At 41.1% G+C, this 57,671-nt stretch carries 50 protein-coding genes, 3 tRNA genes, 2 other RNA genes and 1 pseudogene (1 of these 56 running past the window's edge); 15 read left to right on the forward strand and 41 right to left on the reverse strand.

Going from position 1 to position 57,671, the window contains the following annotated elements; all coding sequences use genetic code 11:
• Positions 1 to 135: 135 nt before the first annotated feature.
• Positions 136 to 1,611 carry a sensor histidine kinase gene (locus EDM53_RS04040; RefSeq protein ID WP_207215471.1) on the reverse strand — a complete coding sequence of 492 codons (1,476 nt, stop codon included), beginning with the start codon at positions 1,609 to 1,611 and terminating at the stop codon, positions 136 to 138.
• A gap of 252 nt (positions 1,612 to 1,863) precedes the next feature.
• Here EDM53_RS04040 and EDM53_RS04045 point away from each other — a divergent pair.
• Together EDM53_RS04045 and tgt are read left to right on the forward strand one after the other, a co-directional pair.
• Positions 1,864 to 3,153: pseudogene (locus EDM53_RS04045) on the forward strand (malic enzyme-like NAD(P)-binding protein); the annotation flags it as partial.
• A gap of 77 nt (positions 3,154 to 3,230) precedes the next feature.
• A complete protein-coding gene (gene tgt / locus EDM53_RS04050; RefSeq protein ID WP_130122391.1) occupies positions 3,231 to 4,319 on the forward strand; it encodes a tRNA guanosine(34) transglycosylase Tgt in 1,089 nt (362 codons plus the stop codon).
• On the opposite strand, the gene EDM53_RS04055 is transcribed toward tgt, so the two are convergent.
• From EDM53_RS04055 to EDM53_RS06215, 5 genes are all read right to left on the reverse strand, one after another.
• Positions 4,303 to 5,052 (reverse strand): TIGR02186 family protein, encoded by a 750-nt coding sequence (locus EDM53_RS04055; protein WP_130122392.1) that lies wholly within the window; start codon positions 5,050 to 5,052, stop codon positions 4,303 to 4,305. The two genes, tgt and EDM53_RS04055, sit on opposite strands and share 17 nt — an antisense overlap.
• Complete coding sequence (locus tag EDM53_RS04060; RefSeq protein WP_130122393.1) at positions 5,049 to 5,984, reverse strand: sulfite exporter TauE/SafE family protein; 936 nt, start codon at positions 5,982 to 5,984, stop codon at positions 5,049 to 5,051. The genes EDM53_RS04055 and EDM53_RS04060 overlap by 4 nt, the downstream gene beginning before the upstream one ends.
• Positions 5,985 to 6,041: 57 nt before the next feature.
• Entirely contained in the window at positions 6,042 to 6,605 is a 564-nt protein-coding gene (efp, locus tag EDM53_RS04065; RefSeq protein ID WP_130122394.1) for an elongation factor P, read from the reverse strand.
• A 54-nt stretch (positions 6,606 to 6,659) separates the two neighbouring features.
• Complete coding sequence (locus EDM53_RS04070; protein ID WP_130122395.1) at positions 6,660 to 8,246, reverse strand: hypothetical protein; 1,587 nt, start codon at positions 8,244 to 8,246, stop codon at positions 6,660 to 6,662.
• 100 nt (positions 8,247 to 8,346) lie between these two features.
• Positions 8,347 to 8,490 (reverse strand): hypothetical protein, encoded by a 144-nt coding sequence (locus EDM53_RS06215; protein WP_165379636.1) that lies wholly within the window; start codon positions 8,488 to 8,490, stop codon positions 8,347 to 8,349.
• Positions 8,491 to 8,784: 294 nt separating this feature from the next.
• Here EDM53_RS06215 and EDM53_RS04075 point away from each other — a divergent pair, with 294 nt between their 5' ends.
• The gene (locus EDM53_RS04075) at positions 8,785 to 9,552 is read left to right on the forward strand and encodes a phosphatase PAP2 family protein (protein ID WP_130122396.1); all 768 of its coding nucleotides are present in this window, start codon (positions 8,785 to 8,787) and stop codon (positions 9,550 to 9,552) included.
• An 81-nt stretch (positions 9,553 to 9,633) separates the two neighbouring features.
• Here the strand turns inward: EDM53_RS04075 and EDM53_RS04080 are convergent, their stop codons facing one another.
• From EDM53_RS04080 to EDM53_RS06220, 3 genes are all read right to left on the reverse strand, one after another.
• Positions 9,634 to 9,900 carry a hypothetical protein gene (locus EDM53_RS04080; RefSeq protein ID WP_130122397.1) on the reverse strand — a complete coding sequence of 89 codons (267 nt, stop codon included), beginning with the start codon at positions 9,898 to 9,900 and terminating at the stop codon, positions 9,634 to 9,636.
• 135 nt (positions 9,901 to 10,035) lie between these two features.
• The gene (locus EDM53_RS04085; RefSeq protein WP_130122398.1) at positions 10,036 to 10,842 is read right to left on the reverse strand and encodes a hypothetical protein; all 807 of its coding nucleotides are present in this window, start codon (positions 10,840 to 10,842) and stop codon (positions 10,036 to 10,038) included.
• 25 nt (positions 10,843 to 10,867) lie between these two features.
• Positions 10,868 to 11,398, reverse strand: a complete 531-nt coding sequence (locus tag EDM53_RS06220) for a hypothetical protein (RefSeq protein WP_165379637.1) — start codon at positions 11,396 to 11,398, stop codon at positions 10,868 to 10,870.
• Positions 11,399 to 11,520: 122 nt separating this feature from the next.
• Here EDM53_RS06220 and map point away from each other — a divergent pair, with 122 nt between their 5' ends.
• A complete protein-coding gene (map, locus tag EDM53_RS04100) occupies positions 11,521 to 12,309 on the forward strand; it encodes a type I methionyl aminopeptidase (protein WP_130122400.1) in 789 nt (262 codons plus the stop codon).
• Between the two features lie 15 nt (positions 12,310 to 12,324).
• On the forward strand, positions 12,325 to 13,800 hold the full coding sequence (locus EDM53_RS04105) for an ABC1 kinase family protein (protein WP_130122401.1): 1,476 nt from the start codon (positions 12,325 to 12,327) through the stop codon (positions 13,798 to 13,800).
• On the opposite strand, the gene EDM53_RS04110 is transcribed toward EDM53_RS04105, so the two are convergent.
• A complete protein-coding gene (locus EDM53_RS04110; protein WP_130122402.1) occupies positions 13,788 to 13,979 on the reverse strand; it encodes a hypothetical protein in 192 nt (63 codons plus the stop codon). The genes EDM53_RS04105 and EDM53_RS04110 overlap by 13 nt on opposite strands.
• A gap of 34 nt (positions 13,980 to 14,013) precedes the next feature.
• On the reverse strand, positions 14,014 to 14,445 hold the full coding sequence (gene rnhA / locus EDM53_RS04115) for a ribonuclease HI (protein WP_130122403.1): 432 nt from the start codon (positions 14,443 to 14,445) through the stop codon (positions 14,014 to 14,016).
• Positions 14,446 to 14,550: 105 nt separating this feature from the next.
• Here rnhA and EDM53_RS04120 point away from each other — a divergent pair, with 105 nt between their 5' ends.
• A complete protein-coding gene (locus EDM53_RS04120) occupies positions 14,551 to 15,924 on the forward strand; it encodes a S41 family peptidase (RefSeq protein ID WP_130122404.1) in 1,374 nt (457 codons plus the stop codon).
• An 85-nt stretch (positions 15,925 to 16,009) separates the two neighbouring features.
• Here the strand turns inward: EDM53_RS04120 and EDM53_RS04125 are convergent, their stop codons facing one another.
• The 9 genes from EDM53_RS04125 to hflK form a co-directional block, all read right to left on the reverse strand.
• Positions 16,010 to 17,230 (reverse strand): pentapeptide repeat-containing protein, encoded by a 1,221-nt coding sequence (locus tag EDM53_RS04125; protein ID WP_130122405.1) that lies wholly within the window; start codon positions 17,228 to 17,230, stop codon positions 16,010 to 16,012.
• 19 nt (positions 17,231 to 17,249) lie between these two features.
• Positions 17,250 to 18,260, reverse strand: a complete 1,011-nt coding sequence (locus EDM53_RS04130; RefSeq protein WP_130122406.1) for an aspartate-semialdehyde dehydrogenase — start codon at positions 18,258 to 18,260, stop codon at positions 17,250 to 17,252.
• Positions 18,261 to 18,355: 95 nt separating this feature from the next.
• Positions 18,356 to 20,665, reverse strand: coding sequence for a polyribonucleotide nucleotidyltransferase (pnp, locus tag EDM53_RS04135; protein ID WP_130122407.1), 2,310 nt, complete (start codon positions 20,663 to 20,665; stop codon positions 18,356 to 18,358).
• A 91-nt stretch (positions 20,666 to 20,756) separates the two neighbouring features.
• Complete coding sequence (gene rpsO, locus EDM53_RS04140; RefSeq protein ID WP_130122408.1) at positions 20,757 to 21,026, reverse strand: 30S ribosomal protein S15; 270 nt, start codon at positions 21,024 to 21,026, stop codon at positions 20,757 to 20,759.
• Positions 21,027 to 21,037: 11 nt separating this feature from the next.
• Positions 21,038 to 21,994, reverse strand: a complete 957-nt coding sequence (truB, locus tag EDM53_RS04145; protein WP_130122409.1) for a tRNA pseudouridine(55) synthase TruB — start codon at positions 21,992 to 21,994, stop codon at positions 21,038 to 21,040.
• 5 nt (positions 21,995 to 21,999) lie between these two features.
• Positions 22,000 to 24,522 carry an ATP-binding cassette domain-containing protein gene (locus EDM53_RS04150; protein WP_130122410.1) on the reverse strand — a complete coding sequence of 841 codons (2,523 nt, stop codon included), beginning with the start codon at positions 24,520 to 24,522 and terminating at the stop codon, positions 22,000 to 22,002.
• A 31-nt stretch (positions 24,523 to 24,553) separates the two neighbouring features.
• Positions 24,554 to 26,260: an arginine--tRNA ligase gene (argS, locus tag EDM53_RS04155; RefSeq protein WP_130122411.1), complete on the reverse strand. Its 1,707-nt coding sequence runs from the start codon at positions 26,258 to 26,260 to the stop codon at positions 24,554 to 24,556.
• 44 nt (positions 26,261 to 26,304) lie between these two features.
• Positions 26,305 to 27,168, reverse strand: a complete 864-nt coding sequence (hflC, locus tag EDM53_RS04160) for a protease modulator HflC (RefSeq protein ID WP_207215472.1) — start codon at positions 27,166 to 27,168, stop codon at positions 26,305 to 26,307.
• An 18-nt stretch (positions 27,169 to 27,186) separates the two neighbouring features.
• Positions 27,187 to 28,416: an FtsH protease activity modulator HflK gene (gene hflK / locus EDM53_RS04165; protein ID WP_165379639.1), complete on the reverse strand. Its 1,230-nt coding sequence runs from the start codon at positions 28,414 to 28,416 to the stop codon at positions 27,187 to 27,189.
• Between the two features lie 62 nt (positions 28,417 to 28,478).
• Here hflK and EDM53_RS04170 point away from each other — a divergent pair, with 62 nt between their 5' ends.
• The 4 genes from EDM53_RS04170 (at position 28,479) to mltG (ending at position 32,401) form a co-directional block, all read left to right on the forward strand.
• Complete coding sequence (locus EDM53_RS04170; RefSeq protein WP_130122413.1) at positions 28,479 to 29,540, forward strand: Mrp/NBP35 family ATP-binding protein; 1,062 nt, start codon at positions 28,479 to 28,481, stop codon at positions 29,538 to 29,540.
• 293 nt (positions 29,541 to 29,833) lie between these two features.
• A complete protein-coding gene (locus EDM53_RS04175) occupies positions 29,834 to 30,076 on the forward strand; it encodes an acyl carrier protein (protein ID WP_130122414.1) in 243 nt (80 codons plus the stop codon).
• A gap of 44 nt (positions 30,077 to 30,120) precedes the next feature.
• Positions 30,121 to 31,401 carry a beta-ketoacyl-ACP synthase II gene (gene fabF / locus EDM53_RS04180; RefSeq protein WP_130122415.1) on the forward strand — a complete coding sequence of 427 codons (1,281 nt, stop codon included), beginning with the start codon at positions 30,121 to 30,123 and terminating at the stop codon, positions 31,399 to 31,401.
• Between the two features lie 13 nt (positions 31,402 to 31,414).
• Complete coding sequence (mltG, locus tag EDM53_RS04185) at positions 31,415 to 32,401, forward strand: endolytic transglycosylase MltG (protein ID WP_130122416.1); 987 nt, start codon at positions 31,415 to 31,417, stop codon at positions 32,399 to 32,401.
• A gap of 176 nt (positions 32,402 to 32,577) precedes the next feature.
• Here the strand turns inward: mltG and EDM53_RS04190 are convergent, their stop codons facing one another.
• From EDM53_RS04190 to EDM53_RS04200, 3 genes are all read right to left on the reverse strand, one after another.
• Entirely contained in the window at positions 32,578 to 33,900 is a 1,323-nt protein-coding gene (locus EDM53_RS04190) for an amino acid carrier protein (RefSeq protein WP_130122417.1), read from the reverse strand.
• Positions 33,901 to 33,933: 33 nt separating this feature from the next.
• Positions 33,934 to 34,019 (reverse strand) — tRNA-Leu (locus EDM53_RS04195).
• Positions 34,020 to 34,314: 295 nt separating this feature from the next.
• Positions 34,315 to 34,932, reverse strand: a complete 618-nt coding sequence (locus EDM53_RS04200) for a hypothetical protein (protein WP_130122418.1) — start codon at positions 34,930 to 34,932, stop codon at positions 34,315 to 34,317.
• A gap of 143 nt (positions 34,933 to 35,075) precedes the next feature.
• Between EDM53_RS04200 and alr the strand changes: the two genes are divergently transcribed.
• The 3 genes from alr (at position 35,076) to glyS (ending at position 38,893) form a co-directional block, all read left to right on the forward strand.
• Positions 35,076 to 36,167 (forward strand): alanine racemase, encoded by a 1,092-nt coding sequence (alr, locus tag EDM53_RS04205; protein WP_130122419.1) that lies wholly within the window; start codon positions 35,076 to 35,078, stop codon positions 36,165 to 36,167.
• A gap of 349 nt (positions 36,168 to 36,516) precedes the next feature.
• The gene (gene folP / locus EDM53_RS04210) at positions 36,517 to 37,308 is read left to right on the forward strand and encodes a dihydropteroate synthase (RefSeq protein ID WP_130122420.1); all 792 of its coding nucleotides are present in this window, start codon (positions 36,517 to 36,519) and stop codon (positions 37,306 to 37,308) included.
• 16 nt (positions 37,309 to 37,324) lie between these two features.
• A complete protein-coding gene (gene glyS / locus EDM53_RS04215) occupies positions 37,325 to 38,893 on the forward strand; it encodes a glycine--tRNA ligase subunit beta (RefSeq protein WP_130122421.1) in 1,569 nt (522 codons plus the stop codon).
• Here glyS and EDM53_RS04220 read toward each other — a convergent pair.
• From EDM53_RS04220 to EDM53_RS04255, 8 genes are all read right to left on the reverse strand, one after another.
• Entirely contained in the window at positions 38,864 to 39,346 is a 483-nt protein-coding gene (locus EDM53_RS04220) for a YdcF family protein (protein WP_207215473.1), read from the reverse strand. The genes glyS and EDM53_RS04220 overlap by 30 nt on opposite strands.
• Positions 39,347 to 39,468: 122 nt before the next feature.
• Positions 39,469 to 39,545 (reverse strand) — tRNA-Asp (locus tag EDM53_RS04225).
• A 74-nt stretch (positions 39,546 to 39,619) separates the two neighbouring features.
• Positions 39,620 to 39,695, reverse strand: a tRNA-Val gene (locus tag EDM53_RS04230).
• Between the two features lie 107 nt (positions 39,696 to 39,802).
• An RNA gene (rnpB, locus tag EDM53_RS04235) (RNase P RNA component class A) lies at positions 39,803 to 40,174 on the reverse strand.
• Positions 40,175 to 40,228: 54 nt separating this feature from the next.
• On the reverse strand, positions 40,229 to 41,419 hold the full coding sequence (locus EDM53_RS04240; protein WP_130122423.1) for a hypothetical protein: 1,191 nt from the start codon (positions 41,417 to 41,419) through the stop codon (positions 40,229 to 40,231).
• Positions 41,420 to 41,569: 150 nt separating this feature from the next.
• Positions 41,570 to 42,733, reverse strand: coding sequence for a hypothetical protein (locus tag EDM53_RS04245; RefSeq protein WP_130122424.1), 1,164 nt, complete (start codon positions 42,731 to 42,733; stop codon positions 41,570 to 41,572).
• Positions 42,734 to 42,754: 21 nt separating this feature from the next.
• Complete coding sequence (locus EDM53_RS04250) at positions 42,755 to 43,477, reverse strand: outer membrane protein (RefSeq protein WP_130122425.1); 723 nt, start codon at positions 43,475 to 43,477, stop codon at positions 42,755 to 42,757.
• Between the two features lie 144 nt (positions 43,478 to 43,621).
• Positions 43,622 to 45,052 carry a M48 family metalloprotease gene (locus EDM53_RS04255; RefSeq protein ID WP_130122426.1) on the reverse strand — a complete coding sequence of 477 codons (1,431 nt, stop codon included), beginning with the start codon at positions 45,050 to 45,052 and terminating at the stop codon, positions 43,622 to 43,624.
• Between the two features lie 86 nt (positions 45,053 to 45,138).
• On the opposite strand from EDM53_RS04255, the gene priA reads away from it, so the two are divergent.
• Positions 45,139 to 47,106 carry a replication restart helicase PriA gene (priA, locus tag EDM53_RS04260; protein ID WP_130122427.1) on the forward strand — a complete coding sequence of 656 codons (1,968 nt, stop codon included), beginning with the start codon at positions 45,139 to 45,141 and terminating at the stop codon, positions 47,104 to 47,106.
• Here the strand turns inward: priA and cutA are convergent.
• The 8 genes from cutA to EDM53_RS04300 form a co-directional block, all read right to left on the reverse strand.
• On the reverse strand, positions 47,091 to 47,420 hold the full coding sequence (cutA, locus tag EDM53_RS04265) for a divalent-cation tolerance protein CutA (protein ID WP_130122428.1): 330 nt from the start codon (positions 47,418 to 47,420) through the stop codon (positions 47,091 to 47,093). The two genes, priA and cutA, sit on opposite strands and share 16 nt — an antisense overlap.
• A 6-nt stretch (positions 47,421 to 47,426) precedes the next feature.
• Positions 47,427 to 48,290, reverse strand: coding sequence for a lysophospholipid acyltransferase family protein (locus EDM53_RS04270; protein WP_130122429.1), 864 nt, complete (start codon positions 48,288 to 48,290; stop codon positions 47,427 to 47,429).
• A gap of 10 nt (positions 48,291 to 48,300) precedes the next feature.
• Positions 48,301 to 48,669 carry a histidine triad nucleotide-binding protein gene (locus EDM53_RS04275; RefSeq protein WP_130122430.1) on the reverse strand — a complete coding sequence of 123 codons (369 nt, stop codon included), beginning with the start codon at positions 48,667 to 48,669 and terminating at the stop codon, positions 48,301 to 48,303.
• 24 nt (positions 48,670 to 48,693) lie between these two features.
• Positions 48,694 to 49,021: a transfer-messenger RNA gene (gene ssrA / locus EDM53_RS04280) on the reverse strand.
• Between the two features lie 14 nt (positions 49,022 to 49,035).
• Positions 49,036 to 50,220, reverse strand: coding sequence for an O-antigen ligase family protein (locus EDM53_RS04285; RefSeq protein ID WP_130122431.1), 1,185 nt, complete (start codon positions 50,218 to 50,220; stop codon positions 49,036 to 49,038).
• Positions 50,221 to 50,401: 181 nt separating this feature from the next.
• Positions 50,402 to 51,730: a signal recognition particle protein gene (ffh, locus tag EDM53_RS04290; protein ID WP_130122441.1), complete on the reverse strand. Its 1,329-nt coding sequence runs from the start codon at positions 51,728 to 51,730 to the stop codon at positions 50,402 to 50,404.
• A 130-nt stretch (positions 51,731 to 51,860) separates the two neighbouring features.
• Positions 51,861 to 52,097, reverse strand: a complete 237-nt coding sequence (locus tag EDM53_RS04295; protein WP_130122432.1) for a hypothetical protein — start codon at positions 52,095 to 52,097, stop codon at positions 51,861 to 51,863.
• A 19-nt stretch (positions 52,098 to 52,116) separates the two neighbouring features.
• Positions 52,117 to 52,893, reverse strand: coding sequence for a pentapeptide repeat-containing protein (locus tag EDM53_RS04300; RefSeq protein WP_130122433.1), 777 nt, complete (start codon positions 52,891 to 52,893; stop codon positions 52,117 to 52,119).
• Between the two features lie 105 nt (positions 52,894 to 52,998).
• Here EDM53_RS04300 and mtaB point away from each other — a divergent pair, with 105 nt between their 5' ends.
• Positions 52,999 to 54,330, forward strand: a complete 1,332-nt coding sequence (gene mtaB, locus EDM53_RS04305) for a tRNA (N(6)-L-threonylcarbamoyladenosine(37)-C(2))-methylthiotransferase MtaB (protein ID WP_410528560.1) — start codon at positions 52,999 to 53,001, stop codon at positions 54,328 to 54,330.
• A 439-nt stretch (positions 54,331 to 54,769) separates the two neighbouring features.
• Here mtaB and pheT read toward each other — a convergent pair whose 3' ends face one another.
• Both pheT and pssA read right to left on the reverse strand, forming a co-directional pair.
• Positions 54,770 to 57,199, reverse strand: coding sequence for a phenylalanine--tRNA ligase subunit beta (gene pheT / locus EDM53_RS04310; protein WP_130122435.1), 2,430 nt, complete (start codon positions 57,197 to 57,199; stop codon positions 54,770 to 54,772).
• Positions 57,200 to 57,223: 24 nt separating this feature from the next.
• A protein-coding gene (pssA, locus tag EDM53_RS04315) for a CDP-diacylglycerol--serine O-phosphatidyltransferase (protein WP_130122436.1) crosses the window boundary here: on the reverse strand, positions 57,224 to 57,671 show its 3' portion. It continues 338 nt past the right edge of the window; only the last 448 of its 786 coding nucleotides appear in the window; the start codon falls outside the window, past its right edge; it ends in the stop codon at positions 57,224 to 57,226.

The following is a 57,671-nucleotide window of genomic DNA, read 5'->3' on the forward strand; positions in this document are numbered from 1 at the left end:
CAAAATAATCTTCCTTGTTTTTGACTGGAAACTTTGTTTTCTATTGGCATATCTGATATGTAAAATCCATAAGCTTTATGACATATTCATACCATTTTCTTATGGATTTTCAATCCATTTTATCTCCTCAACCCCTCATCCCTTCTCCTCTCCATCACTTCTGACGCACGGACTTACTGGAAACGTGAGCACGACCGTTGTACCAATACCTATCTCGCTCTTTATTTCAAAGACGCCGGACATTAACTCTACAAGCTTTTTGGTGAGAGGCAGACCAAGGCCAGTTCCAGTGTATTTGCGGCTCAGCTTATTATCCACCTGAGCAAATGGTGTCATAGCCATTGCAATGTCCTGAGCTTCCATACCGACTCCTGTGTCTATTATTTCAATGACTATATGGGTATGCTCTTTGTTATACCCAAGCCTAACAGTGATACTGCCATATTCTGGAGTAAATTTAACAGCATTTGACAAAATATTTAGCAAAACTTGCTTCAACCTTTTGCTATCTGCGTTAATTACAATATGGGTATTTTCAGTTTCATCTTTTAGGGTAATTTTTCCTGTCTCTGCTCTTGGTGTAATCATCCGCAATGTCACTTTGACCATTTTTGTCAAATCGACTGGTTCTACAGCCAACTGTAATTTGCCTTCATCTGCTTTTGAAAAATCTAATATGTCTTCTATCAATTCCAACAAGTGCAATCCTGACGTATGAATATCAGTTATAAACTCCTTATATTTCTCATGACCAATTGGACCAAAATTTTCCTTTTCTATGATCTCGGAAAATCCAATAATGGCATTGAGTGGTGTACGTAGTTCATGACTCATATTTGCCAGAAACATAGATTTATCTTTACTTTCGCTCTCTATACTTGCCTTAGCTGCTGCAATATCGGATGCTTTTTCTTCTTGTTGTTCTAGTATTCGTTCAAACCTTCTGATGTATACAAACAGTATGAGTGCAATTGCGCCCCATACAGACAAGACGGTCACAAGCATTAAAATATGTGCACGGTTTATTGCAGTTACTTCGCTTGTAACATCGTAATTGAGCTCCAGCACTCCGGTTGCTTTTGATGAAAGCTCTTCAAACCCTTGAACATTTGCATCCACGCTAATTGGTATCAACACTTTTAAAATTGTGGAGGAATGTTGATCTTTACCATCTGTAAACCTTGCTGTTGTTATATAGCTAGTGTGTCCAGTCTCTTGAACGCTACTTGGAGAAACTCCACTATCCTTTGAGCCAGCTAAAATCCCTTTGACACTGTGCTCAAAAAACACTTTATTGTGTTGCAAGTACACTGCGATCTTTACAAGCTTCCCAAAATCAAAAAACTTTGTTGTTTCGTCTTTGAATGATGCGTATTCATTGTAGGTCGCAACAACTGCAGAGGGCTTATCAGATAGATACCCAACGACTGGGAAATAGCGTCTCCAAATTGTATTTTTGTATACATAGGCCAGTTCTTTTCCATGCTCTTGGTATGGAACGTGGATAACGTTTTGGAGCATGTAGCTTTTAAAATAAAACACGGCGGAGACGAGTAATACTCCGACCAGTATGTAAAGAACTGTAGTACCGTTTCTAAAATGGGAGAACATTATAGACTTTGCTAACCTCTGATACATTTTAGTAGACCAATAAATACGATTATTTCCACTATGGCGTTGATTGCAATCTTTCTTTTTTGTTTCTGTTGATATTTATGGTTGTCAGTTCCACTCTTTACCTACTACTACCTTATCACTCCAGATCTCAGACTTACAATGTTGTGTAGTATCAAAATTATCTAGACTTATCGGCGAAATAGTACTAAGTGAAGTATATATCCACAAACTAATCAAAGTAGACCTATGACAGTAGACAACCAATCATACAACGCATCTCTGTATAAAAATGCTTTAGACTTTCACAGCAAAGGGCGTAAGGGAAAACTGGTGATGGAATCATCTAAACCCGTTAAAAGCCAGGCGGATCTGGTTTTGGCATATTCTCCAGGGGTTGCGGCACCATGCAAAGAGATAGCAGCAGACAAAGCCAAGGTATTTGAGTACACGTCAAAGGGTAACTTTGTTGCCGTCATATCAAATGGCACTGCAGTACTTGGACTTGGCAATATAGGAGCTCTTGCTTCAAAACCTGTGATGGAAGGCAAGGCGGTATTATTTAAAAGTTTCGCTGACATCGATGCGGTTGACATAGAGGTTGACACTATGGATCCAGAGACATTTATCAATGCAGTCAGATACTTGGGACCAAGCTGGGGAGGGATCAATCTGGAGGACATCAAAGCTCCTGAGTGTTTTATCATTGAGAATGCACTTACTCAATTGATGGATATCCCTGTATTTCATGATGATCAGCATGGTACGGCCATAGTAGTCTGTGCAGGCATGATCAATGCGACACATCTTACTCAAAGAAAGCTAACTGATGTTAAAATCGTGATCAATGGAGCGGGTGCTGCAGGTATTGCATGCGCGGATCTACTGCAATCGATGGGCATACCTGGTGATAACATTATATTCTGTGATACACAAGGTGTCATATATAAAGGACGCACCCATGGAATGAACGAGTGGAAGTCGGCCCACGCTACTGACACCAAACATCGTACCTTAAGCGAGGCAATAGTAGGCGCTGACGTATTCATTGGATTATCAACAAAGGGAATATTAACAAAGGAGATGGTATCTTCTATGGCAAAAAATCCGATTATATTTGCCATGGCAAACCCAGAACCTGAAATTACTCCAGACGAAGTAAAAGAAGTTAGGGGCGACGCTATCATTGCCACAGGAAGAGGTGACTATAACAACCAAGTCAACAACGTACTTGGCTTTCCTTACATCTTTAGGGGCACACTAGATGTGAGAGCAAAGGCTATCAACACATCTATGAAACTTGCTGCTGCGAATGCGCTTGCAATGCTTGCGAGAGAGCAAGTCCCGCAAGAAGTGAGAGCTGCTTATAACAACAGGGTTATGGAGTATGGACCTGAATATATCATTCCAGTACCTTTTGATCACAGGTTGATATATACAGTATCTCCTGCGGTCGCCAAGGCAGCGATGGAGACTGGTGTCGCCACTGTTGACATTCAGGATTTCGACGCATATCGTCGGGAGCTTGCTGCAAGACTTGGTCACAGGATATAAAATATAGCAGGATAGAGCTTTGGTGGAGACCATTCTTGATATAGACAACACACTGTAAAGCCATGTCGGTTGCTTTTAGGATTTTGAAGCAAGGCACAAGGGCGAGGACTGGGCTCGTTGAGACCGCCCACGGCATCATCAAAACACCTGCCTTTATGCCTGTTGGTACGGTTGGTTCTGTCAAGGCGATGTTTCCGGAAGATGTCTCAGGTGCTGGAGCCGACATTATATTGTCAAATACCTATCACTTGATGTTGAGGCCAGGAGCAGAAAGAGTCGCCAGGATGGGTGGCCTTCACAAGCTCATGAACTGGCATAAACCCATACTGACAGACTCTGGTGGTTTTCAAGTGATGTCTTTGGCAGGCTTAAGGAAAGTATCGCACCACGGTGTGATTTTCCGCTCGCATATTGACGGTACGAAGTATGAACTAACTCCAGAACGTTCTATGGAAATACAACACTTGCTAGGCAGTACTATTACCATGGCGTTTGACGAGTGCACTTCATATCCTGCTACACATTTGGAAGCACAAAAATCGATGGAACTATCTATGGCATGGGCGGACAGATCGAAGTCTGCGTACATATCGAGATCTGGCTATGGTCTATTTGGTATAGTACAGGGAGGTATGTACGAAGATCTAAGGACTGAATCAGTCAAAATACTAAACAGCATACAGTTTGACGGTTATGCAATAGGTGGTTTAGCTGTAGGGGAGGACAAGGCAACGATGCTAAGGATACTTGATCACACTACATCTCTTATGCGACAGGACAAACCACGTTATTTGATGGGTGTCGGCAAGCCATCTGACATAGTCCAAGCTGTATGTATGGGGGTTGACATGTTTGACTGTGTACTACCTACAAGATCTGGAAGAAACGGCCAAGCTTTTGTAAAAGGGGGTACTATCAACATTAGAAACCAAAAGTATGCTGAAGATGAAACGCGCCTGGATCCGTACTGCAGTTGTTACACCTGCACAAACTACACAAGAGCTTATTTACATCATCTGGTAAAGGCAAAGGAGATACTTGGGGCGATGTTGATGACATTGCACAATGTTAGCTACTACCTTGATCTAATGTCCAAAATAAGAAAAGCAATAGAAGATGACAGCCTGGAAGAGCTCATACGTGATTTCTGAACGCTAGAGCTGCCAATAAACTGATGCTTAAAGCAATCCCTACAGCCCATAATGCGTATGCAAGCGGTCTCTTTTCTGCCATCTCATCTATTTTATTGTACATTCCTATTTTTAGCACATTGAGCGGAATGGTGACTTGTTCTTTCAAAAAATACTGGTCGAAAATATATACTTTTATCTTGTACGTTCCGGTAATAGCACGCTCTGGTATTAAGAAACTGGTACGCAACATATCCAAACCAACTCGTTCTATTTTTGCTATATCGGTTGGATAAAGCTTAATACTTTCCTTATATTTTTGAAAATTCTCTCTAAATCTTGCAATACACTCTTTTTTACACTTGGCAGAGACGACATATGGATATTGAGGATAATGTATTCCAAGTGTGTTTAGTCTCTGTGGTGTTGTAATTTGAGGCAAGTCATTTGTAGATGCTATAAAAAAATACGATGCATCATTTGCAATGTAAAAGCTTCTAGAACTTAGCCACATTCCATTTACACTTTCTTTTTGTCGCACTCTGTATGGTTTATAAGGACCTTCTACAGTGACTATAACTTCATAGCGCTTGTCGACATTACCAAGTAAACTAATCTGTTCTCCGTGGAAATCTGAGTTAAGATACACTTTATCTGTCGACACATGCCAATTTGATTGTTTACTCCAGCCAATGTTTGAATAGGAGAGCAACGCTATCAACGCTATCAGTATCTGTCCATATTTACGTGTCATTTATTTGCTGTATATTCTATGGAATATAGCGATCTGGGCGTTGCAACAATTCCATATGCGACTTGTACACAGAGCAGTACTAGAACTAGGGCCAATAGTATTCTATAATTCTCTGGATGCCATTTAGCGCCTATTCTGACTCCTATTTGAACACCAAACGCAGTGCCCAACATCAAGATGGATGACAGCACTATATCAAGGTTATGAGAGGTCATAGAGTGCAAAATCGTTGCGATTATAGTTGTGAAGACTATTTGAAAGTGTGTAGTACCTGCTGTAAAGGGCTCGGATATTTTAAGAATGTATATCATCGATGGTATGATGATAATACTACCCCCTATACCCATTACTGAGACTACAAATCCTCCACCAAAACCTATAATTAAAGGGGAGAATATACTGATCTCTTCTCTCGCGCTTGGAAAGTGGACTTGGTATGGTAATGCAATGTTGCTTAGTAAAGTTTTTTTATGCTGTTTGGGAGGTGGTTCGTTTTTAAACTTGTAAAACAGCAATACTGCAGCATCTTTAGCAGTGATATATCCTACAGTGCCAAGTATTAATATGAAGCCCACTGAAATTACAGTATCTATTACTCCTACTTCACTGAGTATATCAAAGACCCATACACCTATTGTTGAACCCAGGATTGCACCTACCAACATTAGTGCGCCCAGTTTATAGTCAACCCTTTTTCTTTTTGCGTATGCTATAAAACCTGAAAACGACGCAGCTGTCATTTGATTGATGGATGCAGCCACTGCTACTTGGGATGAGATCCCTATCGCCATGAGTATTGATACTATAAATACTCCACCACTTAAACCAAAAATTCCACCAAGCACACCTATTGCAACTCCAACTGATACCAAGAGCAAGGCATTGATGCTAACTCCAGCGATCGGTAGATACACTTCAAACACTTCAAGCATGCCTATATCTTAAGAACTCATTTAAAATCTTTTATTAGACAAGCCACACTTTCCAGTTTATTTGGCTTTTTCTAAATATTCCAATTCTAAAGTTTTGATTATTATTTGATCTCCTTCGCTGATAAACGGAGGCACCATAATTCTTTTGCCATTCTCAAGAACTGCAGGCTTATATGAAGCGGCTGCGGTTTGACCTTTCACGACGGGTTCACAAGTAGCAACTTTTACAGTTAGAGTCTCTGGCAACGAGGCTGTAACGAGCCTATCCTGGTAATATTCTACTGTTACTTGCAATCCTTCGACTAAAAAATCTGCAAATCCTTCAAAAAAGCTTAATGGTATCGTTATTTGCTCATAGTTATCGACATCCATCACGACCACGGCATCACTTTCGGTGTAGAGGCATTGGCATACTCTTTGTTCAAGCTGAGCTTTTTCCACAAACTCGCTACTACGAAACCTAACGTTATTTTTTGTACCGTAGACTATTTCTTTTAGCTCTACTTGCACGTATGCACCACCTTTACCCGGTTGTGTGTGCATTGTCTTGAGCACAGACCACAACTTGTTATCATGCTCTAGTATATTACCGACTCTAATACTATTTGCGTCAATTTTCATAATGCTTACAAAATTTATAGATTTGATTTAAATAAAATGACAAAACACTCGAGATTACTTCAACTGCGGCTCGACTGGCTTTTGTGCTGGTTGCTCCGCTGGCTTTTCAAAGCCCATTAAAAACTTCCCTATCCTTGAATCCATAAGAATCGTCAAAAAGCTTTTGTCGTTAATCGTGAAGTTATAGTCCTTGAACCCAAAGGCCACGTCAAATTTCAGTGGCTCCCCTGGCTTTAACTCACCATCCTTATGGAGAACAGAGACAGCACTGTAACCGTTTTCTTTAATGTTAGCTACTACCCTCTCGAGATCCATCATCATTTTTTTTCTTCCTTGCATCTCCCTGACCTTGTCAAGCTTCTCAATCAAAGGATAGAACACCTCAATTGCAGCGACTGTCTTCATTACCATAGCATTGGGATCAGATACCACAAAGTTACCTGAAATTTTTCTTGTGTACCGTGAGTGATCCAGCTGTCCATCAATGCTGTGCTCGCCGATCTGAAAATGCAGCGGAACAACAGTGTAGCCCAACAGGGTGTTGTAGCTGCCTTTTACATCAAGTACATAGGTCGTACCGAAGAAGTCAAGCAACGGCTCTAAATCCTTTGTAGTGATAAGGTCTGTTGTACTCTCCATACCTTGATTCTTGATACTACCTGAGGCCACCTTCAGCAATCCTTTTAAGAGAGCTTCCCTCTGGGTTTGATTAGCAATACGTTCTTGATTATAACTACATTCATTCATCAACTCCCAGGAGATATTATGAGCTCCATCATTTACAAAGCTGACTTTATACTTGGCAAAAGCTCCACTGGATGTCATATTATAGGATATGTCCACAAGGTATTTGTCTTGTAGCGCTATCACTTTCATGACGTGTACATCTAACTTTTCTGGAGTTGCCAGCATATCAACCAAAACCTTTGGAATCTCTGCTACTATTGACAAATTCATGTTCGATTGTCCAAAGAAACTGTCCACATACTGTGTGCCATTCTCCTCTAATGCAGATAGTCCAGTAGCACCCAACCTCCTTAAGATCCTAGAGTAATACGAGACTGAATCCATTCCATTTGTGTCACCTTTATAGCTAATTTTATAGCCACCAGTGTCAGTTTTCTTACCGCTAATAGTTATACTTGAACTGTCAGCTTTGTATATTTTACTATTATCGCTTTCAAAGTATATGGAATACGGACCTTCCATTTTAAAGGTAACATCTAGGTCAGGTAGGGGGGTCACTGGCTGAGTTAACACCGCCGCATCAAACTCAATGATTCCAGATGGCTTATCGACGTATGCATTGAGTCCACCCAATTGTATCTTAGCCTTTTCACCGCTCGTCTTTAGTGTCACCTTTTGAGTCAAGGGGTTATAGCTTCCTTGCAAACCTTCAACTTGGACTTTACCAACTCCAGTTTCTTCAAAGAAGGTAGTCTCTCCCATTGAGAACCTAAACAAGTATTTATCAACCTGCAATGAAGATGCGTCAGTTTTGACAATTTGACGGACTATAGCTTGTTCAGGATTTCCAAAAATATCCTCTTTTAAACATTTTTCAAATCTATTTGCCAGTAGAACCCAGACCACTGCGATCGGCACGATCACCAATGATACTGCGATTGATATTTTTTTCATACTTTTGCTAAAGTTTTTGAAAGCTGGCTGAAGTATAGCTCAAAAACACCGGTACCGCAACACCAATGAAATCACATACTATATTTTGTGTGATGGAATCTTAGAGCTTATCTGCAAATATGAGATATGTTAGTGTGTATGCTCTATCACTCCACGCAACTCTTCCTTTGTCGCTCCCACACTCTCCTCCTCTGCCACTCTCCGTCATCTCTCCTTTGTCGTTCCTGCACCTCCCTTTTGCCATGCCGCTCCTCCTGCATCATCCCCCCTCCTCCTGCATCATCCCCGTTCCTCCTTTGTCATACCCTCTCCTCCTGCGTCATACCCGCTCCTCCTGGGTCATACCCGTGAAAACGGGTATCCATCTTCCTTTGCCAACAACTTAACAGGCAACTATTGCCCGAATTCTTTTCATTTCAATTAATTTGCGGACATGCTCTTATACAAATTCTCATTTTAAATGATTCAAAAATGTTGCCAATTTCTCTTAATTCATTATGATTCAAATCAAAATACACTTTAACCACGAATAATTTGTATGCTTACAATCATTTGCCAAACAATCCTAAGCTTTAGCAATGAAATTGCGATTATACCGATTATGATTTTGGGCTACATTGCATTGAGCCACAAAGTTTTCTTTCATGGTATATGCCTTTTGCTGTTGAGCATGTTACTCAATTTATCATTAAAAAACATATTTCAGGTTCCATTACTGGAACATCTTGGTAAGGCAGGTTTTGCATTTCCAAGTGGTCATATGCAGTCCTGCGTTGTTTTTTATGGCTGGTTGATGCTTAATTCAAGAAGCGTAGTCGTCAAACTTCTCACTATACTTCTATTAGTCGGCGTAGGGTTTAGTTTGGTGTACATGGGGTACCATACTTACTTTGACATACTAGGCGCTATCTTTTTTGGTAGCATCTTGGTATTGGTGTACATGGCGCTTGATGACATTACCAAACGGATGGTGTTTTTACTAGTTTTGAGCACCTTAATACTTCTACATATAAACGGCATTGGCATGATGACTGCATATGTATGGAAGGTGTATCTTGCAATCATATTTACCGTAGTTGGGCAGCAGCTATTTGACAAGGAGTCTACAACAAACGGTGTAGTAGGCAAGATAGTTGGTATATTCACTTGTTTTGGTATTGTGTTAACAATTCACATACTACTCAACACGTCTAAAATCACATCATGTCTGCCTGAATTTATGAAACAGCTAGAGTGGGCCATGATCGGGTTTTCCATTCCTTTATCTGCACGAATAGGCTCGTATACCAAATTTCAGATTAAATAAGGCAACTGGATTTGAGGATGAGGCTGCGTAAGCCTATTGAAATAACTGCACAGAGGCGAGTTTCACAAAATCCGTTTTGAATCATTTAAAATGGGCATTGGCATCATCGCTCTTAATGCCACCAGAGACTTCCCATCTGTCACTCCAGTACTCCTCCTCTGCCACTCTCCGGCATCTCTCCTTTGCCACTTTCCCATGCCCGGCGGCCCCTTTTGTCACTCCGTCACCTCTCCTTTGTCGTTCCTGCACCTCCCTTTGGCCATGCCCGCTCCCCTTTTTTTCATACCCGTGAAGACGGATATCCACACCCCGCTTCAATTGACACTCCGTTCTTTCTCGCTCCAGCACTCCTCATCTGTCATCACTTGCAAAAGCGTGCATTGGTACTCAGGCCTTTAATGTCACTATTTCCTAAATTTTGCAGAAAACATTTAAGATTGTCGCTTCACCTCCTTCGCCCATCTATAGCAACGGGCCACTAAATCATTGTTCTTTTGTATTAAACAAAGGCTCCAATATCTTACCAACGATCCACTTAATGTGTTTTCTATCTGCTTCTTCTGCATTAGCATTCGTGGTAATCATAAGACCGTTAAACATGCCGTAAGCAATGTTCGTCGTGTTAGTCCAGACTATATCACCGGTCTCATTGTCCACGATGCCTATAGTCATAGAAAACGTGTCAGATTGATCGGTGAATCGTATACCAGTCAGGACCTGCAGCGCTATGCCAGAGACTCTCGCACCGTTTGTCTGGGAACTCATTTGATAGTCACATATCACCAAATACTTTTTGCCTTCAGCAAATTTTATGGTGCTCTGTCCGATATTGCTTTTGATACTAAACGCAGCTTCCACAGGCATTAAATACTGCGAGTATAGTTCAGGCATCTTAGAAGCGTAATTTTCTTTCAGTCGCAAAAACTGAGCAGACAACTTCTCTTGATGCAGATAGCCCTTTGACAAGACGTCTACTTGATAACCCTTCTCCTTGAAAGCACTTCTGACTTCATCTGTTATGATGTTTTCAATGTACTCTTCGTACTCGTACATGCGCTGTTCATTTCCTCCAAACAGACTTGTTGTTTTGACAACAGACTCTGTTGGAAGCACATTTACTCCAGATGTAACCAGGTCTCTCTTATTAAAGCTGGACTGCCTACGCTCGGTTGTTTGGGGAGCAACACAACCAACTACAAGGGTGAGAGCACTTAGAATAACAACAAGGTGAAGAACACGCATCTTAGACATACCACGACTACTTGCTAAACCGTCAGAATCACAAACCATGTCTTCTCTCTCCAAAGTACCAGTACTACTTAGCTATGACCCTAGCACGTTTAGGAGACAGAATGATGTAGACACCCTGACCGACATTTATCAATTGATCTTTGCCCTGTATTATAGTGATCAGACCGGTAGCCTTTGCCGCTGCAATTGCGTTGCGCATAACAGCACTACCCTCGTAATACCCATCACTAATTTGGGATCTATCAACCTTTACAACGTATTCCATTCCATCTGCTTGGCTCAGTTTACTCTCCACAATGGAACCAACTATAGCGCCAGCTATAGCTCCGGCAGCTATCATTGCTGCTTGTCCTCCTCCTCCACCTGCGTTGCTACCTGCAACGCCTCCAAAGACACCTCCCGCTACCATACCAAGTGTACTGTCAGACAATTTGTCTGATTCCTTAACTATAATAGGCCTAGAAGCTATCACTTGACCTTCAAGGGTCAGGTTGAGAGAGCTATCACTGGTATATACATTGCTTGACAAGTCCCTTGCACAACCTGTAAAAAGCAAGGATACCACCAAACAAACGCTAAGTGCTTTTAATTTCATATGGACTGGTACACTATGTGAAATATATAACTTGTCGAAGTTGTACCACCCATTGTATAACTTGTCTACAACACAATTTACATCAACTAATATTTCAACAATCCAGTCACGCAACATCACATATGGATCGTCGTTCCCACATTCAGAAGTATACCAAACAGGATTTCCTGTGTATGAGAAAAGCAGGGGTCTACAGTGCATCCGTACTTGACTTCATCACAGATTACGTTCATCCAGGAACGACTACTGACACGCTCAATACCCTATGTCATGACAAAATCGTATCGGATGGATATGTTCCGGCCCCACTAAATTACAAAGGATATCCAAAGTCCATTTGTACTTCTATCAATCACGTCATATGTCATGGCATTCCCAGCAATAGGAAACTTGAAGACGGTGATATACTTAACATTGACGTCACGGTCATAGTGGATGGTTGGTATGGTGACACAAGCCGTATGTACTACGTCGGTAAAGCTCCAACAAAAGCTAGGCGGCTATGCGAAGTCACTTATGACGCGATGATGCTTGCCATAGATCAAGTACGACCAGGTGTTGGGTTGGCCGTCATAGGGAAAACGATACAAGAATACGTGGAACAGTATGGATTTTCTGTTGTTAGAGATTTTTGTGGCCACGGCATTGGCAAGGAGTTTCACATGCCTCCAAACGTTGTTCACTATTATGAACCGTCCTTTAACCCTACATTAGAGGAAGGAATGTGCTTTACTATTGAGCCCATGATCAACGCAGGTAAACCGGACGTCATAGTACTGCAGGACAAGTGGACTGCTGTCACAAGGGATCGCTCGTTATCAGCACAATTTGAACATACTATTGGAGTCACCAGCACGGGCAGAGAGATCTTTACAATCTCTCCAAAAGGCTATACACGCCCTCCATACTGATTTTGAGAGATAACTTTGACAGGTATATTTTGTTTTATAAGAGCTTTGTACATTCTTCTTAGAAGCGGTGTAATGTATCACTGCATAGTACTGCAGTTCGTTGAAAACGACACAGAAGACGTCATAAAAACAAAATGCGCGGAGAAGCTTAAACAGGTGCTATGCGACTTAGGCCCTGTCTTTATTAAATTTGGACAAATTGTATCGACGAGAGCAGATGCGGTAGGCAACATTTTTTCTGAATCTTTGGCAAAACTTCAAAATCAAGTTGAACCCTTTAGCTTTCGTGAAGTAGATAAAATTATCAAACACGAGTTTGGTAAGGATGTGGAACATATGTATGCCACTTTTGATACGGAGCCGATTGCTGCAGCTTCAGTAGCACAGGTACACCGCGCCACCATTTTTAACGGTGAGAAAGTTGCTGTCAAGATACTTAGACCCAACATAGGGAAGATGGTGGCTATGGATATAAGGCTATTGAGGTTGCTCATCAAAATGATGTCACTATGTTCCAGTACCTTTAGAAAGCTACAGCTTGAGGAAGGAATCGACACATTACAGCAAGTCATGGCGATAGAGTTAAACTTGATGTTAGAAGCCGCATCTGCCGATCAATTACGAGAGAACCTGGTTGATGACTGCCATATCTATATACCCAAAATATACTGGGCACTCACTAGTAAACAGGTTATGACACAAGAGCTAGTAGAAGGTACCGATATTTTGGATCGAGAAAGGTTAAGGGCTTTAGGTTACAACTGCGAGTATTTAGCAAAGAACCTAGCCGTATCATTTTTCAATCAAGTATATAGAGATGGTTTTTTTCACGCAGATATTCACCCTGGAAATATACTCATCAGTGGTACTGGTCAACTCACTTTCGTAGATTTTGGTATCATGGGTATGCTAAGTCAGAGCGATAGAGTACTAGTTGCCAAAATACTTTATTGCTTTATTACAAGGGATTATAAAACCCTAGCAGACATACATCTAGAAAACGACCTGATCTCTAAACAATCTTCGCCTGAGTTATTTGCACTAGCCTGCAGAAGCATTGGGGAACCTATAATGACTCTTCCTGCTCATAAATTGTCTATTGGAACGCTTTTGAGGCAGTTATTTGAAGTCACAAGGAACTTTGGTGTAGAAGTACAACCTAGGTTCCTGCTTCTGCAAAAGACTCTGATAACCATAGAAGGGACTGCGGCGATACTCTCACCCAATGTCAATATGTGGGAACTAGCCGAACCTTGGATCAAGGAGTGGGCGAGAACACATTTGGGGATATCAGGACGTTTGAAGGGTTATGAGAAGGCGGCAATGCAGATTTTATGTGACACGAAACAAAGCTTACAACTATTACCCTCTTTTCTGGAGAAACTGGATCGGCAGATATCGTCCAACAAACAATACAGCATTATTAACAACCTAGTGGTTAAGCTTTTCTTATGCTTAGGGTTATTGTTATTGGCGTATTATTTGCTTTGAACAGTTTGTACTAATTTCAAAAACACGCTCAAAGACGTTATCGGGACTTTAGGGCATTGGGAGACTCCCTGTTCCCGCTCCTCCCCACGCACCCCTCTTTTGCCATTTCCGCTTCTTCCTGTGCCGCTCCCTCCTGTGTCATGCCCGCCCCCCTTTGTCATGCCCGTAAAAACTGGCATCCACCTACCTTTGCCAACAAAATTCAGCATTACTTTAATGATTTGCCATATCTTTGATCGCCGCCCGTGCTAGCGAGTCTGCAAGCTCATTATAGTAATCCCCGTTGTGGCCCTTGACCCAGTACCATTCTACCATTAAGGACTGATTCAACTGATCCAATCTCTGCCATAAATCGATATTTTTGATAGCACAATTGTTTAGCCCCTTCTTTTTCCAGTTTTCCAACCATACAGTGATGCCTTTTTGTAAATACAAACTATCAGTATAAACTTTTATAGGCATATTTCTCCGTACTGCTTCCAATCCTTTTATTGCGGCTGTCATTTCCATACGATTGTTAGTGGTTGACTTTTCAAAGCCTGAGAGTTCTTTTTTCTTATCACGCCACACCAAGATGCTCGCCCACCCCCCTGGTCCAGGATTGTGACTACAAGCTCCGTCACAATGAATTTCTACATGATTCATTTATTAGTTTTAGTTTGTATTATATTTCCACAACAGTTATACATCTAAATACTGGAGTATTCAAAAGTATTTCACCTTGACAACACAAGCATCTCCCATCTTTTCATGACAACATATTCAAAGCACTCGCTACACTTTATTTTGACGATCGTGACTATTATTACACTGTCGTGTACCTACTGTTCAATGGTGTCAGCAAAAAATGGGGATGAGCAAGGTTACTCTGTGGAATTTCTGAAAGATGTCATGAAGACCATACGAAGCAATTATGTTAAGGAAGTGAGCGAATCAATGTTGGTGGAGTATGCCATCAATGGAATGGTTCGCTCCCTGGATCCACATTGCGATTTCTTTAATAAGGAGCACTTTCAGGAGGTCAAGATATCAACAGAGGGAGAATTTAATGGTATAGGCGTTGTGATGGGTATGGATCGGAATATGGGCAAGGTGCTGTATGTACATGAAGATGGACCAGCCTATCATTCTGGAATAAAGGCAGGAGACTACATTACCACGATCAACGGCACACCTACAAAATCCATCACAAAGGCTACTTTATTAAATCAACTAAAATCAAACTCATTAAAATCAGTACACATAACTGTGTACAGGGAGAGAACGCGACAAACACTTCAGTTTAACATCACGCCAAGGAAGATCGTTATTAAGCCGGTGAAGCATAGGATGCTTGGGGACGATGTTGGCTATATCAAGATTTCATCGTTTAACAAGAAGTCCTTTGATATGACGCAACAAGCACTTAAGACTTTATTAAATCCTGAAGCAAAGCGATCTACAGAAAGCATTCCCCCTACAAAAATGAACTATAGCATGAAGGGCATCATACTGGATCTACGTTCAAACTCTGGAGGGTTGTTGGAGCAGGCAACGGACATAGCAGATCTTTTTTTAAAAAGCGGAGATATAGTCAAAGTTGAAGGCAATAACTCAAGTAAACGAAAAGTGATCAAGGCAACGGATGTTGACATTACAAATGGTTTACCTCTTGTTGTACTCATCAACAAGGAAACAGCTTCCGCGGCAGAAATACTGGCAGGGGCACTGCAAGACAACAAGAGGGGGCTAGTGATTGGAGAGAAGTCGTTTGGCAAGGGATCTGTCCAAAGCATTATACAACTTAACAACGACACTGCCATCAAATTAACCACTGACATGTACTACACACCGTCTGGACGCTCTATACAGGCTACAGGGATTGTACCTGACATACATGTATCTCCTGCAACAATTCAGCCTATAGAGCAAAAGTCGTCACAGATCAGTTCAGAAGCGGACTTAATAGGGCATTTACCATCTCGACAAGCGCTTCCAGAGAAGGACACGACTGGTTCAACTGATCAAGGGGCGTACATTAGTACAGACATTGACAAGTATCAGAACGACTTTCAGTTATTAAGAGCTGTGGATCTGGTAAAAGGAATGGCACTATACCAAAGCAAAATGGAGCCTACAGCTTAACCAATTCCCACACTTTTGTATTATACCAAATTTCAGACTTACAATTCCCGCAAAAGCGGGAATCCCTTTGCAATTACAGTATGTATTACTTATTAGTAGTAAACTTAGTAGCAGTCGTGTTGGTACTAGTAGATCTGGTACTACTAGACTTCAAACCATCCATTACTGCGTTCTCCAGGCTAGTGTCTACAATACTAGAATCTACAAAAATGGCTAAAGAAAGGTTCGCGTCATTTAATCTACTTCCTTTAATTGTCGTTGCTGTCAAAGCAGCTCCAACGAGATTTACACCGCTCAAAACAGAATTGGTGATATCTGTGTTTTTCAAGTTAGCTTCTCGAAAGCTTGCTGCACTAAAGTCGCTTTTGTCAAACTTTGATTTTACGATTGTGACTTGATGCAATATTGCATCCATAAGTATAGAGTTGGTCACATCAACATCTATCATGGTTGCATTGCTAAGATCTCCAGATTCCAAATACACATTTTGCAATGTCGTTTTAATCATCAGAGAACGTTGGAGATTCACACCAAAAGCTATCGAATCCTTCACAACACTGTCATTTAACTTCACTGAAGATAAATTGCTTGTATACAAATTCACATTATTCCAGCGTATTTTCTGCATATATGCTCCAATCGCGCTAGTATATTTGAAACTTGAGTCAGAAATTGTGGTTTCTGAAAGATTTGCATCGCTAAAATCTGCAAAGTCAAAATTGACTCTGCTCAAGGATGCTTTACCAAAATTAGCAGAACGAAAATTACCATGCACTCCAAGAACGTTTGATATATTAGTTGCAGAAAAATCAGCGCTTTCTGCATACACATGACTTAAATCTGCGTTGTCCATGGTATTAGCCGCAAAGGTTGCGGAGGCTATGTTCGCTCTTTCAAATTTTGCACCATCAAGTTTTGCGTTTGTGAAATTTGCACCTTCCAAGTATGCGCCTTTAAAAATGGCATTAGAAAGGTCAGTATTGCTAAAAGTCACTTTTTGTAGCTGCGCGTAAGAGAAGTCAACACCAGCAAGATTTAAACCTGAAAAATTATCACCTAGATCTTGCGCTAGTTTGATTGGCTCTCCACTTTCCCTCCGCTTTTTAATGTACCCTTGAATTTTGGCCTTCGTCAAAGTTGACTTGGCAAAGCTTATACCGCCGGTATTGCTCCGCTCTTTTTCCAACTTTTCGACGATTTCGTTAAGTTGCTCTCCGATGTTGACGTTACCTATACCATCGTCACTTATGGCATTTGTGGAGTATGATACCACAAACAGGCAAAATAAGCATACAACGTGCAGCATTACATCATCTCAAAAGTCCCTATAAATACTTTTTTACAAGTACTTCTGCAATTTGTACAGCATTTAAAGCGGCTCCTTTCTTCAAATTATCGCTTACGATCCACATATTGATACCATGTTTTATCGTGTCGTCTCTTCTAATCCTTGAGACGTATACAGCATCTTCTCCAACACATTCTGCTGGAGTAATATACGAGTTAGACTTTGGCTCATCCACAACAACAATACCTTCTGCTTTTCGCAAGCAGGCTGTTGCATCCAATGGCGTGATCTCCTTCTCAAATTCAATATTGACAGCTTCAGAATGTCCTATAAACACTGGTACGCGGACGCAAGTTGCAGACAGTTCAATCTGTGGATCAAGTATTTTCTTCACTTCGACACGCATCTTCCACTCCTCCTTTGTATAATTGTCTTCCATAAAGACATCAATGTGAGGAATTAAGTTGAACGCAATACGCTTTGTAAACTTTTGAGGCGGTATATTGCTGTTCATGTATTTCGCTTTTGTCTGGTTATACAGCTCATCCATTGCATCTTTCCCTGCGCCTGATACAGACTGATAAGTCGATACCACGACTCTTTTTATCAGAGCCAAATCGTGCAGTGGCTTTAAAGCCATCACCAACTGTATAGTTGAGCAGTTGGGATTGGCTATAATATTTTTGCGGTAAAAATATGATATGTCTTTGTGATTTACCTCTGGCACGACTAGAGGTACATCTAGATCCATTCTAAAGTGTGAAGAGTTATCAATCACCACGCACCCAGCATCCGCTGCTATTGGGGCGTAGTGGGATGATACTTCTCCCCCTGCTGAGAACAGTGCTATGTCCGTTCCTTGGAAGTCGTACTCATTCAGGTCCTGTACCTGTATCACCTCATCTCCAAAGCTAACCTTCTTTCCTGAGGATTTTTTAGAAGCAAGCGCGACAACATCGGATACAGGAAACGACCTGTCCGCGAGGCTCTTAAGCATCTCACGGCCCACGTTCCCGGTAGCACCTACTACAGCTACTTTATAAGACATAGCAATACTCCAACAATTTGTAAATCTTCACATTTGCTCTTCACTTTAACGCCGATGCGATGATCCACACTCAACTTAAACGTAAAGAGACAAACTTAGAAAAACCTTTTTTTCTTTCTGAAGCCGTCTCTTGGTTCTTTCTCATCACGATTTTCTCTTCTGCTATCGGATCTGCTATCGGATCTTTGGTTATCATCCATTCTTGGTCCACGTTCTTTGTACTTAGAATTCCGGAATCTGTTACCACTATCTCCTCTATCGCTTCTGTCCGCTCTATCTCCCCTTCGTTCGAACCTACCTTCTTTATGCTTCTGTGGAATATAGTTCCGTTTTCCTCCATCTTCTCTTAAAGTAAGCTTAATACGGTTACCTTCTACAGATAGTATCTGAACCTTAACAGCTTGTCCTTCGGTCAAAACATCAGAAATAGTTTCAACTCTCTCAGAACTTAACTCTGAGATGTGTAGGAAACCCTCTTGACTTCCCAAAAATTTGACTATAGCACCAAATTCCATCAGTTTGATTACGATACCCTCATAAAACTCACCGGCCTTAGGCACTGTAGTAATATTTTGAATCATACTTAGAGCGATTGCTCCTTCTTCCTCTGTTATGCATGCTATATTAACAGTACCGTCATCATCTATGTTGATCTTGGTATTGCTTTTTTCGCAGATATCACGAATCACCTTACCACCTGCTCCTATAACATCACGAATCTGTTCTTTATTGATCTTAATAGTGATCAGACGCGGTGCATTTGGATTTAGTTCCTGTCTAGGGCTCTCAAGCACGGCACACATCTTACTTAAGATGTGTATTCTTCCATCTTTTGCTTGATACAAGGCTTGTTTGATCATGTCCCTATCAACGCCAGTAATTTTGATATCCATTTGCAGCGCAGTGACACCAGCTGAGGTACCTGCAACTTTAAAGTCCATATCACCTAAGTGGTCCTCACTACCGGTAATATCAGACAATATATAAAATTTCTCTCCTTCTTTGATAAGGCCCATTGCAATACCAGCAACAGGTGCGCTGATAGGTACTCCTCCATCCATCAAGGCCAAAGAAGTTCCACAAACAGTGGCCATAGAGGAAGAACCGTATGATTCGGTAATCTCAGACACTACTCTGATCGTATAAGGAAACACCTCTTTCGTAGGTAAAACACCAGATATGGCTCTTAAGGCCAACTTACCGTGTCCTATCTCACGTCTTCCAGGCGCTCTAAGAATACCAATCTCACCAACACTGTACGGAGGAAAATTGTAGTGCAACATGAATCTATCAGAAGACAAGCCCTTGATATTATCGACCATCTGTTCGTCATCAACACTGCCTAGAGTCAACACACACAATGCTTGAGTATTACCTCTCGTAAACAGAGCGGAGCCATGTACTTTAGGTAGTATAGCTACTTCGGATGTTATATCACGTATCTCAGACGCTTCTCTGCCGTCTAGCCTTTTTCCTTTGCTGACAACGTGATGCCTGACCATTTTCTTCTCTAAATCGTGAAACGCCTTTTTGCTGGACACTTCTGATATGGAGTGCTCTGCAGCAAGTTGTTCTACCGCTTTAGTTCTCAAGGACTTTATCTTCTCTTGACGTTTTGCCTTATTGGTATCGGTAATAGCGTGGCCCAGCTCTTCCTTGACTAACTTTTCTACAAGCTCTGTTGCCTCTGTGTTATCAAAGAGTTGAAACGCATGTCCTTCTACATGCACTTCTTTTGCAAACTCTTTTATCATTTCGATAACAGGGACAAAGTGCTGATGCCCAAACATAACGGCTTCCAACATCAGATCTTCCGATAATTCCTTTGCAGAAGACTCGACCATTAAAATAGAATCTATGGTACCTGCAACTAGCAATTCAAGTTGACTTTCCTCTAAATCTACAGGAGATGGATTGAGCATATACTGCCCATTCTTATACCCAACACGTGCACCGGCAATTGGTCCTAAGAACGGAACACCAGATATAGTCAACGCAGCAGACGCCCCTATCATTGCCAGTATATCTGCGTTATGGTCTTTATCGTAAGAGAGCACTGTGCATATCACCTGCACTTCATTTGTAAAACCGTCTGGAAACAAGGGGCGTATTGGCCTATCTATAACCCGTGAGGTCAACACCTCGTGTTCGGAAGGTTTACTTTCACGCTTATTAAAGCCACCTGGAATTTTACCAGCTGCATAAAATCTCTCTTGGTAATTTACAGTCAGAGGAAAGAAGTCTATTCCATCTTTAGGTTCTTTATCAACAACTACAGTACAAAGCACCACAGTATCCCCCATAGAAACCTCTACTGCAGCAGTAGATTGACGCGCGATTTTACCAGTCTCTAATTTTAGAACTTTTCCGGCCCAATCAATACTTTTAGTACATATTTTAAACATTCATTTACCTCTAATAAAATACACGGAACACAAAAAGAGTGCACGACATGCATTGAAATTTACTTATTGACATTAACTTTATACAAGTCAGCTACTTTCTTAACCCTAAACGAGCTATCAAAGCCTGATATCTTTTCTCTTCTTTTCTCTTGAGATAAGATAGCAGCTTTCTTCTTCTGTTCACAAGAACCAATAGACCCTTTCTAGACTGAAAATCCTTAGGATTAAGTTTAAAATGTTCAGTCAACGTGAGTATTCTTGACGAAAGAACTGCCACTTGTACTTCAACGGACCCAGTATCTCCTGCAGCGAGAGCAAAAGTTTCAATAACCTGTTTTTTATTTTCCTTAGTAATCGACATCACAACGCTCATTATATAGTTAAATAGTTAAAAACACGCTTTGGCTTGAGCAGCAGTCCATCACTAGACCCGCACAAGGCGACCAGCTGTGAAGCATGCAACACAGCAACTTCACTTCCTACAGAAGAGCTTCCCAACTTGTTAGAAATGGGTTGCCCCATTCTTAACCTTTGAGCTTCAGCTCCACTTATCTCCTGCACTAAGATGCCGTCAAGCACAGAAGCTAGCGGGCGCATATATGGCTTTAATAACCTACTTAAGATAACTTTAGTAGAACTACAGCCATGCACCAAGTCGGAGTCATTATGCACTAAAAACTTTAGTTGATCCAGCGAAATCGCATCGTCAACACAAAAATTACCAATACTCAACCTTCTTAATGACGAAACGTAACCACACGTGTTCAGCTTTATCGCCATATCCAGAGCCAAAGACCGGACATAAAAACCTTTGCTACATTTTAGCAAGAATGATGCAGAATCAGGAGTCACATTTGTTAGCTTCAAACTAAATACTGTAACAGTTCTAGGTGCTATAGAAAACGCAACATTCTTTCTTGCAAGTTCTGAAGCTCTTTTACCACCTATTTTAATTGCAGAATACTGGGGTGGAGACTGTTGTATATCACCTTCAAATTGTCTCATCACCTCTTGAATTTCATTTTTGGATGGTCTGTGAGGTGATGTCTCGATGACCTTACCTTCTGTATCTACAGTATCACGTGATTCACCCCATGTGACAGTGAACTCATAAACCTTCGCACCATTCATAGCGTATTCGACAGTCTTGACTGCCTGTCCTATTCCTACTAACAAGAGCCCTGATGCGAACTTGTCCAAGGTACCAGCATGCCCAACCTTTGAGTCAGATACGCCGCATTTTTTTAACATGCTTTTTACTGCCAACGTAGCTTGAGACGATGTGATACCTGGCTGTTTATCCAACAATAACCAACTGTCGATTGTCATAGCTTCTAGTCTAGAACAGGACTCGATTCAATGTCTTCCAGAGGGTTATTTGGTAAACTTTGATGGGAGTCATCGTGATATCCCTCGTAGACATGCTCTTTATTATCAGAAACTTCACCGAATTTCCTTAGATTTAACGTTTTGTTTTGAATATAAAGCTCAAATTTGTAAAAATCTTTACTTTGAGAAGAGTGATGATCAACACATATTACAAACATATCTCTGCCCATCAAAAATCCATTGATGAACGTTTGCATTATCTGTACAGCCTCTTTATGCAACCCTGTAAACGGCTCATCTAGTAACAGGAAAGTTGCATTTTGCACCAAAGCGGATATCAACAGCACCTTTTTCTTTTGGCCTCCACTCAAGACACTTCCCCAATCCTGAGCTGTGTTCATAAACTCCGTTATGTCACACTTTTGATTGCCTATTTTGTCTTCGTTACACAGGTCCAGAATTTTCAACATACGCAACACATTGTTGTATGCGGCAGAAAATTGATCAGAAGAGATTTGTGATGGATAAGCGATTGCCTGCAAAAGTGTTGTGTTAGGAGGGAAAAAATCAGACTGAGACATGAACACAATATTATTTGAGTCGTCTGACAAGGAACCTTTGGGATATTTAATGCTTCCGGTAGCGCTGATGCCGTTGTACATAATGCCTTTGATCTTTGCCAGTAGACTACTTTTACCGGATCCTGAAGGACCTGTTAATGCATAATATCCAGGCGATAAGCTTATGTGCTCTGCATAAAAGAGGTCTAAATCTCCCACAAACAGCCTCAAATTTTCTAACACCAGTTCTTTCCCCTGATGCTCTACACGTTCAAAATTCGGTACGACGAATCCTTCTATGACCTTTACTTTATCTATAAAAGTGTTTAAGCGGTTTAAAGCACTCGTCACTTCCTGTATAGCAACGCTGTTTTTTCCTTTCCAACCCATGAAATATGAAATACTATCGGTAGCTCCCCATATCTTGAGCCGTAAATCTGGCATAATTTCCCCAACTCTAACTTTCGCAGCTATTACAAAGCAAGTAAAAATTGCATCTACATATAATTCTACTTCCTTCCACGTATTGTAAACGTTAGTCACCAACAAAAGCTTTGTAGCAACACTTCTCACTTCATCGTTAATTTCTTTTAAGAGTTGACTACTGTAAACAAAGCCATTTCGCTCTACAACGGTCTCGACATTTCTTAAATCGTGCTTTAAAATGATATTTTTCTTGGTGTCTAGTTCCCTTATGATATTATTATATAATAGCATGGGGCTAGCTAACTTTTCTGATAAATATTGTGTAAGATAATAATATAGCTGGTACATCACAATTACGTCTTGAGCATTGTGTTGGTACATCACATACTGACCATATGTCGATTTCATCAACTCACCGAAGAATGTTTTTCTTAACATTTCGCCTGCATTCGTTACAGTCATGATGTCGGTATTGATATTATCTATTAACACCTCTATGCTTCCTTCCTGTAACATTTTCAAAGGGATTTCCCCTACCAGCCACTTCTGTGTTATACCATCATAGAGACTGTGCTGCAATTTAAAGCTGAAGTAGGCTTCAAAAGGAGCTACCAGCCCTTCCCTTACAAATACTAAGCCCATTAGGCCTTTAGAAACCTCCCACATAGCAAACTTAAAGTCATCCCACACCATCCTATTCTTTACGTCACCATAGAAGCCCTCGGCTTGCTTTTGACGCGATCCCATAAACTTAAAGAAGAAATACTGTTGCAATACCGATAGGCCTGCACTAGCCACAGATTGCTTTTTCAACAAACTGACATATTCTTCTCCTTCTCCCAACTTTGTGTAAATGTCCATCGTCTGATTTTGCAATTGCAAGATTGTGATAGGCTGTACTTCTATGCTGTTATAAGCTCTAGTGAAAGCCACAAGACTTGCTATCACTTCTAAGGAGTACGGAGCGATCTCATCTAAACGTGTAATCGCAGCATGTACAATCTGAAGCTTTGAATCTTGTGATAGCAGCTTACCCATCACGTTTATCAGCTTATCCTTCAACAAATGTGTAATCGCAACACATGCTGCAGCAGTGGATACATAACGTGCACTGTAAAACTGCTGTTGTATGAGCATTTCCTCAACGCTTACAGCGGACACACTAACAACTGCTCCTTTCCAACCAAATACATATAGCCCATACAAGCTTGTTTGTGACACAAGGGCTACTTGGTTTGCATATTGTTGATATTTTCTGTCTACCATTTCTGAAAACGCCAAATTTAGTATTCCACCTATCCCCATCACCGCCCAAGAGGTTGTTAAGGTTGCAAATGACGAACATCCTTGAACAATAGGAGCAACATAATAACTACTGGTGTAGTTTGACTTTAACAGCGCCTCGTCTATAACACCAGCTGTGACACCAGCTACGAAGCCAGGCAAGCCAAAACCTACCCATCCAGCAGCACCAGTAGCTAATGGCACTACAAAATGGTCGCCGTTACTTTCAATATATTCTTTCAGTTTTTGTGTGACCATGTTGCTACCCTTTGATCAAATTCTATTTTGACTACATTCTGTCTAAAGCTTTGATACCAAGCAGTGAGAGACCGCTTGACAAGACAGACTGCAATGCCTTGACTAATCCCAGCCTTGCCTTTGTTAGCTGCTGATCACTGTCAATAATAAAGCGTAATCTTTCCGACTCTATACCACTGTTCCACAACATGTGAAACTTATGTGCCAACTCTTCAAGATAAAAAATCAGCCTATGCGGTTCATACAATAATGCAGCAGACTCTATCACTCTAGGAAATAGCGCAAGGTGCTTAATCACACCTATTTCCATTTCTTCTTTAAGCAGCTCTGATTTAAATACCTCAAAATCCACATTAGCTTTTCTCAATATTGAGCAAGCTCTAGTATGTGCATATTGGACGTAAAATACCGGATTATCCTTTGTCTGCTCCTGTACTTTTACGAAGTCAAAATCAAGCATAGTATCGCTTTTTCTGCTTAACATAACAAACCGCAGTATATCCTTATCAACTTCTGCCAACACGTCTGCAACACCAATAAATATTCCAGCACGCTTTGACATCTTGAAAGGCTCACCTGATTTCAACAAATTCACGTACTGATAAAGCTTTACCTCCAGTTCAATAGCCCCTCCACTCAGAGCATTTACAGCGGATTTTAGGCGCTTTACGTATCCAAAGTGGTCTGCACCTAGTATGACTATCAGTCTGTCATACTTCCTCTTCAGCTTGTGCAGGTGATACGCTATGTCGCCTGCGAAATACGTAAAAGTTCCATCGCTTCTCTTCAGAGGCCTATCAACGTCATCACCAAAGGATGTTGATCTAAAAAGATCCTGTTCTCTCGGCTCCCACTCCTCTGGTAATTTACCTTTAGGAGCTCCTAGTATACCTCGGTATATAAGCCCTTTTTCTTGCAATAAGGCAAATGCCTCCCTTTCCATACCAGAATCCAGTATATCATCCTGCTCGGAGGTGAAAAGATCGTAGGTCACACCAAGTGCAGCTATGTCTCTTTTAATCAAAGCCATCATGCTGTCAATAGCAAACCTTCGTACTATTTTGAACCTTTCCCATTCTTCCATTTCCTTCAATGCAGGACCATACTGACCCAATAGCTCTTTAGCAACATCTACAAGATATTGGCCTGGATAGTGCTCATCTTTTAAATCCACATTGTCTCCAAGAGCTTGGAGGTACCTTACCCACAATGATTCCGTTAGTAACTTGACCTGGTTTCCAGCATCATTGATGTAGTACTCTTTTACGACTTTGAAGCCGATAAACTGCAAGAGTCTTGACAAAGCGTCACCATATATCGCACCCCTAGAGTGGCCGACATGCATTGGGCCAGTTGGATTGACTGACACAAACTCAATGTTCACAGTACTTCCACTGCCTATGCTAGACCTGCCATACCCATCCCCCATCTTTACAACGTTACTGACCAACCCTTGCCAGAACGATGGTACAAAAACCATATTGATGAAACCTGGAGCTACAACTGTGACATTTTGGACCTCGTCAAACTTTGATATTTCATTGGCCAAAGTTTTTGCAATGTCAATTGCAGCCTCGTTTTTAGTTTTTGCACACAGCATAGCTATGTTTGTCGACAGCTCTCCATAGGACTGGTTTTTGGGAAATTCAACTACATTGACTGGGAATTCAGCGTCTGTATTTAAAGTTCTTCGTACTGTTTGTACGATTTTCTCACTCAAAGACTTTAAAATGTCCATTTGCTCTTAACCACGACAACAGGCTTGCACAGAAAGATGCATAATCACTCCTTGATGGCAGAGGATCTTGGGCTCAAGTACTTCATAAACTCATTGTTCGGACTTATTACAAGAGTCGTATTATTTCTATCTATCGTTTTTTTATAAGCCTCAAGTGTCCTATAGAACTCATAAAACTCAGGATCCCTACTGAAAGCTTCTGAGAAAACTTTAATAGCTTCAGCATCCCCTTGACCTTTCAATATCTGAGCTTCTTTTTGAGCATCGGCAAGTATCACAACTTTATCTTTATCAGCCTTAGCATTGATTATCTGGGCTTCTTCAGCACCTTGTGCTCTAATTTCTTTTGCTTCCTTTTCGCGCTCAGTTTTCATTCTTCTGTACACTGCCTCTCTACTTTTTTCAGGAAGATCTGCCCTCATGATTCTGACGTCCACTACTTCTACTCCAAAACTTTCACTTTCCTTGTTCACAAGATCTCTAATTTTTCTCATGATTATGGCTCTTTCCGGAGTTAGTAAGCTTTTAAAGGGCATACTACCAAGAACTTGTCTGAGACTTGAGTCTAATATCGGAGCAAGTCTGGCTTTAAACTTATCCTCATTTTGCACAGTTTGATAAAACTTCAAAGCGTCAACTATCTTGTATTTACCAAATGCGTCGACTCTCATAGTTTTTTGATCTGAAGCTATCACCTCACTTGTATCAGATCTCAAATTTTCTATTCTTTTATCAAAGAAAAACACTTGCTGTACAAACGGTAATTTTACCTTCAGTCCAGGAGTGACTTCCTGATTTACAGGTTCACCAAACTGGACAACCAAAGCAATTTGACGCTGATCAACCACATACACCGAGTTAACCAACAAAAGAACAAAAGGTATAAGAATGATGTATAATCTCAACATATATTGACCATTACAAAATTATTTCGAATCCACCTTATTTCTGACACCACTCATAACATTCAGCTGAGGGGCATCTTGATTTTTCTGCTTCATAAGCTCCTGTAAGGAGAGATATGGAACCGTATTGCCAGAAATCTTATTGTCTATAATAATCTTATTAACACCAAACAAGATTTTTTCCATTGCTTCCAAGTACATTCTCTTTCTAGTGATTTCCTTGGACTTCTGATACTGCTGGTACACGGATACAAATCGGCTTGCTTCTCCCTTTGCATTGGCCACGACCTGCTGTTTATATCCTTCGGCTTCTTCAATAAATTGTTGAGCCTGACCCCTAGCTTCTGGGATCACAGCATTTCTATAAGCTTCTGCCTCGTTTATGATCTTTTCTTTGTCAGCTTTAGCAGACTGAACATCGCGATACGCATCTATCACCTCAGGTGGTGGCTGCACAGCCAGCATCTGTAGCCTATCCACATGAATACCGATCTGGTAGCTATCCAAAATGCTTTGCAACAGCTGCTTTGCCTGCTGCTCTATTTGAAAGCGTCCATCAGCCAACACACTGGATATGCTGTGCACACCTATAACTTCGCGCATAGCACTTTCCGCACAGCTTTTAACGGTATTTTCCGTGGACAGATCTCTAAAGTTAAACAGGTAGTCTTTAGCATTTGTAATACGCCACTGTACCTCTAACTTGATATCTACGATATTTTGATCTCCTGTCAGCATTTGACTTTCTTCTGGAACGCTTTGTATCTTATTTGTGTCCTGCTGAGCGTTACTGCTAGATCTCAGAAAAATGATGCTAGGATTATCAGCGCTTGTAGATCGAAATCCTATAATTTCCCTGTTGACCCTCGTCACGCTTACTTTAATAACGCTCTCAATCGGACCAGGCAATTTGTAGTTAAGACCAGGTACAGATGTTCTGCTATAACTCCCAAACCGCAGCACAACTCCTTCTTCATCTGGCTGTACCGTATAAAAACCTGTACACAGCCAAGTTATAAACAAAACCAATGCGGCTCCAACATAAAACTTTTTTGGAGGGGCAGATAAACTTGCTCTACCTCCCATGTCGGGACCGCTTTCAAACACCTTTCTTTTTGCATTAATGAAGTTCGCCACCTTACTTTGGCTTTTTTTTATTAGCTGATCAAGACCACTTTTATTAGAGGAATCGTTACTGCGCCCTTTGTCGCTCCAGGGATTATGAAAATCTGACATAATTACTTTTGCCAAAAAGTTGTTTATATGTATATTGGTAATTCACCATACCTTACTAAATTACTTATAGCAAGTTAATGTCCCAAACTACAAAAGAAATTATTTTAAGCAACCTCAGGAACATAATAGATCCAACTACAAACGAGTCTGTCATTACTTACATACCTGAGATTGTGACTAAAAATAATCAGATTTGCTTCACACTTGAGTACGAGGCTTTGTCAACAGAGGCAGAAATATCTGAAAAACAGACTTTAATAAAACAATGCTATACCGCTCTAAGCAACGCAGGCATTAACAACGTCAAAATCATACTTAGCACAACCAGTAAAGAAGCTCGCACCAACACAAAACCTCAATCCCATGTTCGATCAACTGTACAGGGAATTAAAAGGATAATTTTGGTGGCATCCGGTAAGGGTGGGGTTGGCAAGTCGACTGTTTCAGCCAATCTATCTGTTGCATTAAAGAAAATGGGATACAAAATAGCTTTACTAGATGCTGACATATCAGGACCGTCTATACAGCTAATGTTTAACTCTTTCGGTCCACCGATATATCAAAACAATCTCATGTTGCCTGTGATAATGCATGATATCAAACTGATGTCTATGGGCTTTTTTGGGGCACCAGATGTAGCAACGCTTTGGCGCGGACCGATGTTAACAAAGGCGGTTCACAATTTACTGACGATGACAAATTGGACATGTGATGGACAAGATGTCGATTGTTTAATCATCGACACACCGCCAGGCACAGGGGATATACATCTCAGCTTGATTAACAACTACGGTATAGAAGGAGTAGTGATCGTTACCACACCTCAAACGGTGGCTTTACAAGAAGCAAAGAAGACCTATGACATGTTAAACAAAATGACCGTTCCAACAATAGGTATCGTAGAAAACATGAGTTATTTTCACAATACTGCATCCACCAATGTTGTTTATATATTTGGGCAGGATGGTGGAACAAAACTAGCAAAAGAACTGGGAGTACCACTACTTGGAAAAATACCGATAGAACCAAAGATAAGAGAACAATCGGACATTGGTATGCCAATTACTCTTGATAACAACAAAATTGGGGATTACTTTGTAAAAATAGCGGAAGCAGTAGCCAGCAAACACATATTATAAATATTATGACCGAGGCTACGGAGGCTCCAATATCTTTAACTTTGATGTCAAAAAAAGCGTTAATCTGGTTTTTATGAGACATTTCTGTCGCTATCAGAACAAATATACATTAATTGAGGTAAATTGGCTCCTTGTGCAATCTTTTTATGTCACAAATATCACTTTACAATCTCTTGTTGATTGACTTGTTGATTTTTATTTGTATGATTGCATCTACACGTATCAAACTAAACACTGCACTTGTTTATAGCAAGTAAACATTTTTCTTATTATTAATCTTTAAGGGAGAACATATGAGTGATATCGAAACTAGAGTAGTCAAGTTAGTTGCAGAACACCTAGACATAGATACTTCTAAAGTTAAGATCAGCGCAAAGTTTAGCGACGATTTAGGCGCGGATAGTCTCGATCAAGTTGAGTTAGTCATGGCGTTTGAAGATGAGTTCAACATTGAAATCCCGGACAACATTGCGGAGAAGATAGTAAAAGTACAGGATGCTATTGACTACATCAAACAACAAGTAGAGAAGGTTTAGATTCCTCTCTCATTTTTGTACGTATCGCTATTGATCATATTTTCATGAGACGCGTAGTAATAACAGGAGTAGGCTTGGTGACACCGCTTGGTGCATCTGTTCGGGGCTCATGGTCTCGCTTGATTGCTGGTGAATCTGGCGTTGATCGCATTCCTGAGACACTTTTTGACACATCTGATCTTGCGACTCAAATAGCAGGAATAATTCCTGATAGCACAACTCAGGATGGTTTAGATCTCAGCAAGTACATCAGCACCAAGGATTTACGTAAGATGGACAGATTCATGCATCTTGCCATCGCGGCCGCATCACAAGCAATTGAAGATGCTGGGTGGAATCCATCTTCTGAAGCCTCTCAAAACAGAACAGGAGTTTTCATAGGTTCTGGAATTGGAGGACTCACGCTCATAGAAGAGAATGCAAAGGTCCTATTTGAAAGAGGACCAAACAAGGTTACACCATTTTTTATACCATCCTCATTAATTAATCTTGCCGCTGGTCACATAGCCATGAAATATGGCTTTAAAGGACCAAATCACTCTGTAGCAACTGCATGTTCATCTGGAGCGCACGCGATAGGTGACGCCGCAAGAATGATAGCCTATGGTTATGGAGATAAGGATGGTTACGCTGATGTGATGATTGCGGGAGGAAGCGAAGGAGCTATCTGTAGATTAGGCATAGTTGGATTTAATGCCTGCCGCTCTCTTTCCACAAACTTCAATCATTCTCCACATCAGGCCTCCAGACCATGGGATAGAGACAGGGACGGCTTTGTAATGGGCGAAGGGGCTGGTGTATTGGTGCTTGAGGAATATGAACATGCCAAGAAAAGAGGTGCAAGGATATACGCTGAGCTTGTAGGATATGGTGTAAGCTGCGATGCATATCATATGACCGCGCCTTCTCCAGAAGGTACCGGAGCATTATCTGCTATGAAAATGGCGTTAGAGCAAGCAAGGCTCAACACAGATGATATAGACTACATCAATGCCCATGGCACGTCCACTCAAATAGGGGACATGATCGAGTTGAACGCGGTGAAGGCATTGTTTCTTGATGCAGCATATAAACTGTCTATGTCTTCAACGAAATCAGCCACTGGGCATTTACTTGGAGCTGCTGGTAGTGTTGAGGCGATTTTCTCAATATTAGCTATGCAGGAGGGTATAGTACCTCCAACACTGAATTTAGATAATCCATCTGATGGTTGCGACATTGACCTAGTCAGGCATCAGGCAAAGCAACGCAAAGTGGAGATCGCACTTTCTAATTCCTTCGGTTTTGGAGGAACAAATGCTAGTCTAATATTTAGAAGGATCTAACGCACCGATCTACATGAGATTGAACAGACTTTTTGTCACGTTGTTTGTACTAAAAATTTGCCTATCTATCTGTTTGATATCTTACTCGTATTATTACGTATATATCAAACCTCACACACAGAACGACAAAGTTGTAGTCATTCCCCACAAAGTTTCAAAAAGTGAAATTGGACGCATACTTTACGCCACAGAAGTTATCGAAGATCAGGTGATGTTTTTTATCGTTTCGCATCTTCATTCGTTTCTGGGCAATCACTTACTATCTGGTGAGTATCTCTTTGAAAAAGGCTCTACACTAATGGATGTGATTAAGAAACTAATGTATGGGGATGTCATCAGATACAAGCTTACCATTCCAGAGGGGTATACGAATGCGCAAATTTATGATCTGCTTAACAGTACGGATAAATTGACGGGAGAGATCGATATAAGCAAGTATGGTGAAGGATCTTTATTTCCTGCCACGTATTTTTACAAAAATGGGACTACAAAAGAACAGCTATTGAAACAGATGAAAAATTTAATGTCAAAACATCTTGATGATCTGTCTTCGCAGACTTCATTACCTACACCCCTACGCTCCAACTACGAGCTAATCATTTTAGCATCTATAGTTGAAAAGGAAGCGAGTTTGGAATCGGAACGTCCTAGAATTGCGAGAGTATACTTAAATAGGTTGACGATAGGTATGCCACTACAGGCGGATCCAACAGTTATATATGCCTTGAGCCTTGGAGGACATACACTGGACGGTGAGCTAAAACGGCAGGATCTCAAGTACGTATCACCGTACAATACTTATCTAAACAAGGGTTTGCCTCCTACACCTATAGCCAACCCAGGGCTCGCATCAATCAAAGCGGTACTTCACCCAACGGATGGAAAGGAACTATACTTTGTTAAAAACAGCGATGCAGGACATAGCTTTGGCACCACGTACTTGGAGCATTTAACAAACGTAAGAAACTACAGAAAAGGGCAATACCAAGTTTCAGGTTAAATCCTCCTTTATCACTCCACGCACCTCCTCCTTTGCCATTTCGGCTCCCACCTTTTGTCATTTCACGCAAAAACAGGAATCCATTTGCCTTTCCCAACAACTTAACAGACGACTTTTGCATAATCTGACTGTCAAACCATGACAAAGTAGAAGATATACCCCTAGAAACTGCCCTCTTAGTGCCAACCAAACTTGATTTGATTTCTAAGCTTTAACAGCCCTATCACGTTTAGGACTACCAAAGCACCTCCAGAAAGGCTCATGATCAGATATACATGGCTTTGGTCTGCGTAAGAGAAGGTGAGGAACATGATCGTTGCAAACACTAGATATATAGTCTTGCCATACTTTGGAGCAAGAAATCTAGCGCACTTAGTGCCTACAACAACATATCCAATGATGGTTGTCCACCCTGCGAAAAAAAAGAACAGCACCATAAAAAACTTGACGTATGGAAAGACCGTAGCGAGTGCGGTAGCGATATACTGAGAAGCTTTTAAACCTTCTGCATTCCATACCAAACCTGTCACGAGAACTGACAAGATGGTCATTGTAGAGAATAGTGCATCACCTAATAGTCCAAATACTGCAATACGTGCTTGCCTCTCTGGTCGATTAGAGCGCGTCTCACTTTGAATCGTTGAATCATAACCGATGCCTATATCTCCGGAGTACACAGCACGAGAGATACCTTGCTGAGCAGCAAGCAACATAGTGCTTCCAACAAATGCGCCTAATGGTGCCATTCCGGTAAATGCAGACTTAAACACCAGGAATATGATACCGGGTAATTGCCAAGCATTTTCAATGATCACCCACATACACATAAATATGTACATAACCATGAACACTGGCATTAAAACGCTACAGATATTAGCAAGGCGATTGACTCCACCAAACCCTGTGTAGATTGTGGCGGACAACAAAACGATTACTACCACGAGACGCTCCACTTCAAACACCTCTGTGATCGTGTCAACTATCACTACAAATTGGTAGATCTCAACTCCATAAATGCACAAAAACACGGCAGCCAAGACTGGCAAGAGTTTCCCGAGATAACCCTTAGGGAAGGCTGCTTTCAAATAGTACATTGGTCCACCATCAAAGCCGCCGCTTTCATTTTTTACGCGGTAGCGTACACCCAAGTAGATCTCTGAGTACTTAATGATCATACCAAAGAACACAGCGATCCACATCCAAAGCAGTGCTCCTGGGCCACCTATTAACTGTGCAGCGACAACTGCAACCATGTTACCTAAACCTATCATTCCTCCTATTGAAGCGAAGTAAAGCTTGAATGGGTTGGTACCATGTTCTTGTCCCTGTGCTGACTCGTATAGTTCTTTCATCGTTCTCACTGGTGCCATCAGGACCTTAAACTGAAAACCTTTGCATTTGATGGTAAAGAAAATACCGGCTAAAATGACTATGGAGAAGCCCACGTAGGACCAGTAGATATCATCTAGAACGGTCAACACATCAAAGAGAGCATTCATAAGAAACGATTTGATAAATTTGTTAGCACAAAATGGTACCCGTGGCCGGACTTGAACCGGCAAGGGATTGCTCCCCACGGATTTTAAGTCCGTTATGTCTACCATTCCATCACACGGGCGCCAAGCTAGTGATTTACAATAGCTGCACCTATAATTCAATCATTTTCTTAAGATCGTCACAAAAATGTACAAGAAATGAACTGCTGCCATTTCGTGCGATAAATTCCTAAAAAGAGCTTGCGCGAAACTTTTTGTCATTTCCGCAAAAACGCGCATCCATTCACCTTTGCCAACAACTTAACAGACAACTTTTGCCCGAATTCTTTTCATTCTAATCCTTTTGGGTGGACAAAAAACAGAAATCGTACAGGGATTGAGACCTGCACTCCAACACGAATATCCACACTGATGGACTTATAACTCAGCCGCACCTTCTAGAGATACATGCCCTTCTGCTGGAGGCAACTCCACATTATCTTCTCTAAGAGCTTCATTGTATATTCCTTGTGATGGAGTTTGCTCTTCCATGTATATGTCTTGCAATACAGTGTATGCAAACAAACTATGTACTGCTTTCCATGGAGGACTATACTCTATGATCTTTCCACAGAGAAGTATACACTGTGCGATTGGTATACGCTGGAACTCCACATTATCTTCTCCAGGGGTTCCACCGTATCTCTCCGGAAATGTCCCTTGACATAGATGTACAAAGACAGAAACTTCATCCAACACGTTATATGCATTACACTCTAATCGTTCCAAAACAAAAGTAAACAATGAGTATTGTAACACAGCCCCCTCTGCAAAGAAAAAGCTTACAGGCTCTACCATTCCAAATTTAAAGTGTCTATAAACCACTTTCTGGAGATGCTCACATCTTGTTAGGAAGTCCATATTATGATTGATGCCAATACGCATACCCAGCATATCAAACGGCAAAAAGTTATCAAAACAATACCGATCTGCAGTTACCTTAAAGGCTGTCAACGCCTTCTTTATCTCAGTCACTTTTTGATCAAAATGTGTCATAAATATTATATTATTAATTGATTTAAGTAGTAATATTGCGCATTATACACAATATTCTCTCAAACATCAACAAAGAATTTACTATATACATACACCATGGCCTCTAGTAAAATCCCTAGTAGCTTTATCAATGCAATAACAATATGACTCGTCCTGCCATAGCCATACTATCTGCTGGCAACTTGATACACAACTTAGACGTCATCAAGACAAAGGTAGACCCTGTCAAAATTGTAGCGATGGTTAAGGCTAATGCTTACGGGCATGGCATTCGCTCGGTCGCTTCCAAACTTGATAAATACGCAGACATCTTTGGTGTTGCATCGATCGATGAAGCGATGGCGCTAAGAAAGATAGGAGTAAAAGCGCCAATTTTACTAACTGAAGGGGTCTTTGACCGTAGCGAATTATTGCTTGCGGCCACGGAAGGATTTCACGTTGTCTTTCACAGCGGTGTTCAGGTTGACATGCTGAAAAAGGTATTTTTGCCAGCACCAATATTTGCATGGCTGAAGGTGAACACGGGAATGTGTAGACTTGGAGTGGCGGTGGATGAAGCTAAGAAGTACTACGAAGTATTGTCTGAGCATCACAACATAGCAAAACCTATCAAGGTTATGTCACACTTCGCTTGTGCTAGCGATCTAGATCACCCGCTCAACCAAGAGCAGCTCCTAACCTTTCAAGCTCTCCAACACGTGCTCAAGGAAGCGGAGTGGAGCATATGCAATTCTGCAGGATTATTACACTTTTCAAACTGCCATTACGACTATGTAAGACCAGGAATCATGCTATATGGCGCCTCCCCTATTCCAGGTGTAGATGCTAGTAGCTTGGGTCTGAAACCTGTGATGACCGTACAAACTGCAATAATATCGATACAAATGCTCAAAAAGGGGTCAACTATTGGTTACGGGGCAAGGTACAAATGCCCTGAGGACATGATGGTAGGAATCATAGCTTTTGGTTATGGTGATGGTTATCCAGGGGCGGCGAAGGATGGGACACCTATTTTGATCAATGGGATTGAATGCTCTGTAGTTGGCGCGGTGTCAATGGATATGATAGCGGTGGATCTGAGACGATGTAATGGTAACTGCTCGATAGGCGATCCAGCAATACTTTGGGGTGAAGGCTTGCCTGTAGAACGAATAGCTGCTTACACCTCTAGTACAGTCTGGGAAATACTTACAGGAGTACAAAATAGGGTAAAATTTCTGTGGAGCCATACATAATACCAAATTTCAGATTAAATCAGGCAAATGGATTTGAGGATGAGGCTGCGTAAGCGTATTGAAATACGTGCGCAGAGCCGAGTTTCACAAAATCCGTTTTGAATCATTTAAAAATGAGATTTGGTATAAGCTCTAACGCGGCAACAGGAATTAATACTCCACCAACTTGAGATCAAACTAGACAGATATCAAAGATCTGATATAAAACGCGACTGTTGGTTAGTCGAGGTATCTCAAGGAACAGTCTGCTCGGGCCCATCTCATATTCCTCCCACGCTGATAATCCTAAAGAGAGGGCAGCCCTGCCCTTGTAACTAGATGTAAATTACTTCAATATCGGAAGTGCGCTATGAAAATCGTTGGCATTTTGAACATTACTCACAATTCGTTTTCAGATGGCGGACTCTATCTTGACACAATCGAGGCTATGAAAAGGTTAGAGCACCTATTTGCCAGTGGAGCAAACATAGTAGACATAGGTGGCACTTCTACAGCTTATGGCGCACAGCTCCTCGATCATGATGAAGAATGGAGCAAACTAGGCGCGGCTTTAACCTCATATCGGAATGTGTATGGTACAAATCGCCTTCCTGATATCAGCATAGACACATTTCATTGGAAGAGTGCTCAAAAAGCGATTGACTTTGGTGTAGGCTACATCAACGATGTCTCGTTTGGTAGGGATTCAAACATGCTAGACCTTATTGCTCAACACAAGCACGTCAAGTATGTATTGATGTATAGCCTTGTCTTACCTGCAGATAAATCGGTGAGGGTCAAGAAAGTACAAGAAATAGAGGAAAAATTTGAAGAAAAGTTGGATGAATGCATCAAAAGAGGTATCTCATTAGATCAAATCATTATAGATCCGGGCATAGGCTTTGCCACTAACGCCTCGCAATCATTTGAGGTTTTGAGAAACATTCGACTGTTCAAAAAATTCGGTACGGAAGTGCTTGTAGGTCATTCTAGAAAATCATTTTTAGAGATGATTACGGACCTTCCACCTATAGAACGAGATTTAGAAACAGTCGTGGCATCATTATATTTGCTTGATAATAACGTGGATTATGTCAGAGTACACAATGTGGAATGGCACAATCGTGCATTCGCGACAATGCAGGAACTACGTAAGCAATAGATAGAAAAGCAATAATATGAACGAGTTGTTATTAGAACTGTTTTCTGAGGAGATGCCCGCTATAATGATAGAAAGTGGCGCTAGGCAACTGGCCTCTTCAATCGCTAAAAACATTTCCGAAAAACTTCAGAACGTGATTACACCCCCTGAGGTTTACTTCACACCAGTGAGGATTGTGGTATATTTCAGAGACATACCTGAATCAAACACGAGTGAGTCGGAAGAAATTAGAGGCCCCAGAATTGAAGCAGCACCGACTGCCATTACAGGCTTCATGAAAAAATATAACATTACCAGACACCTGGACCTTGAAGTGAGGGATGGCTTTTACTTCTACCATTTACCTCGCGAACAGAAAAATCTCAAAGCTCTTTTACAGGAATCTATTGAAGAGGCATTAAATGAGCTCACATGGCCTAAATCGATGAGATGGGGCGATTATGACATTAAATGGATCAGGCCATTACGCTCCATACTATGTCTACTCAACAAAGATGTAATAGAGGTACGCTTTGGACATTTGACAGCTGGTAACACAACTCGTGGTCATAGGTTTTTGTCTGAGGGGCTTCAGACTGTACAAAGTGCTAATGTAGATGACTACGCAGCCCTATTAAAACAGCACAATGTTATCCTTTCTCAGGAAGAGAGAAGAGATATAATTCTTAAACAATCTCAAACGATAGGAGAGATCTTCACACCCGTGGAAGATCAGCAATTACTTAGTGAGATTGTCAATTTAGTAGAGTATCCTGTGTTGTACTTAGGTGAGATCAACTCTAGATTCATGGTATTACCTGAGGAGTTGTTGATTACCACTTTAAGAAATCATCAAAGATACATAATGCTACGTGATAGATCTGGTCGTTTGGCTCCTTACTTTGTTATAGTCTCCAACATTCCAGGAGTCAATGGAGGTAAGGAGATTATAGAGGGCAATCAAAGCGTCTTGGAGGCCAGATTATACGACGCACTGTTTTTATTTACAAATGACAGAGAGATGAAACTAGAAGAACGTGTGCTCGACTTAAGGAAAGTGTTATTTCATAGCGAGCTAGGGAGTGTTTATGATAAAATTGCTAGCATAAAAACCATAGCAAGCAAACTGCTTCAGTTTCTTTCCGAAGGGACTGACTGCTATGACATTCCAATAGACAAACTGGACCGTACAATAGAGCTAATGAAAGCTGATCTGACTACAGAGACTGTTAGAGAATTTCCCGAGTTACAAGGTATCATAGGATACTACTGTGCCTTATACAACGGTGAAGAGGAAGATATAGCGATCGCAATTCGTGAGCACTACAAGCCAAACGGAGCTGGTGACACGACCCCTAGCAGACCGTTATCTGTCCTTGCGGCTATGGCGGATAAACTTGATACTCTCAACAAGATGTTTAGCATTGGCATTAAACCTACGGGTTCTAAGGATCCATTTGCTTTGAGAAGGGCTGCAAATGGGGTGATTAGAATTATAAAAGCCAACGGGTTAAACATAGACATAGAGCTTGATTTTCATCTATTTGGTATCAGGGAAGATGTTGTCAATTTCATACTAGAACGTATGATCAACGAAGCTTTGTAGAAGAGTTATCATAAGCTTTACATACTCTACGAATCGCTTTTTGACGTACTGGTATTTCCTATTGTGAAAGTTGTCCACAACTTCAATAAAACCTACAGTGTTATGTGGCATCACCTTCTGGAAAACCATACTGCTTCTTGGTATGTGATACGAGGATGTTACTACACAGACCCTGGTATAGCTGTGAAGCTTCATAAAGGCTGACGTCTCAATTGCGTTTCCAACGGTGTCACGGGACAACCCTCCCAAGAATACCTTAGACGACACGACATTGAAGCGCTTTTGAAGATTCTCAAAGTCCCCAAGCGACACACCATGTCCTATACCTGATATGAGTATTGCTTTTGCGTCTCTTTGTGCAACATATTTGAAGCCTTCTTCAACACGTCTGTTATCTCCTGTCAACACAACGATCAGTTCTGGGGTTTGGCATACTGTTTTTGGCACGTACATGAGGAAGCATAGAAACCCTCCTATTAGCAGTAGGCCAACCAGACTGAACAGCAGAAGAAATAATCGTACCAAGCGCTTCATTGATCTAAAAACCTTAGATGAGTGGGGGGCAGAGTTACCAATGGCGGGGATGACGAGGCTCGAACTCGCGACCTCCGGCGTGACAGGCCAGCACTCTAACCAACTGAGCTACATCCCCTGGTATCATCAAGATATAACAGCGCAAATAAAAAGCAAGCCTTTATAGCATTGGTATACACTTACTTTTTGCACTGGTGGGCGATGACAGATTCGAACTGCCGACCCTCTCGGTGTAAACGAGATGCTCTACCAGCTGAGCTAATCGCCCGAACCACTAGAAATATCTTTATTTCTTTCAAAGATCAAGCACAATTTTGGAATTCCGCCCTGTAGGCTCACCCTAAGCGAAATAGACATATCACCGATGATGTGTTACAGCGGAGATGATCTATAAGCCGGGTTCTGTGTTGGTATCACCAACGGTAGCTATTCATCTTGATTAAGTGTTGCCACTTAATTCATGCGACCTACCCATGCGTTTGGCTTGAAACCATAGCTCCTAGACCATACGGTCATAGGTACGCATTGCACGGTCTTGCTTCTGATGAGGTTTACCATGCGGCCTCTATTGCTAGAGGCCCGGTAAGCTCTTACCTTACCTTTTCACCCTTACCTTTAAAAGGCGGTATATTTTCTGTGGCACTATCTATTAGATCACTCTATCTGAGCGTTACTCAGCATCATAGTTCCATGAAGCCCGGACTTTCCTCTATAAAAAACTTTTACAGCAGCTACCCAATCATCTCCGATGCCAACATAACATCAAATAGTCAGCATGCGCAATATAAATTGTTATATTCACTACCAGTCCACTGTGATGCCTTGAGCTGTACCACCTCCTGTTCCCCCATCAAAACCATCACCGTCTCTTTCATCATCTTCCAGTCTGTTAGTGGTGTCTAAGCTTTTGCAGTTTGGAGGTAGATTGTAAGCAGAATCGGTTATATACATGTTTTCTTTCATAATTGCTTTGCCTTCTGCTATTTTCGCTCCTATCTCGCTTTCAGTATAAGAACTACCAAAAATAGAGTCTTGATCAGAACCGCGTCGATTTTGATCAAGCAATTGCTCGGTCTGTGAATTATCATCATCATCAAATATACTGAAATTGATTCTATTTATGCTTCTGGCCTCTTTCTCCTCTGTATGCACCCTCATCGCTGGAGTCTTTAGAGCGGCAGTACTTTCAGTACGCTCACTACGCCATGATGAACTTGTGGGAGCTCCTCTAGGACTCAGGCCCATGTAATTCACTATCTTGTACAACATCCCCTCTTTCTCCTCTTGTATCCTTCTACACATATCCTCTGTGTAGCGATAAGCTAAGGCTGCTGAACTTGAGGTAGGATATATCTGCTCCTCTGTCGCTTCGGTATTTAAATCGACAGGACGAAAAGAGCTGGTTCTAGAAGCAGCAAAGGAACCGGGTTCAAACACACTAAAACCCGCAGTAAACCTACGATCCAATGTAGGCATCTCAGGCATTCCATTATCAAAATCCTCATCATTGTGAAGTGCAGGAGTTGGGGTTTCTTTATTGTCTTTCAGAACGTTTTTAAGTCGTCCTCGCTCCACTTCCTTTGACCCCTCTTTCAAATAACCCCATAACACTGTAAAGCTCATAACGCCAATAATTCCAGTTGCCGTCACTCCATATAAAATCGTGAAAACCTTACTAAGGTCATCCGTTTTGACATAATCTGCAACTCTATGCCATAAGCTTTTCTCATGATGTTTTAATGAGGAAGGCATAGGCCTATAATCCACTTGCTCCCTTTGTTCATGGCCCCCTGTACTCTTAATACTAAATTTACCAGGCACTGTGTGTTGTGTTCCTATATCCTGCGTGTTAGACGCTTGGGTCTGAGGCACAGCATTCACCTTCACCACGACCTCTTGTGGCCTTTGTTGATGTTGCTCTGCAGCACGCCTTGCGGCCTGAATCTCTGCTTCCCTCCTTTGGATCTGCTCTAATGTCTTCCCCATTACCATTGTTCGCCCTCCTTGTTGAAATGAACATTAATGTGATTAACTTTTTAATATACTTGTGAACCACAGTTTCAGGTTATGTGGTAGATAACAACCACATTTTGTAGTGGATGCATACCCACTTGCACAACATCAAACTATTTATGTATAACACTACATCTCAACACCTCCATACTCAAGGGTGATTCCTTGTGATAGATCGCCTGGCCCACTGTCGTCATTGTTGTCGTACCCTTCAGTGTTCCAACCAAAGACTTTGCAGGTAGGGGATATATCATCAGTATGACGTAAAGCGCTTGTAGTTGCTACTATAGTTTTCTGACCTACTTCTGTTGTTATCACGCTTGAGGTCTGAAGGGAATCTGATACAAAATTCTCAAGACTCTCACTGTATTCAATATCATCAGTAATCACACACACGCTTCCATCATCGGAATAAAGGCTGCCTGTATAGTGTGTAGTCTGGGTGGCGCTGTCTACAGTTTTTGGAGCACCTTTAGTATACCATGATAGACTTGAAGAATGTCCCCTAGGACTTAAACCACCGTAGTTAACTACATTGTATAGCACTCCACCTTTCGTCATCTGTATACTCTGATATGTGGCTCCCTCATAAGATCTTGGTATCAACCCATGTGCACTTGAAGTATGAAGTGGATGTCCCTCACTCATTTCAGTATTCAACTCGATAGGACGAAAAGAGCTAGGAGCACCAAAGGAACCGGGTTCAAATAAACTAAAACCCGGAGCAAACTTACGATCCAATGTCGGCATCTCAGGTCCACCTCTATCACCATTATTCATACCATCATCGTTGTGAGGCTCTTGATCGTGAGGGTCTTGAAGGTTAGCAGGCTCATTGTCCCTCACAACATTTTGAGGTCTCACTTCCTTCGCTTCCTTTGCTCGATCTTCCAAATAACTCCATAATACTGTAAAGCTCATAACCCCAACAATTCCAGTTGCTGTCACTCCATATAAAATCGTAAGAATCTTACTAACATCATCCGTTTTGACATAATCTGCAACTCTATGCCATAAGCTTTTCTCATGATGTTCTAATGAAGAAGGCATAGGCCTATAATGCACCTGCTCCCTTTGTTCACCGCCCCCTGTACTCTTAACACTAAGCTCACCTGGGCCTTTGTTGTGTTGAGTTCTTACACTATGCGTGTTGGACGCTTGGGTCTGAGGCACAGCATTTACCTTCACCACGACTTCTTGTGGCCTTTGTTGATGTTGCTCTGCAGCACGCCTTGCGGCCTCAATCTCCGCTTCCTTCCTTTGGATATACTCTAATGTCTGACGCATTACCATTGTTCGCACTCCTTGTTGAAATTAAAATTTATATACTACACCAATTAACACTGTTGATAACCGTAGCTTACCCTTCAGATGCTCCCTATGATCCAAAGAAGGGCAATGACTTGCCTTTAGAGCACCTAAGTCTCTATATCTGTACGATATAACCATATTTAGTCTCTCCTTGATAGAGACAAGAATTCCACCACCAACCTGCCAAGCAAATTGCTCTGTACTTGCACCCTTCAGTTCAACAGTATCGTCATGCTGATCCACATCATGTGTTACACCAACTCTATTAAAAGCAATCCCTGCACCCACAAGCACAAATGGTGTTATCTTGACACATTTTGACACATTATACTGTGCACTAGTAATGTGGCGATTGACGTTAAAGAATACACTAGTGCTTTGTATCTTAGCGCTTAGTCTATCAAAGAGAGGAGTGTGTCCTGCGGAACCTGAGACTTTTTTGGTGAATTTGTGCTTTGGGGAATAGGAGACTTCTCCTTCTACGTATGTGTTCTCTGCAACCTTTTGGCCTAGAGTTATGTCGTATACCGAGCTAGACTTTAGCCTCTCCTTTCTAAAGGTAACTGGGCCTGCCTCGTAGAATCTCCAAATCACATCGACTTTATTAGTCTGCATCCCTCTACCTATTTGCAGAGCTACATATCTACTTTCCTTGGCGGCGCTGTATATAGGACAGATGGATATACACCACAAAAACAGGTATATCTTTAAACACCGCACTGACATATCCCCCTCAAAAATCAGCTGAGTTTAATCTTGGCTTACACCGTATATTTTGATGTTAGAGCAAAAATATTAAAACATCAACACACTTAGAGCAGATATATTATGAATTATAGCAGATATCACATTATCTAGCGCACATTAAGATTAACCTTCATTTATATCTGTCAACACAGACTCCAAAGCATTTCTATAAAATGGCTTGAAGTTCGGAAAAACACCGTTGGCCTGTTTGATGCTATTTAAAAATTTTTGCGCTGTCACACGATCCCCACTCAATATCGCTGCTTTAGCAAAAGCTAGGCTGCTCTCATTGTTCAGCCTCAACGTCTTTAGTGCAACCCCAAGATATTGCCATGCAATCATATTGTCTACGTCCTGTTCTATAGCGGTCTGTAGAAGAGGTAAAGCTCTATTGACGTTCTCTTTCTTACTGTGAGTTAAAAGAGCATAGGCTAATTCCACCTTAAAGATATCAGATGCTGGCCTCAGCTTTAAGGCTTTTTCATAATATGGAATAGCGAGCTCAACTTTACCGCTTTCAAAGAGAAACTGTCCTTTCAATTCCAAAAAATAAGGATTCAGTCCTTGTGATTTTGAGATCAAAATATCAAGTAAGGTCAAAGCTTTGCTAACATCCCCTTTTTTAAAGTGCGCTATAGAAAGAGCATAAGTACCCTCTTCAGAAAGAGTGGATCCACCTTTAACACCATACTTTCTCCTCACCTTCTCAAAGGGTTCAGTAAATCCTATGATCTTTGCAACCATCATTTTATAGCGCTCTCTTAAGGCTTCCCTTGTAATTGCGATGCCTCTAGGATGGGGTTTACCATCTGCCACACGATCTCGAGATGTTTGATGTTTTGGAGCCATCAGATCATTCCCGCCTCCTGTAGTGCCTTCTACAACCATAGTATTAGCAATACTAGCCTTAAGATCTTCTATACGATCTCGAGATGTTGGGTGAGTTCTTAAATATGGACTATCCTCTTTAAAAAACGTTCTTTCATTTTGATTGAAATACTTTAGCAATTTTATCAATCCTCCTGTGCTAACATGTACCTTGGCCAAATATTTTACCGCCATTGCGTCAGCTTGAGCTTCCTGAGCACGAGAATACTTTAGTAAGTCCATATTGATGGCATGACCTGCAATCGTTGAGCCACCTACAGCAACTCCAGGTTCTTTCGTAAGAAGGCCAGCCAGCACTCCAACCAGCATACTGCTCATCATACTTCTTGTAGCATCCTTTAGTCTGTCCCTCCTATCAGCAAGGTGACCCAGCGCTATATGACCGCATTCGTGGGCGATTACGCCTGCTATCACATCTGGATCGTCTGAAAATGTTAGGGTGCCGGTATTGACGAAGATCATCTTGTTGTTATTCACGAACGCATTTAGACTGGTGTCGTCTATTACGATCACTTTGAGTCCTTGATACTCAAGCCCTGCAGCTTTGAAGATTGGTTGGGCTATATGTAACAGTGTAGACTCAATCTCATCATCTATAATGATAGACTTTGCGTATGCTTTGAACGTGAATACACAGACGAAAATCAATACGAGAAAATACCGCATACTGCCTAAGGTTTTGACTTGTGAAAGTAACACTATATGATTGTGTTATACCACGTATGCATTAGTTATAAAAATTATAAAAATAGATGTCGAATCAATTACTCTCAATACTGTTACCTCTGAACGTCAGCAGACCATTGACATACAGAAATACCACAAGCTTAAAACTACAAGTCGGACAAATTGTCGAAGTACCGATTAAAAACAAGAGCGTAATAGGATGTGTTGTAGAAGAAGTACACGATCTTCCCGACTTTCAGATACGTGATATATCTAATGTCTATGAAGGTCAGATCCTCAGCGCTAATATGCTTCAATTTATGAGGTGGGTAGCAAACTACAATGTGACCTCCGCTGAAGCTATTTTTAAAATGGTACTAGGTGGTAATAAAAAGCTAGACAAGAGCTTTCGATCTTTGATGACAGATCTTTCAACTATCAAAACCATTACATTAAGCACAGAACAAAACACAGCGTTCCAATCGATTAAGGAGCGTTTGTCAAATAACCAGCATTCAGTGACATTGATAGACGGTGTGACTGGCTCAGGCAAAACAGAACTTTACCTGGAATGTTTATCAAACGTCATAAAACGTGGAGGTCAAGCATTAATATTGCTTCCAGAAATCACACTTGCGACACAGCTCATTAAACGCTTTGAAAGCACCTTAGGCATCAAACCCGTCGTTTGGCACTCTGGTATTTCACAAAGCTTAAAATACTCATACTGGCATAATATTCGACTTGGTAATGCACAGTTTATAGTAGGAGCCAGAAGCGCTTTATTTCTACCATTTGCTCACCTCAAGCTTATCATTGTAGATGAAGAACATGATAGCTCATTCAAGCAGGAGGAAGGAGTGACATACAACGCAAGAGATATGGCAATTGTGAAAGCCAAGATAGATGACATTCCAATTTTACTTGCTTCTGCAACACCATCTATAGAGACTGCATACAACGTTCAAAGCGGTAGATACCACAAGGTATTTTTGCAATCTAGATACGGCGAAGCGGTGTTCCCCTTGACACAAGTGATAGATTTAAACAAAGAGCACATGAGACATAACATGTGGATCTCGCCTACTTTAAGACAACAGTTGATTAATACACTCAATTTAAAGAAGCAGTCGTTACTTTTTTTAAATCGGAGGGGTTATGCTCCAATTACAATCTGTGCTAAGTGCAAACACAAGATAGAATGTACCAACTGCAATTCTTTTATGGTAGAGCATAAAAAGAAAGGGGTATTGCAATGCCACTACTGTTCGCATACCATAGATAAGGTGACAGAGTGTCCTGTATGCGACTCAAGCGCCAAAATGATCGCCTTCGGACCTGGAGTAGAAAGAATCGCAGAGGAAGTACAAAAAGCGATACCCAATGCAAGAGTAGAGATCTTTACGAGCGACACCATCCAAAATCACCAAGATGCTCAACAAAAGATCGACTCTATTATCAAAGGTGATATCGACATTATAGTAGGCACGCAGCTCACAGCAAAAGGGCTGCATTTCCCTGGTCTTCACCTTGTGGGTATTATAGAGTGCGATAAAAAATTAAACGGTGGTGATGTTAGAGCACTGGAGCGCACTTATCAATTATTTCAGCAGGTATCTGGCAGAGCTGGTAGGGAGAGTACTCAGGGTGTCGTGTATATACAGACATATGAGCCAGAGAGTATGCTGATCAACCAGATTATATCTGGAGATAGGGAGGCATTTTATGCTACAGAACTAAACGACAGGAAAGTAGCAGAAATGCCCCCGTTTGCCAAGCTAGCCCTCATAACAGTACAAGCATTTGATGAATCCACTTGCGCCCAAACTGCTGATTTGCTGTCTAGTCACATACCGGAATACCACAACATTACCATTCTGGGACCAACACCAGCACCAATCTTTATGGTTCGCAAACGCTATAGGTATCGGTTCCTTGTTAAATCACCTTCCAACATCAATATGCAAAAGATCATTCGACAATGGCTCACTTGCCTTACGTTACCAAAGACTGTACAAGTGAAAGTCGACATCGATCCTCACTCTTTTTTATGATCGCCCAACGCTCCTATAAGCCACTGCCCAAACACTTCGTTTAGACCGCTCAGGCTTATCTCTGCAATACATGGGGTGGTATATGAGTGTATTTTGCAAATATCATCAGATGCTGCTTTTACAAGCTCTTTTGTGGTTTTAGCGATTAGCAAACACTCTTGAGACCTTTCTATAGTATCGTTCCACCTATATATAGACGTCACATTATCGATGATATTTACACATCCAGCTAACCTACTACCTACCAAGTGCTCCGCTATCCTCACAGCTTCACTTTTGTTTGAACAGGGCACATACAGTACAACTGCTTCCATAGCTCCTCACGAACAATACAAGGATTTATTCCAACGTCTGTGAACCCAAAACCAATCGGAGGGACTTTCTCGTATCCACTCCTCTATGGTCCTATTAATCTGGGACATTACAGACAGTACATCTGCACCTTCTGAAAATTTCAAAGGTGGCAATATATTTACTTGGTAGTTTCCATCACCAGTTCTTTTAACATACGCTAAAAATATTGGAATGTTAAATTTGATAGCAAGATTAGCGGGAGCTGCAGTAGTTTTACTTGGAATACCGAAAAATGGCACATCTATACCGTTGTTCGTCTTTTGATCAACCAACATACCGACGCTATGACCTGCCTTCAATGCTTTTACTATTTCTTTGACTCCAACCAGACCTTTTCTAAGCAGTGTGACACCGGTTTTTTGACGTATCGTGTTTATGAATGCATCGACATATGGATTATTTGCTTTTCTATGTATGATATGCACCTTGAGGTTCATTTCCTGCAGCACTCTAGGTAGTATTTCCCAATTGCTATAGTGTGCTGACACCAATATACCACCTTTAGAAATTTCACCGCTGATATCATTTATTTTTACTCTGCTCATAAACTCCTTGGAGCTCATCTTATACCAATGTGGAAATTCACCAATCATACGTCCTAGATTATTCCACATTTGCTGTATGATATTTCTCCTCTTTGCCTCGCTATAATTGGGAAAGCACCTCATCAAATTTACGTCAGCTACCTTACTAACCTTGGTATAATGCCCTATCCACTGACAAAGCTTACCACAGGCATATGATGCAAAAGCCATAGGCAGGAGTTTGCAGGCGTAAAAGAACAGATACACAAAAAATGCTTCCAATACATGTAACGCATGTTTCAACATATTTGGGAATTCAATTTGCTGATTCCGGTATCAGATTTCCAAGATTCTTGCCAGCAAGGATATGGACGTGGAAATGTGGTACGGTCTGTACAGCATCCCTACCGTGATTTGTAATGAGTCTATAGCCACTTGTTCCGATATTCAAATCATGTGCAACTTTTCTTATTATCTTGAAAAAATGTGCAATCGTCTCAGGTGTCTCACCTGCTACAAAATCATCAAATGAGACATACTGAGCTTTGGGAAGCACCAGAACATGTACAGGGGCCACGGGATACTTATCACGTATCACCAGTACGTGCTCATCCTCGTATAGTTTGTTAGATGGCAATAATCCATTAATAATTTTCGCAAAAATATTGTCCGAATTATATGCCATAACACCTCCTCATTTTATAAACTGATGGGACACTTCTGTTGCCCGGTAGTCCCACACCGCTTCGATAACCTTGTACTTAGGCCGCCATAGCAGCAGTAGGTACCCAATTATCGTTTGCTACAACTTTGTTCAAGTTTGCATTTATTTATTTTTAGCCTATTACAGCCGGACCAAACTGAGTAAAGTGTCTACCTTTTTGAGCATCTGTCGAAGCTGTTTCGCCCCCGAATAAATGTGGTGGAGGCGTCGGGTACTGCCCCCGAGTCCAAAATACCTATTATAGATAGTGTTTATTACCATAGTCATCGCTGACTTTCACATTATACCGTCAGAATCGAAGATTGTTCAAGTAGTAATTTTGTAAACTTAGGCTGACTGTTCGCGGTCTTTTGCCATTACAGCCATACGCAGCGAATAAACAGCTATAAACGGGGCAGACAACCACCAAGCAGCCCAAATATTATAACTACACTGAGAAACCAGGATGTAGGCGCTCAGTATACCGTAAACAAATGGCTGCGCGTCGATTGGAAATACCAGCCTAATTTTATTCATTATATATGCAAACATCACAGTATATGTAATGGAGCCGACTATTCCAACTTCTAATAACACTTGAAGTACGGCATTATGTGGGTGCGATGAGAACAATCCCATAGTATTTGATGCAGGCAATATTAGTATATCCCCAAGCTTTGCAAAAATTCTGGAACTACCAAACCCCCATCCAAAGTAAGGTTTGATGGATATCAGATTTAAAACATCTGTCCAGATATACAATCTATGCTGCCACGACTGGGGGAGGCGCGACCATAAGAAATCGCACTGTGGGTTTTCTATTATCGACATGATGATAAATGGTGTCAAACACGATAACGACACAAAGCAGATAAAAAACAGATAATGAAATCTTCTGAGAAATATGGAGCTGAATAACACTATGCTGGTGCTACACAACAAAGCTACTTTTGCAGCTTCGCTTTCAGAATACATTATAACATAGAGCGTTGACGCCAATACAAGCCCTATCTTCACAAATGCGCGACGACAATAGTAACGATATACCATGACCCATACTAACATCGATAAAAAAGTCATACCACGATTTAAGTCGGTCCTTAAGTATAATGACTTCTCTACTCTTGTTGAGAAAATCTCATGAAATAGTCTAATGACCATGCCACCACAATGTTGCTCTATAAAGCAACAAATCAAGGTTATTATAAAACCTATTTCAAAATATCTTATTATCTTCTCTGATTGTAACAGCGCAAGACCATTGCTAATAGTGGAGGAGGCAAGAAGAAATCCAAGGTATGCAATTGCTACAACCCTAGCATAGTCAACAACGCTTGTGTAAGGTGTAATGTAAGAAAAACAACAAAAAAGCAAGACGACGGAACATAAAAACAGAATGTGCACCCTATAATCAAGCAGCTTCAAGTCCCTGGTGTACAATGCACCACAGATCACAAACACAAAAAAGACTGATAGCGATAGTGCACCTAGAACTCCAGCAATCGGTAACAGCAGAAAACATAGCGGAATCATTACTTTCTACCAATAAAGCGTTCGTTTCTTTTTGTTAATCTCACTCACGTCTTTATTGGCTTGACACATTGTATTGTACACTACCTATTTACCAATCAAAAATTATGATATTGCTCCTTTTTCTATTTATTACATCTCCTCTTTATTGTTTTAGGGCGCTTGCCTAAACAACATCACTCCATTACTTTAACATGTCTTTTAACCTTCTTGGGTCCATTTTACTAAATCTTTTCATCATGTCGCTCATTGCCAAATGCTGCTTTAAAAGTCTGTTAATGTCTTGTACGCTAGTTCCAGAGCCCTTCGCAACCCTAATTTTCCTAGATGCATTCAATATTTTTGGCTCTTGTCTTTCAAGCTCCGTCATGGAGTCTATTATAGCCTCTATGCGTTTAAAGGCATCATCACCCACTGCTCCCTCTGTTGGCAAGCTCATCCCCGGAAGCTTTGGTAGCATCGATAACAAGGATGCTATTCCCCCCATCTTCTTCATATTTTTCAGATGCCTTTTTAAATCGTTCAGATCAAAACGACCTTGACGCATCTTTTGAGTCATAGTCAAGGCATCTTCTTCGTTAACTAGTGATGATGCCTTTTCCACAAGGGACACGATGTCGCCCATCCCTAAAATTCGCGATACTGCTCTTTCTGGATGAAATTCCTCTAATTCACTGATCTTTTCACCAACACCCAACAGCTTGATTGGAGCACCAGTAATCATCTTCAAACTAAGTGCAGCACCACCCTTAGCATCACCGTCTACTCTTGTTAGTATTATTCCGGTGATTCCTAGCTGTTCATTAAAGACTTTTCCTATATTTGCAGCATCTTGTCCTGTTAAGGCATCAACCACAAGGAATGTTTCCAGAGGGGCGGCCATCTTTTTTATTTGCTGCAATTCATTGATTGCGACAGGATCAGTATGAAGCTTACCGGCTGTGTCAAGTATCAATACTTCATATCCCTTTTGTTTTGATTCGAGCAGTACACTCTTTGCAATTTCAAGTGCGGGTAAGTTTTTATCACTTTCAAAAGTGTCAATCTCGACTTGTTTGCCCAAAATCTGAAGCTGTTCGATTGCAGCAGGTCTGTATACATCTAGTGATGCTAACAATACCTTTTTTTTCAGCTTTTTTCTTAGGAATGCTCCCAATTTCACAGCTGTAGTGGTCTTACCTGCTCCTTGCAAACCAACAAGCATAATGACAACAGGGGCTTGTCCTCCCACGTTAATTGACTGATCATCACTTTTTAAAATATTGACAAGCTCATCATTAACTATTTTGACCACCATTTGAGCTGGTGCAACACTTTTAACGATTTCCTGTCCTATAGCTTTTGTTTTGACGTTCGCGATTAACTCTTTGACAACCGGCAGTGCGACATCAGCTTCCAACAAGGCGAGCCTAATTTCTCTCATTGCGTCGTCTATGTCTTTTTCAGTCAGCACCCCTTTGCTTTTTAGCTTTTGAAAAAGTTTTGACAAACTATCACTAAGCAGTGAGAACATATACAATATCAATATTAACTAATTATCCAAAACGGTTGCTTTAAAGCTGCAACACAGACACGGCTAAGTTGACACTGTTTACAATATCTGTCAACTGGTCGATTCATCTGCACCGCTTTTAGACTTAGCTTCACAAACTCAAAGAAGGGGGTATTTTATCAGCATCTCCCTTTGTTGGTCTTTTTGTAAACAAATTGTGTATGGCCTGCCATAACCAACCACCCTCTTCCTTACCAAGGCTTTGCTGCTTTGTTAAAAATGCACCAGTTGCATTCTGAAGGTCTTTCATCGTAGCATCTTTGAAACTGGCTTCATCAAAGTTTGTTGCCTTTGTATAAAGGCTATCAGCATGTTTAGCGAAATCCATCCTCAGTATCCACCATCAATTAAATAATTGCTCTTGTTAAATCTGCCTTATCAAAGATCGCATATGCAAAATTTGAATGCTTCAGTACAGCGTTTGCTAATTTCGCTCCAGTAAAATTAGCCCTTGTAGCATAAGATGCTATGATCTTGGCATTCTCCAAATTAGCATATTGAAATGTTGCGTCATTGATGTACGTGGCAGATAGATCGGCGCCTACTAAATTTACATTATTAAAGTTGATGCCTTTTAGATCCACATAGCAGTATTGGGCCATACCCACTTCAAGGTCTACTATGTATTCGCCACTCAGGTTAATATTGCTGAGATCCGCCCCTTCTATAGACATTGCTCTGCTTTGTAGAGATTCTCTAATCGATAAGAAACTCGTTTTATCCAATTTCACACCTTTCAGAGATATTTTGCTGAGATCTACCCCCGATAAATCAACACCCGACAGATTTAATCCAAAGATGTTGATATTTGAAATATCGGTCAGACCAAGCCTTACGTAATTTAGTATATATGTAAATTGATCGACATCCACCTTGGTATTGTTAAACTTCACACCATTTAGCTCAAGCCCTGAAATATCAATGCCTGTGATATCTTCGCCGCTCAGATCTGTATCAGATATCTTCAGCTTGCCAGATATAGAGCAGTTTTTTCTAATTCCCCTAAAGTGTTCTATGCAATAGACTAAGTCATCTCTGCTTAGCTTCATGCTCCCCCTTTGTTGAATATATAGATCAAACAGCCCAGCTCGCTCTTCAGCTCCTATTTCTTTGCGTTGACCCATTGTTTTTTGACGTTAAAACCCCTTACAATCAATTTAGCATATAGACTGACAATTTTGTAGACCTTAATAAGAATGATTTAAATATTTATTTGTGATATACACTTGATATCAGCCTTAATCATCGACAACAAAATGACACTGGAAGTAGTTACATTTGGGTGTAGATTAAACACCTACGAGAGCGAAGTCATAAAAAAATTGGCAAGTCAGTCTGGACTGTCTAACACCATTATATTTAATGGATGCGCAGTAACTGCAGAAGCAGAAAGACAGTTACGCCAAGCCATTAGAAAGGCTAAAAGGGATAAGCCAAACGTTAAAATAGTGGTGACGGGATGTGCGGCGCAAATAAACCCGGAACAGTATTCTAAAATGTCGGAGGTAGACTTTGTAATAGGCAACCAGGAGAAGATTCAAGCAAAAACATATGAAACAGTTCATCAAGAAAGCTCTAAGCAGCTCTGGGAAGATGATGTAGAAAGAGTAATAGTGAACGATATCATGTCGATTCAAGAAACTGCACATCATCTCGTGGATAATATAGACGGATATTCTCGTGCTTTTATACAAGTACAAAATGGCTGCAATCACAGGTGTACATATTGTACGATACCTTTCGGCAGAGGTAATAGCAGAAGTGTTGGTGTCGGAGAGGTAGTGTCACAATGTCAAAGGCTTGTATCAGCTGGCTACAAAGAAATAGTACTAAGCGGCATCGACATTACGGACTATGGATTGGACCTACCTGGACAACCTTCGCTTGGATATATGATAACCAAAGTATTGGAGCATGTACCTGAGCTGGAGAGGTTGAGGCTCTCATCTATAGATGTTGGGGAAATAGACGATGAGCTATTTCATCTTATAGAGCATCAGCCAAGATTAATGCCACATTTGCATTTAAGTTTACAATCTGGGGATAATTTAATACTAAAACGGATGAAAAGAAGGCACTCACGCGAACAGGTCAAAGCCTTTTGTGAGCGAGTCAGGTCTCTGAGGCCAAATATAGCGATTGGAGCTGACATTATAGTAGGCTTTCCGACCGAGAGCGATGAGATGTTTCAAAACACATATAATTTGATAGAAGAGGTACAAATTCCATATTTACATATTTTCCCTTATTCCAAAAGGGACGATACACCAGCTGCTAGAATGCCTCAAGTACAGAACACCATTAAAAAAGAACGTGTACAGAGGCTAAGAGCTTTAGGGGCAGTGATTTTAAGAAATCACTTATCGTCTCAGATAGGAAAAAGAGTAAATATAGTAGTAGAGGAAGTGGTGCAGAATGATAAGACGTACTGCATATCCGGTAGAGCGGAGGACTTTAGCAAGGTCACAATCCAAAGCGATCATAAACAGGAAGTCAAAAACATTTGTGCTGCTATCGTTGAGGGATACTCGGACCATTCACTGATATGTTCTCTTGTCTAAGAGCTCGTCCCATTTTTAAATGATTCAAAACGGATTTTGTGGAACTCGGCTCTGCGCACGTATTGCGATACGCTTACGCAGCCTCATCCTCAAATCCATTTGCCTGATTTAATCTGAAGCTTGGTATGAGATATGTTGGTGGGTCTGCTCTATCACTCCATGCACTCTCCTTTGTCATGCCCGTTCCCCCCTTGTCATGCCTGCTCCCCCTTTGTCATGCCCGTGAAAACGGGCATCCATCTCCCTTTGCCAACAACAATTAATTTGCAGACATGCTCTAAGAATGTGAGATTGATATTGCGTCGTTTTCACTAACGCTTTCACTTCCCTCGCAAAAGGGTGACTCCATTGCAGGCTCTTTAACGCTATTATTTTCCGAAATTCGCCACGCAATATTCAAAGATACAGCTCTTCACAGGCATCAGGAACTAAAGTATAGCTATCGTAGTGTCGCTCCAAATGTACTGACAACTTTATCGATGATCAGCTTAGAAACATCTTGAATATCATCTTCAGATAACGTTTTTACTCTCGGTTGTAGCTTCACCGATATTGCCACAGATTTTTTGCCTACAGGAATACCAGAGCCCACGTACACATCAAACAAAGTCACCTTTTCAATTAAGTCCTTGTTCACCAACTTTATGATCTTTACAATATTAGCGCACTCCAGCTTGTCATCTACTACAAAAGCAAAGTCCCTAGTAACGGATTGTAAATCAGAAAGTTGTAATTGAGCTCGTGGTAACTTTGGAGTGAAAATAGGCAAGCGATCTACAAACAGCTCAAATACCGCAATATTTTGATGAATATCGTAACGCTTAAGGGTCATCGGATGTATTTCACCTAGCACTGCTATCAACTTGTTGCCTATACACATGGTTGCACTTTTACCAGGATGCAAATATTGACTATCGGCTCTAGCTATGCTCAAGGCTTCGGTGTTTAAGCCAGCCGTATTACAGATTGCATAAATGTCGCCCTTAACATCATAAAAATCATTTGGCCTACTATCAGTGTGCACATTTTTTTCTAGAATGTTCCCAACTCTAATTCCTGCTATACAGCACATTTGGTATTCCTCTAGTGATTCTAAGTAAACATGCCCTACCTCAAAGATGCTGAAATTATCGGTACCTCTGGAGAGATTTTTATGTGCAAGCTGTAAAAGATTATGCACCAATGTAGGGCGCATCACTTTTAAATTAGCTGTTAGAGGGTTTTTTAATTTGATGCATTCCTTATAACCTAGGCCTTTCACCCCTTCTTCATCTGCAAAAGACCAGGTGATGACCTCGGTCATGCGTCTTGAAGCTAAAACACCTCTGGTTCTATCTAGAAAAGTTTCTTTTAGATATAAGTTTGATCTTTGGTATTCACTCAGGTGCTTATACTGTACGGATAAGTCAGCAGATGGCAAATTTTCAAAGCCGTGTATCCTCAATATCTCTTCTACAATATCTTCCTGGCGCGTTATGTCACCTAAACGCCATGAAGGTATCTGCAGCCTCAACATGCCTTCACTTTGCTTCCAAGCAAAGCCAAGCCTTTCCAGTATTGATATTGCCAGGTCTTTTGAGATATTGTAGCCTACCAACGCTTCAAATCTGCTGTGATCATATAGTATCTCAGCTACATATTCAACGCGCTGACCTTTTGCTGTCACGACATTTGATGGCTCTCCTCCACACTGGTCAAGTATCGCCCTTGATATGATGTCCATAAAGAATGACGAGTTTGCTGCATCAATTCGCCTTTCAAATCTATAAGCTGCTTCAGTCATCATGTTAAGAAACCGTCTCGCAGTAGTTACCTCCAAAGGACTAAAATCTGCAACTTCTACAATAATATCTTTTGTATGAGCATCCACTTTACTTAGCTCCCCTCCTATTACTCCAGCAACAGACAGCACCTTTTCCTCGTCAGCAACAACCGTCACACTTGCATCTAATTGTACTTCATTGCCGCCTATCATTACAAATTGCTCCCCATCCAATGCCTTTCTTACGCTAATATTACCCTTCACTTTATTTGCATCGTATATGTGATTTGGCCTACCATAGTCAAACATCATAAAATTGCTAATGTTTACCAAAGGTAGATCGGATACAGAACCAATCATTCCTAGCAACTTGACGTATTCCTCGTTCTGACCTCTATCGATCACATTGGAAATTTTTCGACATAAAAACTCGCCACATTGAGTGGTCCGGTCAATATGTATCTTAATATCATTGCGACATGACTCGACAATTGTTTGCTGAGGATAGTGGACAAGCTTTCCAATAGCAGCAGATATGTCCCTCGCTATACCGTATACGGAAGCAATATCACCACGGTTAGATGGTACTGCGATGTCTATAATCACATCATTAAGTGCAAGAACTGTTGCGAGCTTCCGACCAACTTCCACATCACTTGACAGCTCTAGTATTCCATCAACCTGGTCAAGTAACAAGGAGTTTGATGTCTTATTCAACAAGTTATTTAAACATAACTCTTCTGCTGAACAAAGCATACCCTGGCTCTCCACGCCCCTGATCTTTGATGCTTTTATTTTCATTCCATTACTAGGAATGATAGTTCCTATGGGTGCTAAAACCACATTGATACCTGGTCTAGCATTATGTGCTCCACACACGATCTGCAAGGTTTTGGTACCATCGTTAACTTTACATACTTTTAATTTTGAAGCTTCTGGATGCTCTACAGCCTCTAGTATATGACCTACCAAAAACTGTTCATGATCGGCTCCTTGATCCTGAAAGGACTCCACTTCCAATCCAATGGCAGAGAGCTTATCAAGTAAAATCTGATACTGCACGTCAGTCTTTAAATGACGTTTCAGCCAATTTAGTGTAAATTTCATAGTATTAGGACCAATTGAACATCATTAATCACTGACGTTATCTCTGATTTTCTGACGATAACGCAACACGCTTAACGGAATCAGGAGTATGTAAAGTATACCAAGTATTGGCAGTAATATCCAAGGTTCTAGTAGCACGCCTGCTATTATCACACCAGCAAGCACCAAAAACACAGTGATATTTTCCCTTTTAATGTTGACGTTCTTGAGTGAAAAAGTTGGAACGCGACTTATCATCAACATGCCTATTGCACTCAGGTATATGCCATTAAACCAAGGGGCAAATATCTCGTTTGTCATTTGAAATGTAAGCATTACTGGAATCAAGCTAATAGCTGCGGCAGCGGTAATAGGTACACCTGTAAAGTAACCGTAGGCAGTGATCTTAGTGGTCACAGTCTTATCTATGCTTTGCACATTAAATCGAGCTAGCCGCAAAGCAGCGCACGTCACATAGAACAGTACTATAGAC

It is taken from the genome of Rickettsiales endosymbiont of Peranema trichophorum (assembly GCF_004210275.1).
GTDB lineage: Bacteria > Pseudomonadota > Alphaproteobacteria > Rickettsiales > Midichloriaceae > RICK02.

Bases quoted from the DNA above. Each gene is read 5' to 3' on its own strand.
- EDM53_RS04245 (WP_130122424.1), bottom strand. From the start codon at position 42,733: ATGGTAATGCGTCAGACATTAGAGTATATCCAAAGGAAGGAAGCGGAG.
- folP (WP_130122420.1), top strand. From the start codon at position 36,517: ATGAAAATCGTTGGCATTTTGAACATTACTCACAATTCGTTTTCAGAT.
- EDM53_RS04075 (WP_130122396.1), top strand. From the start codon at position 8,785: ATGCTTACAATCATTTGCCAAACAATCCTAAGCTTTAGCAATGAAATT.
- EDM53_RS04055 (WP_130122392.1), bottom strand. From the start codon at position 5,052: ATGACACGTAAATATGGACAGATACTGATAGCGTTGATAGCGTTGCTC.
- EDM53_RS04060 (WP_130122393.1), bottom strand. From the start codon at position 5,984: ATGCTTGAAGTGTTTGAAGTGTATCTACCGATCGCTGGAGTTAGCATC.
- map (WP_130122400.1), top strand. From the start codon at position 11,521: ATGGATCGTCGTTCCCACATTCAGAAGTATACCAAACAGGATTTCCTG.
- EDM53_RS04295 (WP_130122432.1), bottom strand. From the start codon at position 52,097: ATGGATTTCGCTAAACATGCTGATAGCCTTTATACAAAGGCAACAAAC.
- EDM53_RS04300 (WP_130122433.1), bottom strand. From the start codon at position 52,893: ATGGGTCAACGCAAAGAAATAGGAGCTGAAGAGCGAGCTGGGCTGTTT.
- EDM53_RS04240 (WP_130122423.1), bottom strand. From the start codon at position 41,419: ATGGTAATGGGGAAGACATTAGAGCAGATCCAAAGGAGGGAAGCAGAG.
- EDM53_RS04110 (WP_130122402.1), bottom strand. From the start codon at position 13,979: ATGCCAGTTTTTACGGGCATGACAAAGGGGGGCGGGCATGACACAGGA.
- alr (WP_130122419.1), top strand. From the start codon at position 35,076: ATGACTCGTCCTGCCATAGCCATACTATCTGCTGGCAACTTGATACAC.
- EDM53_RS04285 (WP_130122431.1), bottom strand. From the start codon at position 50,220: ATGATTCCGCTATGTTTTCTGCTGTTACCGATTGCTGGAGTTCTAGGT.
- EDM53_RS04070 (WP_130122395.1), bottom strand. From the start codon at position 8,246: ATGAAAAAAATATCAATCGCAGTATCATTGGTGATCGTGCCGATCGCA.
- hflC (WP_207215472.1), bottom strand. From the start codon at position 27,168: ATGTTGAGATTATACATCATTCTTATACCTTTTGTTCTTTTGTTGGTT.
- EDM53_RS04125 (WP_130122405.1), bottom strand. From the start codon at position 17,230: ATGCTGCACGTTGTATGCTTATTTTGCCTGTTTGTGGTATCATACTCC.
- EDM53_RS06215 (WP_165379636.1), bottom strand. From the start codon at position 8,490: ATGGCAAAAGGGAGGTGCAGGAACGACAAAGGAGAGATGACGGAGAGT.
- EDM53_RS04040 (WP_207215471.1), bottom strand. From the start codon at position 1,611: ATGTTCTCCCATTTTAGAAACGGTACTACAGTTCTTTACATACTGGTC.
- EDM53_RS04275 (WP_130122430.1), bottom strand. From the start codon at position 48,669: ATGGCATATAATTCGGACAATATTTTTGCGAAAATTATTAATGGATTA.
- tgt (WP_130122391.1), top strand. From the start codon at position 3,231: ATGTCGGTTGCTTTTAGGATTTTGAAGCAAGGCACAAGGGCGAGGACT.
- EDM53_RS04200 (WP_130122418.1), bottom strand. From the start codon at position 34,932: ATGACACATTTTGATCAAAAAGTGACTGAGATAAAGAAGGCGTTGACA.
- glyS (WP_130122421.1), top strand. From the start codon at position 37,325: ATGAACGAGTTGTTATTAGAACTGTTTTCTGAGGAGATGCCCGCTATA.
- EDM53_RS04170 (WP_130122413.1), top strand. From the start codon at position 28,479: ATGTCCCAAACTACAAAAGAAATTATTTTAAGCAACCTCAGGAACATA.
- argS (WP_130122411.1), bottom strand. From the start codon at position 26,260: ATGGACATTTTAAAGTCTTTGAGTGAGAAAATCGTACAAACAGTACGA.
- EDM53_RS04255 (WP_130122426.1), bottom strand. From the start codon at position 45,052: ATGCGGTATTTTCTCGTATTGATTTTCGTCTGTGTATTCACGTTCAAA.
- EDM53_RS04220 (WP_207215473.1), bottom strand. From the start codon at position 39,346: ATGTACGTGCCAAAAACAGTATGCCAAACCCCAGAACTGATCGTTGTG.
- mltG (WP_130122416.1), top strand. From the start codon at position 31,415: ATGAGATTGAACAGACTTTTTGTCACGTTGTTTGTACTAAAAATTTGC.
- cutA (WP_130122428.1), bottom strand. From the start codon at position 47,420: ATGGAAGCAGTTGTACTGTATGTGCCCTGTTCAAACAAAAGTGAAGCT.
- EDM53_RS04270 (WP_130122429.1), bottom strand. From the start codon at position 48,290: ATGTTGAAACATGCGTTACATGTATTGGAAGCATTTTTTGTGTATCTG.
- pheT (WP_130122435.1), bottom strand. From the start codon at position 57,199: ATGAAATTTACACTAAATTGGCTGAAACGTCATTTAAAGACTGACGTG.
- priA (WP_130122427.1), top strand. From the start codon at position 45,139: ATGTCGAATCAATTACTCTCAATACTGTTACCTCTGAACGTCAGCAGA.
- EDM53_RS04150 (WP_130122410.1), bottom strand. From the start codon at position 24,522: ATGGTCACACAAAAACTGAAAGAATATATTGAAAGTAACGGCGACCAT.
- rnhA (WP_130122403.1), bottom strand. From the start codon at position 14,445: ATGAATCATGTAGAAATTCATTGTGACGGAGCTTGTAGTCACAATCCT.
- pnp (WP_130122407.1), bottom strand. From the start codon at position 20,665: ATGTTTAAAATATGTACTAAAAGTATTGATTGGGCCGGAAAAGTTCTA.
- fabF (WP_130122415.1), top strand. From the start codon at position 30,121: ATGAGACGCGTAGTAATAACAGGAGTAGGCTTGGTGACACCGCTTGGT.
- rpsO (WP_130122408.1), bottom strand. From the start codon at position 21,026: ATGTCGATTACTAAGGAAAATAAAAAACAGGTTATTGAAACTTTTGCT.
- EDM53_RS04190 (WP_130122417.1), bottom strand. From the start codon at position 33,900: ATGAATGCTCTCTTTGATGTGTTGACCGTTCTAGATGATATCTACTGG.
- EDM53_RS04085 (WP_130122398.1), bottom strand. From the start codon at position 10,842: ATGGTTTGTGATTCTGACGGTTTAGCAAGTAGTCGTGGTATGTCTAAG.
- truB (WP_130122409.1), bottom strand. From the start codon at position 21,994: ATGACAATCGACAGTTGGTTATTGTTGGATAAACAGCCAGGTATCACA.
- EDM53_RS04175 (WP_130122414.1), top strand. From the start codon at position 29,834: ATGAGTGATATCGAAACTAGAGTAGTCAAGTTAGTTGCAGAACACCTA.
- EDM53_RS04130 (WP_130122406.1), bottom strand. From the start codon at position 18,260: ATGTCTTATAAAGTAGCTGTAGTAGGTGCTACCGGGAACGTGGGCCGT.
- efp (WP_130122394.1), bottom strand. From the start codon at position 6,605: ATGAAAATTGACGCAAATAGTATTAGAGTCGGTAATATACTAGAGCAT.
- EDM53_RS06220 (WP_165379637.1), bottom strand. From the start codon at position 11,398: ATGAAATTAAAAGCACTTAGCGTTTGTTTGGTGGTATCCTTGCTTTTT.
- EDM53_RS04120 (WP_130122404.1), top strand. From the start codon at position 14,551: ATGACAACATATTCAAAGCACTCGCTACACTTTATTTTGACGATCGTG.
- ffh (WP_130122441.1), bottom strand. From the start codon at position 51,730: ATGTTCTCACTGCTTAGTGATAGTTTGTCAAAACTTTTTCAAAAGCTA.
- EDM53_RS04250 (WP_130122425.1), bottom strand. From the start codon at position 43,477: ATGTCAGTGCGGTGTTTAAAGATATACCTGTTTTTGTGGTGTATATCC.